The sequence below is a fragment of the Salmonella sp. 2020_1395 genome (assembly GCF_043848115.1).
GTDB classification, from domain to species: Bacteria; Pseudomonadota; Gammaproteobacteria; order Enterobacterales; family Enterobacteriaceae; genus Salmonella; species Salmonella enterica.
This window is the reverse complement of the sequence record NZ_JBCMFH010000012.1, coordinates 56,034-113,407: the sequence shown is the minus strand read 5'-3', so window position 1 is coordinate 113,407 and position 57,374 is coordinate 56,034. Positions and strand designations below refer to the sequence as shown.

57 protein-coding genes (2 of these 57 cut by a window edge) are annotated in these 57,374 nt (G+C 53.3%); 30 read left to right on the top strand and 27 right to left on the bottom strand.

All coding sequences use genetic code 11. The features are described from left to right. From idnO to ACH0WD_RS18315, 3 genes are all read left to right on the top strand, one after another. On the top strand, positions 1-673 hold the 3' portion of the coding sequence (gene idnO / locus ACH0WD_RS18325) for a gluconate 5-dehydrogenase (RefSeq protein WP_000998688.1). 92 nt of this gene lie to the left of the window's left edge; only the last 673 of its 765 coding nucleotides appear in the window; its start codon lies off the left edge, out of view; its stop codon occupies positions 671-673. A gap of 61 nt (positions 674-734) precedes the next feature. Beyond that, the gene (gene idnT, locus ACH0WD_RS18320) at positions 735-2,054 is read left to right on the top strand and encodes a gnt-II system L-idonate transporter (protein ID WP_001128356.1); all 1,320 of its coding nucleotides are present in this window, start codon (positions 735-737) and stop codon (positions 2,052-2,054) included. Between the two features lie 63 nt (positions 2,055-2,117). Next, the gene (locus ACH0WD_RS18315) at positions 2,118-3,116 is read left to right on the top strand and encodes a LacI family DNA-binding transcriptional regulator (RefSeq protein WP_001244060.1); all 999 of its coding nucleotides are present in this window, start codon (positions 2,118-2,120) and stop codon (positions 3,114-3,116) included. A 195-nt stretch (positions 3,117-3,311) separates the two neighbouring features. On the opposite strand, the gene lptG is transcribed toward ACH0WD_RS18315, so the two are convergent. From lptG to ACH0WD_RS18300, 3 genes are all read right to left on the bottom strand, one after another. Continuing rightward, entirely contained in the window at positions 3,312-4,394 is a 1,083-nt protein-coding gene (gene lptG, locus ACH0WD_RS18310; protein WP_001182242.1) for an LPS export ABC transporter permease LptG, read from the bottom strand. Continuing rightward, a complete protein-coding gene (lptF, locus tag ACH0WD_RS18305) occupies positions 4,394-5,494 on the bottom strand; it encodes an LPS export ABC transporter permease LptF (protein ID WP_000584132.1) in 1,101 nt (366 codons plus the stop codon). The genes lptG and lptF overlap by 1 nt, the downstream gene beginning before the upstream one ends. A 62-nt stretch (positions 5,495-5,556) precedes the next feature. Further along, positions 5,557-5,607, bottom strand: coding sequence for a hypothetical protein (locus ACH0WD_RS18300; protein ID WP_212724070.1), 51 nt, complete (start codon positions 5,605-5,607; stop codon positions 5,557-5,559). Positions 5,608-5,887: 280 nt separating this feature from the next. On the opposite strand from ACH0WD_RS18300, the gene pepA reads away from it, so the two are divergent. From pepA to ACH0WD_RS18285, 3 genes are all read left to right on the top strand, one after another. Continuing rightward, on the top strand, positions 5,888-7,399 hold the full coding sequence (gene pepA, locus ACH0WD_RS18295) for a leucyl aminopeptidase (RefSeq protein WP_000397158.1): 1,512 nt from the start codon (positions 5,888-5,890) through the stop codon (positions 7,397-7,399). 136 nt (positions 7,400-7,535) lie between these two features. Next, positions 7,536-7,979, top strand: a complete 444-nt coding sequence (holC, locus tag ACH0WD_RS18290; protein WP_001523689.1) for a DNA polymerase III subunit chi — start codon at positions 7,536-7,538, stop codon at positions 7,977-7,979. Beyond that, positions 7,979-10,834 carry a valine--tRNA ligase gene (locus ACH0WD_RS18285; protein ID WP_000416337.1) on the top strand — a complete coding sequence of 952 codons (2,856 nt, stop codon included), beginning with the start codon at positions 7,979-7,981 and terminating at the stop codon, positions 10,832-10,834. Before holC ends, ACH0WD_RS18285 begins: the two co-directional genes overlap by 1 nt. A gap of 141 nt (positions 10,835-10,975) precedes the next feature. Here ACH0WD_RS18285 and ACH0WD_RS18280 read toward each other — a convergent pair whose 3' ends face one another. Further along, positions 10,976-12,163 (bottom strand): YjgN family protein, encoded by a 1,188-nt coding sequence (locus ACH0WD_RS18280; protein ID WP_001066989.1) that lies wholly within the window; start codon positions 12,161-12,163, stop codon positions 10,976-10,978. A 194-nt stretch (positions 12,164-12,357) separates the two neighbouring features. Between ACH0WD_RS18280 and ACH0WD_RS18275 the strand changes: the two genes are divergently transcribed. Further along, positions 12,358-12,861 carry a GNAT family N-acetyltransferase gene (locus ACH0WD_RS18275; protein ID WP_001747736.1) on the top strand — a complete coding sequence of 168 codons (504 nt, stop codon included), beginning with the start codon at positions 12,358-12,360 and terminating at the stop codon, positions 12,859-12,861. A gap of 107 nt (positions 12,862-12,968) precedes the next feature. After that, the gene (locus ACH0WD_RS18270) at positions 12,969-13,457 is read left to right on the top strand and encodes a DUF3617 domain-containing protein (RefSeq protein ID WP_000826193.1); all 489 of its coding nucleotides are present in this window, start codon (positions 12,969-12,971) and stop codon (positions 13,455-13,457) included. A gap of 244 nt (positions 13,458-13,701) precedes the next feature. On the opposite strand, the gene miaE is transcribed toward ACH0WD_RS18270, so the two are convergent. Beyond that, the gene (gene miaE / locus ACH0WD_RS18265; protein WP_000218447.1) at positions 13,702-14,514 is read right to left on the bottom strand and encodes a tRNA isopentenyl-2-thiomethyl-A-37 hydroxylase MiaE; all 813 of its coding nucleotides are present in this window, start codon (positions 14,512-14,514) and stop codon (positions 13,702-13,704) included. Between the two features lie 11 nt (positions 14,515-14,525). Continuing rightward, positions 14,526-14,942: a ribonuclease E inhibitor RraB gene (gene rraB / locus ACH0WD_RS18260; RefSeq protein WP_000002940.1), complete on the bottom strand. Its 417-nt coding sequence runs from the start codon at positions 14,940-14,942 to the stop codon at positions 14,526-14,528. Positions 14,943-14,958: 16 nt separating this feature from the next. Here rraB and ACH0WD_RS18255 point away from each other — a divergent pair, with 16 nt between their 5' ends. After that, positions 14,959-15,138, top strand: coding sequence for a hypothetical protein (locus ACH0WD_RS18255; RefSeq protein WP_371045364.1), 180 nt, complete (start codon positions 14,959-14,961; stop codon positions 15,136-15,138). Beyond that, positions 15,108-16,112 (top strand): ornithine carbamoyltransferase, encoded by a 1,005-nt coding sequence (argF, locus tag ACH0WD_RS18250; RefSeq protein ID WP_000103041.1) that lies wholly within the window; start codon positions 15,108-15,110, stop codon positions 16,110-16,112. The genes ACH0WD_RS18255 and argF (ACH0WD_RS18250) overlap by 31 nt, the downstream gene beginning before the upstream one ends. A 73-nt stretch (positions 16,113-16,185) precedes the next feature. Here the strand turns inward: argF (ACH0WD_RS18250) and ACH0WD_RS18245 are convergent, their stop codons facing one another. Further along, on the bottom strand, positions 16,186-16,638 hold the full coding sequence (locus tag ACH0WD_RS18245; RefSeq protein WP_000583453.1) for a YhcH/YjgK/YiaL family protein: 453 nt from the start codon (positions 16,636-16,638) through the stop codon (positions 16,186-16,188). Between the two features lie 675 nt (positions 16,639-17,313). On the opposite strand from ACH0WD_RS18245, the gene arcA reads away from it, so the two are divergent. From arcA to ACH0WD_RS18220, 5 genes are all read left to right on the top strand, one after another. Continuing rightward, positions 17,314-18,534 carry an arginine deiminase gene (arcA, locus tag ACH0WD_RS18240; RefSeq protein ID WP_000410847.1) on the top strand — a complete coding sequence of 407 codons (1,221 nt, stop codon included), beginning with the start codon at positions 17,314-17,316 and terminating at the stop codon, positions 18,532-18,534. Positions 18,535-18,544: 10 nt separating this feature from the next. Continuing rightward, positions 18,545-19,477: a carbamate kinase gene (gene arcC, locus ACH0WD_RS18235; protein WP_000428749.1), complete on the top strand. Its 933-nt coding sequence runs from the start codon at positions 18,545-18,547 to the stop codon at positions 19,475-19,477. A gap of 111 nt (positions 19,478-19,588) precedes the next feature. Beyond that, entirely contained in the window at positions 19,589-20,593 is a 1,005-nt protein-coding gene (gene argF / locus ACH0WD_RS18230; RefSeq protein WP_000237031.1) for an ornithine carbamoyltransferase, read from the top strand. Between the two features lie 55 nt (positions 20,594-20,648). After that, entirely contained in the window at positions 20,649-22,052 is a 1,404-nt protein-coding gene (locus ACH0WD_RS18225) for a YfcC family protein (RefSeq protein WP_000514438.1), read from the top strand. 186 nt (positions 22,053-22,238) lie between these two features. Continuing rightward, complete coding sequence (locus ACH0WD_RS18220; RefSeq protein WP_000666051.1) at positions 22,239-22,727, top strand: arginine repressor; 489 nt, start codon at positions 22,239-22,241, stop codon at positions 22,725-22,727. On the opposite strand, the gene ACH0WD_RS18215 is transcribed toward ACH0WD_RS18220, so the two are convergent. Continuing rightward, entirely contained in the window at positions 22,697-22,837 is a 141-nt protein-coding gene (locus tag ACH0WD_RS18215) for a hypothetical protein (protein WP_001518160.1), read from the bottom strand. The two genes, ACH0WD_RS18220 and ACH0WD_RS18215, sit on opposite strands and share 31 nt — an antisense overlap. Between ACH0WD_RS18215 and pyrL the strand changes: the two genes are divergently transcribed. From pyrL to ACH0WD_RS18190, 5 genes are all read left to right on the top strand, one after another. Next, the gene (gene pyrL, locus ACH0WD_RS18210; protein ID WP_000249504.1) at positions 22,817-22,918 is read left to right on the top strand and encodes a pyr operon leader peptide; all 102 of its coding nucleotides are present in this window, start codon (positions 22,817-22,819) and stop codon (positions 22,916-22,918) included. The genes ACH0WD_RS18215 and pyrL overlap by 21 nt on opposite strands. Positions 22,919-22,953: 35 nt before the next feature. Continuing rightward, a complete protein-coding gene (gene pyrB, locus ACH0WD_RS18205) occupies positions 22,954-23,889 on the top strand; it encodes an aspartate carbamoyltransferase (RefSeq protein ID WP_000013055.1) in 936 nt (311 codons plus the stop codon). A gap of 12 nt (positions 23,890-23,901) precedes the next feature. Next, positions 23,902-24,363 carry an aspartate carbamoyltransferase regulatory subunit gene (pyrI, locus tag ACH0WD_RS18200; RefSeq protein ID WP_000148570.1) on the top strand — a complete coding sequence of 154 codons (462 nt, stop codon included), beginning with the start codon at positions 23,902-23,904 and terminating at the stop codon, positions 24,361-24,363. A gap of 76 nt (positions 24,364-24,439) precedes the next feature. Next, positions 24,440-24,826: a 2-iminobutanoate/2-iminopropanoate deaminase gene (ridA, locus tag ACH0WD_RS18195; protein WP_000047544.1), complete on the top strand. Its 387-nt coding sequence runs from the start codon at positions 24,440-24,442 to the stop codon at positions 24,824-24,826. A gap of 74 nt (positions 24,827-24,900) precedes the next feature. Then, positions 24,901-25,347: a transposase gene (locus ACH0WD_RS18190; protein WP_000252549.1), complete on the top strand. Its 447-nt coding sequence runs from the start codon at positions 24,901-24,903 to the stop codon at positions 25,345-25,347. Between the two features lie 115 nt (positions 25,348-25,462). On the opposite strand, the gene mgtA is transcribed toward ACH0WD_RS18190, so the two are convergent. After that, positions 25,463-28,171: a magnesium-translocating P-type ATPase gene (mgtA, locus tag ACH0WD_RS18185; protein WP_000920862.1), complete on the bottom strand. Its 2,709-nt coding sequence runs from the start codon at positions 28,169-28,171 to the stop codon at positions 25,463-25,465. A 140-nt stretch (positions 28,172-28,311) separates the two neighbouring features. Then, positions 28,312-28,365 (bottom strand): mgtA regulatory leader peptide MgtL, encoded by a 54-nt coding sequence (mgtL, locus tag ACH0WD_RS18180; RefSeq protein WP_099374030.1) that lies wholly within the window; start codon positions 28,363-28,365, stop codon positions 28,312-28,314. A gap of 189 nt (positions 28,366-28,554) precedes the next feature. On the opposite strand from mgtL, the gene treR reads away from it, so the two are divergent. The 7 genes from treR to ACH0WD_RS18145 all read left to right on the top strand — a co-directional run bounded on the left by treR (position 28,555) and on the right by ACH0WD_RS18145 (position 36,798). Next, entirely contained in the window at positions 28,555-29,502 is a 948-nt protein-coding gene (gene treR, locus ACH0WD_RS18175) for a trehalose operon repressor TreR (RefSeq protein ID WP_001181304.1), read from the top strand. A 137-nt stretch (positions 29,503-29,639) separates the two neighbouring features. Next, complete coding sequence (gene treB, locus ACH0WD_RS18170; protein ID WP_000048821.1) at positions 29,640-31,058, top strand: PTS trehalose transporter subunit IIBC; 1,419 nt, start codon at positions 29,640-29,642, stop codon at positions 31,056-31,058. A 49-nt stretch (positions 31,059-31,107) separates the two neighbouring features. Then, complete coding sequence (gene treC / locus ACH0WD_RS18165; protein WP_000155054.1) at positions 31,108-32,760, top strand: alpha,alpha-phosphotrehalase; 1,653 nt, start codon at positions 31,108-31,110, stop codon at positions 32,758-32,760. A gap of 408 nt (positions 32,761-33,168) precedes the next feature. Beyond that, positions 33,169-35,307: an anaerobic ribonucleoside-triphosphate reductase gene (gene nrdD / locus ACH0WD_RS18160; protein WP_000187821.1), complete on the top strand. Its 2,139-nt coding sequence runs from the start codon at positions 33,169-33,171 to the stop codon at positions 35,305-35,307. A 216-nt stretch (positions 35,308-35,523) separates the two neighbouring features. Further along, complete coding sequence (gene nrdG / locus ACH0WD_RS18155) at positions 35,524-35,988, top strand: anaerobic ribonucleoside-triphosphate reductase-activating protein (protein WP_001009177.1); 465 nt, start codon at positions 35,524-35,526, stop codon at positions 35,986-35,988. Between the two features lie 166 nt (positions 35,989-36,154). Then, positions 36,155-36,385 carry a type II toxin-antitoxin system VapB family antitoxin gene (gene vapB, locus ACH0WD_RS18150; RefSeq protein ID WP_001261294.1) on the top strand — a complete coding sequence of 77 codons (231 nt, stop codon included), beginning with the start codon at positions 36,155-36,157 and terminating at the stop codon, positions 36,383-36,385. Continuing rightward, positions 36,382-36,798 (top strand): type II toxin-antitoxin system VapC family toxin, encoded by a 417-nt coding sequence (locus tag ACH0WD_RS18145; RefSeq protein WP_000048134.1) that lies wholly within the window; start codon positions 36,382-36,384, stop codon positions 36,796-36,798. The genes vapB and ACH0WD_RS18145 overlap by 4 nt, the downstream gene beginning before the upstream one ends. Positions 36,799-36,858: 60 nt before the next feature. On the opposite strand, the gene ACH0WD_RS18140 is transcribed toward ACH0WD_RS18145, so the two are convergent. The 11 genes from ACH0WD_RS18140 to pmbA form a co-directional block, all read right to left on the bottom strand. Beyond that, the gene (locus ACH0WD_RS18140) at positions 36,859-38,772 is read right to left on the bottom strand and encodes a BglG family transcription antiterminator (protein WP_001212127.1); all 1,914 of its coding nucleotides are present in this window, start codon (positions 38,770-38,772) and stop codon (positions 36,859-36,861) included. Positions 38,773-38,788: 16 nt separating this feature from the next. Next, on the bottom strand, positions 38,789-39,529 hold the full coding sequence (locus ACH0WD_RS18135; RefSeq protein WP_000779249.1) for a KDGP aldolase family protein: 741 nt from the start codon (positions 39,527-39,529) through the stop codon (positions 38,789-38,791). Then, positions 39,526-40,644 carry a DgaE family pyridoxal phosphate-dependent ammonia lyase gene (locus tag ACH0WD_RS18130; protein ID WP_001139179.1) on the bottom strand — a complete coding sequence of 373 codons (1,119 nt, stop codon included), beginning with the start codon at positions 40,642-40,644 and terminating at the stop codon, positions 39,526-39,528. The genes ACH0WD_RS18135 and ACH0WD_RS18130 overlap by 4 nt, the downstream gene beginning before the upstream one ends. After that, a complete protein-coding gene (locus ACH0WD_RS18125; protein ID WP_000459942.1) occupies positions 40,628-41,761 on the bottom strand; it encodes an amidohydrolase/deacetylase family metallohydrolase in 1,134 nt (377 codons plus the stop codon). The genes ACH0WD_RS18130 and ACH0WD_RS18125 overlap by 17 nt, the downstream gene beginning before the upstream one ends. A 58-nt stretch (positions 41,762-41,819) precedes the next feature. Then, the gene (locus ACH0WD_RS18120; protein ID WP_000392127.1) at positions 41,820-42,464 is read right to left on the bottom strand and encodes a DUF4310 family protein; all 645 of its coding nucleotides are present in this window, start codon (positions 42,462-42,464) and stop codon (positions 41,820-41,822) included. Positions 42,465-42,475: 11 nt separating this feature from the next. Next, on the bottom strand, positions 42,476-43,252 hold the full coding sequence (locus tag ACH0WD_RS18115; RefSeq protein ID WP_000478578.1) for a DUF4311 domain-containing protein: 777 nt from the start codon (positions 43,250-43,252) through the stop codon (positions 42,476-42,478). A gap of 22 nt (positions 43,253-43,274) precedes the next feature. Beyond that, positions 43,275-43,577: a DUF4312 family protein gene (locus ACH0WD_RS18110; RefSeq protein ID WP_000975187.1), complete on the bottom strand. Its 303-nt coding sequence runs from the start codon at positions 43,575-43,577 to the stop codon at positions 43,275-43,277. After that, complete coding sequence (locus ACH0WD_RS18105) at positions 43,577-43,939, bottom strand: SFCGS family glycine-rich protein (protein ID WP_000435389.1); 363 nt, start codon at positions 43,937-43,939, stop codon at positions 43,577-43,579. The genes ACH0WD_RS18110 and ACH0WD_RS18105 overlap by 1 nt, the downstream gene beginning before the upstream one ends. A 10-nt stretch (positions 43,940-43,949) precedes the next feature. Then, complete coding sequence (locus ACH0WD_RS18100) at positions 43,950-44,288, bottom strand: glycine dehydrogenase (protein WP_001255103.1); 339 nt, start codon at positions 44,286-44,288, stop codon at positions 43,950-43,952. Between the two features lie 277 nt (positions 44,289-44,565). Then, complete coding sequence (gene cybC, locus ACH0WD_RS18095) at positions 44,566-44,952, bottom strand: cytochrome b562 (RefSeq protein ID WP_001232231.1); 387 nt, start codon at positions 44,950-44,952, stop codon at positions 44,566-44,568. A 98-nt stretch (positions 44,953-45,050) separates the two neighbouring features. Continuing rightward, positions 45,051-46,403 (bottom strand): metalloprotease PmbA, encoded by a 1,353-nt coding sequence (gene pmbA / locus ACH0WD_RS18090; RefSeq protein ID WP_000852991.1) that lies wholly within the window; start codon positions 46,401-46,403, stop codon positions 45,051-45,053. 95 nt (positions 46,404-46,498) lie between these two features. Between pmbA and yjgA the strand changes: the two genes are divergently transcribed. After that, complete coding sequence (yjgA, locus tag ACH0WD_RS18085) at positions 46,499-47,050, top strand: ribosome biogenesis factor YjgA (RefSeq protein ID WP_000166287.1); 552 nt, start codon at positions 46,499-46,501, stop codon at positions 47,048-47,050. A gap of 55 nt (positions 47,051-47,105) precedes the next feature. Here the strand turns inward: yjgA and iolH are convergent, their stop codons facing one another. The 5 genes from iolH to iolD form a co-directional block, all read right to left on the bottom strand. After that, positions 47,106-47,990 carry a sugar phosphate isomerase/epimerase IolH gene (iolH, locus tag ACH0WD_RS18080; RefSeq protein WP_000683955.1) on the bottom strand — a complete coding sequence of 295 codons (885 nt, stop codon included), beginning with the start codon at positions 47,988-47,990 and terminating at the stop codon, positions 47,106-47,108. A gap of 52 nt (positions 47,991-48,042) precedes the next feature. Further along, entirely contained in the window at positions 48,043-48,858 is an 816-nt protein-coding gene (iolI2, locus tag ACH0WD_RS18075) for a 2-keto-myo-inositol isomerase IolI2 (protein WP_001019386.1), read from the bottom strand. Positions 48,859-49,018: 160 nt separating this feature from the next. Next, entirely contained in the window at positions 49,019-50,245 is a 1,227-nt protein-coding gene (locus tag ACH0WD_RS18070) for an MFS transporter (RefSeq protein WP_000661780.1), read from the bottom strand. 72 nt (positions 50,246-50,317) lie between these two features. Beyond that, positions 50,318-51,340 (bottom strand): D-chiro-inositol-2-dehydrogenase IolG2, encoded by a 1,023-nt coding sequence (gene iolG2, locus ACH0WD_RS18065; protein ID WP_000736098.1) that lies wholly within the window; start codon positions 51,338-51,340, stop codon positions 50,318-50,320. Positions 51,341-51,520: 180 nt separating this feature from the next. Beyond that, a complete protein-coding gene (iolD, locus tag ACH0WD_RS18060; protein ID WP_000849475.1) occupies positions 51,521-53,461 on the bottom strand; it encodes a 3D-(3,5/4)-trihydroxycyclohexane-1,2-dione acylhydrolase (decyclizing) in 1,941 nt (646 codons plus the stop codon). Between the two features lie 416 nt (positions 53,462-53,877). Here iolD and iolC point away from each other — a divergent pair, with 416 nt between their 5' ends. Both iolC and ACH0WD_RS18050 read left to right on the top strand, forming a co-directional pair. After that, entirely contained in the window at positions 53,878-55,815 is a 1,938-nt protein-coding gene (gene iolC / locus ACH0WD_RS18055) for a 5-dehydro-2-deoxygluconokinase (protein ID WP_014343940.1), read from the top strand. 60 nt (positions 55,816-55,875) lie between these two features. Continuing rightward, positions 55,876-57,042, top strand: a complete 1,167-nt coding sequence (locus tag ACH0WD_RS18050) for an MFS transporter (protein ID WP_001111174.1) — start codon at positions 55,876-55,878, stop codon at positions 57,040-57,042. Here ACH0WD_RS18050 and iolI1 read toward each other — a convergent pair. Further along, positions 57,039-57,374, bottom strand: partial view of a 2-keto-myo-inositol isomerase IolI1 gene (gene iolI1, locus ACH0WD_RS18045; RefSeq protein WP_000976927.1) — the final stretch only. The gene runs 498 nt beyond the window's last position; only the last 336 of its 834 coding nucleotides appear in the window; the start codon falls outside the window, past its right edge; its stop codon occupies positions 57,039-57,041. The genes ACH0WD_RS18050 and iolI1 overlap by 4 nt on opposite strands.

Below are 57,374 nucleotides of genomic sequence, written 5' to 3'. Positions count from 1 at the left end.
CTATGGCGCGCGCATTATTGTTAACGATATCACCCCGGAGCGCGCCGAAACAGCCGTGACGAAACTTCAGCAGGAAGGGATAAAGGCTATTGCCGCTCCCTTTAATGTCACCCATAAACAGGATATTGAAGCTGCGGTTGAACATATCGAAAAAGATATCGGCGTCATTGACGTCCTGATAAATAACGCCGGTATCCAGCGCCGTCATCCGTTTACTGAGTTTCCCGAGCAGGAGTGGAATGATGTCATCGCCGTAAATCAAACCGCGGTTTTTCTCGTCTCTCAGGCCGTTACGCGCCGTATGGTGGCGCGTCAGGCAGGAAAAGTGATCAACATCTGTTCGATGCAAAGCGAGCTGGGCCGCGACACGATTACGCCATACGCCGCGTCGAAGGGTGCCGTGAAGATGCTGACTCGCGGCATGTGCGTGGAGCTGGCGCGTCATAATATCCAGGTCAACGGTATTGCGCCGGGATACTTCAAAACGGAGATGACCAAAGCGCTGGTTGAAGATGAAGCCTTCACCTCCTGGCTATGCAAACGTACGCCTGCCGCACGCTGGGGCGATCCCCAGGAGCTTATTGGCGCAGCGGTGTTTCTCTCGTCAAAAGCCTCCGACTTTGTTAACGGACATCTGCTGTTTGTCGATGGCGGTATGCTGGTTGCCGTCTGACCAGGGAAATACGACGCAGCGCGTAAGCGCTGCTATTTTGGCACTAATAAGAGAGACGAATATGCCATTAATAATTATTGCGGCAGGCGTTGCGCTGCTGTTGGTTTTAATGATTGGCTTTAAAGTTAACGGCTTTATCGCCCTTGTTCTGGTTGCCGCCGTGGTGGGATTTGCCGAAGGGATGGGCGCGCAAGACGTCCTGCACTCCATACAAAACGGAATTGGCGGTACTCTGGGCGGACTCGCCATGATCCTCGGTTTTGGCGCGATGCTGGGAAGATTAATTTCCGATACCGGCGCCGCGCAGCGCATTGCGACGACGCTCATTAATACGTTCGGCAAAAAACGCGTGCAATGGGCGCTGGTGATCACCGGGCTTATCGTCGGCCTGGCAATGTTTTTTGAAGTCGGATTCGTACTGCTGTTGCCGCTCGTTTTTACGATTGTGGCCTCATCGGGACTGCCCTTGCTGTATGTCGGGGTTCCAATGGTCGCCGCCTTATCCGTTACGCACTGCTTCCTGCCGCCGCATCCCGGCCCTACTGCTATTGCGACAATTTTTGAGGCAAATCTCGGTACGACCCTGCTGTATGGGTTAATCATTACCATACCGACCGTGATTGTTGCCGGCCCTCTGTTTTCAAAATTGCTGGCGCGCTTTGAGAAAGCGCCGCCTGAAGGATTATTTAATCCTCACCTATTCAGTGAAGAGGAGATGCCGTCATTCTGGAACAGTATTTTTGCCGCCGTGATCCCGGTCATTCTGATGGCCATCGCAGCGGTATGTGAAATCACGCTGCCAAAAACGAATGCCGTGCGGGTTTTCTTCGAATTTATTGGTAATCCAGCAGTGGCGTTGTTTATTGCCATTATCATCGCCATTTTTACGCTGGGCCGACGCAATGGACGTACGGTTGAGCAGGTGATGGATATCGTCGGCGAGTCCATTGGCGCTATTGCGATGATTGTTTTTATCATCGCGGGCGGCGGCGCGTTTAAGCAAGTGCTGGTGGATAGCGGCGTGGGCCAATATATCTCGCAATTAATGACCGGCACCTCGCTATCTCCGTTATTAATGTGCTGGACGGTAGCCGCCGTGCTGCGTATTGCGTTAGGTTCCGCGACCGTGGCCGCGATAACCACAGCGGGCGTCGTATTGCCGATTATTAACGTAACCCACGCCGATCCGGCGTTAATGGTACTGGCGACAGGCGCAGGAAGCGTTATTGCATCACATGTTAACGATCCCGGGTTTTGGCTGTTTAAAGGGTATTTTAATCTTAGCGTCGGGGAAACCCTACGCACCTGGACCGTTATGGAAACATTGATTTCTGTCATGGGGTTGCTGGGCGTACTGGCGCTGAATGCGGTTCTGCATTAATTCATCATCCGCAGCCCAATTAACCATGGGGGCGACGTTCCCGCCCCCGGTACTGGAGAAAACATGAGAAATCACAGAATTTCTTTGCAGGATATCGCTACGCTTGCTGGCGTGACAAAAATGACGGTGAGCCGTTACATCCGCTCGCCGAAAAAAGTCGCCAGGGAAACCGGCGAGCGTATTGCGCAGATCATGGAGGAAATTAACTACATACCAAATCGCGCGCCAGCTATGCTGTTAAACGCGCAAAGTTACACTCTGGGCGTGCTGATCCCCTCTTTTCAGAACCAGTTGTTTGCCGACATTCTTGCCGGGATTGAATCCGTAACGTCGGGTCATAACTACCAAACTCTCATTGCGAATTACAATTACAATCGCGATTCGGAAGAAGAGTCCGTTATCAATTTACTGTCCTACAATATCGACGGCATTATTCTTTCAGAAAAATATCATACCCTCAGAACCGTCAAATTCCTGCGCTCAGCTACCCTTCCGATTGTAGAACTCATGGACATCCAAGGCGATCGCTTAGATATGGAGGTGGGGTTTGATAACCGTCAGGCCGCCTTTGATATGGTCAGCACCATGCTGGATAAACGCCAGCGGCGGAAAATTCTCTATCTGGGTTCAAAAGACGATATCCGTGATGAGCAGCGTTATCACGGCTACTGCGATGCGATGACGCGCCGGGGGCTGGCGCCGTTGCGCATCAATCCCCGCGCTATCTCCTCTATCCATCTGGGGATACAGCTAATGCGTGATGCGCTTGCTGCGCACCCGGACGTGGATGGCGTCTTTTGTACTAATGACGATATCGCAATGGGCGCTCTACTGTGGTGCCGCGAGCGTCAACTGGCCGTACCGGAGCAGATCTCCATCGCCGGCTTCCACGGTCTGGAGATGGGCAGGCAAATGATACCGAGCCTCGCCAGCGTAATTACCCCTCGTTTTGAGATCGGGCGCAGAGCCGCGCAGATGTTGCTCAACAAAATTAAAAATAACGATCTCAACCATAATACGATTGATTTGGGTTATCAGATTTATCACGGCAACACATTATAAATTTTTTGAACTACTTTTTCCCGCAGCTTGCCTGAGCTTAACGGGTAGCCAAAAGCGCCACGCGTCAGGTTACGCGCTACATCATTCGAGGAATACCAGGCTGTCTGCCGGATGGCGGCGCTAACGCCTTATCCGGCCTACGGGTCCGGAGTAGGCCTGAAAAGCACAGCGCCATCAGGCCTACGATTACTGTGATTACGACTTACGCAGCATTAGCCAGAGGCTAATCAGGAAGAAAGACGCGCTCGGCAGCAGCGCGCCGACAATCGGCGGAATGCCGTATACCAGCGTCAGCGGGCCAAAAATCTGGTCGAGGACGTAGAAGACGAAGCCGAAGCTAATCCCCGTCACTACGCGCACGCCCATCGGCACACTACGCAGCGGGCCAAAGATAAACGACAGCGCCATCAGCATCATCACCGCCACGGAGAGCGGCTGGAAGATTTTACTCCACATATTGAGCTGATAACGTCCGGCGTCCTGTCCGCTCGACTTCAGATATTTAACGTAGTTATGCAGACCGCTGATGGAAAGCGCATCCGGGTCCAGCGCCACCACGCCTAACTTATCCGGCGTCAGATTCGTTTTCCAGGTGCCGCTCACCGTCTGCGAACCGGTGATCTGTTTCGGGTTTTGCAGATCGGACTCATCCACCTGCGACAAACGCCAGACCTTATGCTCCGGGTCGAATTTTGCCGAAGCGGCGTAACGCACTGACTGCAAACGACGCTGATCGTTGAAAGCGTAAATACTAATGCCGGCCAGCTCCTCGTCGCCCTTCACCCGTTCAATATAGACAAAGTTATTCCCGTCTTTCGCCCACAGACCTTGCTGGGTGGAAAGCAGCGAACCGCCATACATCGCCTGCGCACGATAGTTACGCGCCATCTGCTCGCCCTGCGGGGCGACCCATTCGCCGATCGCCATGGTTAACAGCACCAGGGGGATAGCCGTTTTCATCACCGACAGCGCCACCTGCATACGGGTGAAACCCGATGCCTGCATCACCACCAGTTCGCTACGCTGCGCCAGCATCCCCAGTCCCAGCAGCGCGCCAAGCAGCGCCGCCATAGGAAAGAAGATCTGGATATCCTTAGGTACGCTGAGCAGGGTGTACATACCCGCGCCCAGCGCGTCGTAGTTACCCTGCCCCGCTTTTTTCAGCTGATCGACAAACTTGATGATCCCGGAGAGCGACACCAGCATGAACAACGTCATCATGATGGTGGTAAAAATGGTTTTACCGATATAGCGGTCAAGTACACCAAATGGCTGCATTATACCGCTCCTTTACGCAGAAAACGGGCACGCAGGCGGCGGACCGGCACCGTATCCCACAGGTTTAAACCAATCGCCAACGCCAGATAGATCAGGTTGACCGCCCACATCCAGATAACCGGGTCCAGTTTGCCTTTACCGCCATTCGATTTAATGGAGGTCTGGATCAGGAAGAACAGCAGATAAAGCAGCATGGCGGGCAACATAGACAAGACACGCCCCTGACGTGGATTCACCACGCTGAGCGGCACGACCATCAGCGCCATCATAAATACGGTAAAGACTAACGTGATACGCCAGTGCAGCTCGGCGCGAGCGCGATCGTTGTCGGTATTCCACAGCGTGCGCATGTCCATCTGGTCGGTATCGTTCGGGTCCAGCGCCACGGCCTGATGGCCAATAATCGCCTGATAGTTTTGGAAGTCGGTGATGCGAAAATCGCGTAGCAACGCCGTCCCTTCAAAACGCGTCCCTTTGTTTAAGGTGACAACCTGGGAGCCATCGCGCAACTGAGTAAGGTGTCCGGAATCGGCCACGACCACAGAAGGACGAGCATTGCCCTTAGGGCGAATCTGCGCCAGGAAAACATCGTGGAAGTCGCTGCCGTCAACGCTTTCGATAAACAGCACCGAGCTGCCGTTGGTCGCCTGCTGGAATTGCCCCTGCGCCAGCGCCGCCATACCGGGGTTCGCTTTCGCCTCCGCCAGCACTTCATCCTGGTGTTTTGACGACCAGGGACCGGCCCACATCACGTTAACCGCCGCAAGGATACCGGTAAATAACGCCAGTACCATGGCGGCCTTTACCAGCACGGCTTTGCTCAACCCACAGGCGTGCATGACCGTAATTTCACTTTCGGTATACAGTTTGCCCAGCGTCATCAGCAGCCCCAGGAACAGGCTTAAAGGCAGGATGAGCTGCGCCATTTCCGGTACGCCCAGCCCCAGAAGCGAGAGCACCAGATTTGCGGGAATATCGCCGTCAACCGCCGCGCCGAGAATCCTCACTAACTTTTGACAAAAGAAGATCAAAAGTAAGATGAAGAGTATCGCCAGCTGGCTTTTGAGCGTCTCCCGCACCAGATATCTTATGATTATCACTTTAAATACGCCCGTAAAAACCCATTTTTTGCTGGAATTTAGCTTGTTTCATGGCTTAAACGTCATTTATTCTCTTGAGTCGTCGAAATCATCGCTAAGATCATTATACTCAGCGGATTCACCTCTCAGAACTTGTTCTGACGTGCCAATGCCGTAATAACGTTAAGATTAACACGAAGTCACCGCAACAGCGGATATGAGTTACGAAAGCTTTCAATTTCTATACTCTAATGGATTTCGAGTTGCAGGCAGGCGGCAGGACTGTGGAGCCCCGGAGCTTACATCAGGTAAGTGACAGGGGTGAGCAGGCGCAGCCAACGCATCTGCAACTTGAAAGACGACGAGTATAGCTGTAGCCACCACTGTTGTCTTTAAGATTCAGGAGCATAGTGCATGGAGTTCAGTGTAAAAAGCGGTAGCCCGGAGAAACAGCGGAGTGCCTGCATTGTCGTGGGCGTCTTTGAACCGCGTCGCCTTTCTCCGATTGCAGAACAGCTCGACAAAATTAGCGACGGATACATCAGCGCATTGCTGCGTCGCGGCGAACTGGAAGGAAAACCGGGGCAGACTCTGTTGCTGCACCATGTTCCTAACGTTCTTTCCGAGCGAATCCTCCTCATTGGTTGCGGCAAAGAGCGCGAGCTTGATGAACGTCAGTATAAGCAGGTTATTCAGAAAACGATAAATACTCTGAATGATACCGGTTCGATGGAAGCCGTCTGTTTCCTGACCGAACTGCACGTCAAAGGCCGCAACAACTACTGGAAAGTGCGTCAGGCCGTCGAAACGGCCAAAGAGACGCTTTATAGCTTTGATCAACTCAAGACCAACAAGAGCGAGCCGCGCCGCCCGCTACGTAAGATGGTCTTTAATGTGCCGACCCGCCGTGAGCTCACCAGCGGCGAACGCGCCATTCAGCACGGTCTGGCCATCGCCGCCGGGATTAAGGCAGCGAAAGATCTCGGCAACATGCCGCCCAATATCTGTAACGCCGCCTACCTGGCGTCACAGGCGCGCCAGTTGGCCGACAGCTACAGCAAAAATGTCATCACCCGCGTCATCGGCGAACAGCAAATGCGCGAACTGGGTATGAACGCTTATCTGGCGGTCGGCCACGGTTCGCAGAATGAATCGCTGATGTCGGTGATTGAGTACAAGGGCAATCCGTCCGAAGACGCGCGCCCGATCGTGCTGGTGGGTAAAGGCCTGACCTTCGACTCCGGCGGCATCTCCATCAAGCCATCTGAAGGGATGGACGAGATGAAGTACGACATGTGCGGCGCGGCGGCGGTTTACGGCGTGATGCGTATGGTTGCCGAGCTTCAGCTTCCGATTAACGTTATCGGCGTACTGGCGGGCTGTGAAAACATGCCGGGCGGACGCGCGTATCGTCCGGGCGACGTGCTGACCACCATGTCTGGTCAAACCGTTGAAGTCCTGAACACCGACGCCGAAGGCCGTCTGGTTTTGTGCGACGTGCTGACCTACGTTGAACGCTTCGAACCGGAAGCCGTCATTGACGTCGCGACGCTAACCGGCGCCTGCGTGATTGCGCTGGGCCATCACATTACCGGTCTGATGTCGAACCATAACCCGCTGGCGCATGAACTGATCGGCGCGTCCGAGCAAGCGGGCGACCGCGCGTGGCGTCTGCCGCTGGGCGATGAGTTCCAGGAACAACTGGAGTCCAACTTTGCGGATATGGCGAATATTGGTGGTCGTCCTGGCGGCGCTATCACCGCGGGCTGCTTCCTGTCGCGCTTTACCCGTAAGTATAACTGGGCGCACCTGGATATCGCCGGCACCGCCTGGCGATCCGGCAAAGCGAAAGGCGCGACGGGTCGTCCGGTAGCGCTGCTGTCGCAGTTCCTGCTCAATCGTGCGGGCTTTAACGGCGAAGAGTAAGTTTGAGATTACCCCGTAGGCCTGATAAGGCGCATTAGCGCCGCCATCAGGCGTTTTGCCGGATGGCGCTGCGCTTATCCGGCCTACGGGAGGCATCATGGCAACGCATTTCAATCCACCACAAGAAGCCCCATATATGAAGAATGCGACGTTCTATCTTCTGGACAATGACACCACCGTCAACGGTTTAAGCGCCGTTGAACAACTGGTGTGTGAAATTGCCGCAGAACGTTGGCGCGCCGGCAAGCGCGTGCTGATCGCCTGCGAAGATGAGAAGCAGGCCATTCGGCTGGATGAAGCGCTGTGGGCAAGACCGGCGGAAAGTTTTGTCCCGCACAATCTGGCAGGCGAAGGCCCACGCGGCGGCGCGCCGGTTGAAATCGCCTGGCCGCAAAAACGCAACAGCAGCCCGCGCGATATTTTAATCAGCCTGCGTACAAGCTTTGCAGATTTTGCCACCGCTTTCACAGAAGTGGTAGACTTCGTCCCTTACGAAGAAACTTTGAAACAACTGGCGCGCGAACGCTACAAAGCCTACCGCGTGGCTGGTTTTAACCTGAATACGGCAACCTGGAAATAATGGAAAAGACATATAACCCCCAAGATATCGAACAGCCGCTTTACGAGCACTGGGAAAAGCAGGGCTATTTCAAGCCTAACGGCGACGAAAGCAAAGAGTCCTTCTGCATCATGATCCCGCCGCCGAACGTCACCGGCAGTTTGCATATGGGACATGCTTTCCAGCAAACCATCATGGATACCATGATCCGTTACCAGCGTATGCAGGGTAAAAACACCCTGTGGCAGGTCGGCACCGACCACGCCGGGATCGCAACCCAGATGGTGGTTGAGCGCAAGATTGCCGCTGAAGAAGGTAAAACCCGTCACGACTACGGCCGCGATGCGTTTATCGACAAAATCTGGCAGTGGAAAGCGGAATCCGGCGGCACCATTACCCGTCAGATGCGCCGTCTCGGCAACTCCGTTGACTGGGAGCGCGAGCGCTTCACCATGGACGAAGGTCTTTCCAATGCCGTGAAAGAAGTCTTTGTCCGCCTGTACAAAGAAGACCTGATTTACCGTGGCAAACGCCTGGTGAACTGGGACCCGAAGCTGCGCACCGCCATCTCTGACCTGGAAGTGGAAAACCGCGAGTCCAAAGGCTCCATGTGGCACATCCGCTATCCGCTTGCCGACGGCGCGAAAACCGCAGACGGTAAAGATTACCTGGTCGTCGCCACCACCCGTCCGGAAACCGTACTGGGCGATACTGGCGTGGCCGTGAACCCGGAAGATCCGCGTTATAAAGATCTGATTGGCAAATTCGTTATTCTGCCGCTGGTTAACCGCCGCATTCCAATCGTTGGCGACGAACATGCCGATATGGAAAAAGGCACCGGCTGCGTGAAGATCACCCCGGCGCACGACTTTAACGACTATGAGGTCGGGAAACGTCATGCCCTGCCGATGATCAACATCCTGACCTTTGACGGCGACATCCGCGAAAGCGCGGAAGTGTTCGATACCAAAGGTGAAGAGTCTGACGTTTATTCCAGCGAGATTCCGGCTGAGTTCCAGAAGCTGGAACGCTTTGCTGCCCGTAAAGCAGTCGTTGCTGCCGTTGACGCGCTGGGCCTGCTGGAAGAAATTAAACCGCACGACCTGACCGTCCCTTACGGCGACCGTGGCGGCGTAGTTATCGAACCGATGCTGACCGACCAGTGGTACGTCCGTGCTGACGTGCTGGCGAAACCGGCAGTGGAAGCGGTTGAGAACGGCGACATTCAGTTCGTGCCGAAGCAGTACGAAAACATGTACTTCTCCTGGATGCGTGATATCCAGGACTGGTGTATCTCTCGTCAGCTGTGGTGGGGTCACCGTATCCCGGCATGGTACGACGAAGCGGGCAACGTCTACGTTGGCCGCACCGAAGACGAAGTGCGTCAGGAAAATAACCTCGGCGCCGACGTTCAGCTTCGTCAGGACGAAGACGTTCTCGATACCTGGTTCTCCTCCGCGCTGTGGACTTTCTCCACCCTCGGCTGGCCGGAAAACACCGACGCCCTGCGTCAGTTCCACCCCACCAGCGTGATGGTGTCCGGCTTCGATATCATCTTCTTCTGGATTGCCCGCATGATCATGATGACCATGCACTTCATCAAAGATGAAAACGGCAAGCCGCAGGTGCCGTTCCATACCGTCTACATGACCGGTCTGATTCGCGACGACGAAGGCCAGAAGATGTCCAAATCCAAGGGCAACGTTATCGACCCGCTGGATATGGTGGACGGCATCTCCCTGCCGGAACTGCTGGAAAAACGCACCGGCAACATGATGCAGCCGCAGATGGCGGAGAAAATTCGCAAGCGTACCGAGAAGCAGTTCCCGAACGGCATCGAGCCGCACGGCACCGACGCCCTGCGCTTTACCCTGGCGGCGCTGGCCTCGACCGGCCGCGATATCAACTGGGATATGAAGCGTCTGGAAGGTTACCGTAACTTCTGTAACAAGCTGTGGAACGCCAGCCGCTTTGTGCTGATGAACACCGAAGAGCAGGATTGCGGCTTCAACGGCGGCGAAATGACGCTATCGCTGGCTGACCGCTGGATCCTGGCGGAATTCAACCAGACCGTTAAAGCCTACCGCGACGCGCTGGACAGCTTCCGCTTCGATATCGCCGCGGGCATTCTGTATGAATTCACCTGGAACCAGTTCTGCGACTGGTATCTGGAGCTGACCAAGCCGGTAATGACCGGGGGTTCCGAGTCTGAACTGCGCGGCACCCGCCATACGCTGGTCACCGTACTGGAAGGTCTGCTGCGCCTGGCGCACCCGATCATCCCGTTCATCACCGAAACCATCTGGCAGCGCGTGAAGGTCATTTGCGGTATTACCGCCGACACCATCATGCTGCAGCCGTTCCCGGAATATAACGCCGCACAGGTGGATGAAGCCGCGTTGGCCGATACCGAGTGGCTGAAGCAGGCGATCGTCGCGGTACGTAACATTCGTGCGGAAATGAACATCGCCCCGGGTAAACCGCTGGAACTGCTGCTGCGCGGCTGTAGTGAAGAAGCCGTTCGTCGTGTTAACGACAACCGTAGCTTCCTGCAAACCCTGGCGCGTCTGGAAAGCATCACCGTGCTGCCAGCTGATGACAAAGGCCCGGTTTCCGTGACCAAAATCATCGACGGCGCTGAACTGCTGATCCCGATGGCTGGCCTCATCAACAAAGACGATGAGCTGGCGCGTCTGGCGAAAGAAGTGGCGAAAATCGAAGGCGAGATTGCCCGTATCGAAGGCAAACTCTCCAACGAAGGTTTCGTTGCCCGCGCGCCGGAAGCGGTCATTGCCAAAGAGCGTGAGAAGCTGGACGGTTACGCAGAAGCCAAAGCGAAGCTGATTGAGCAGCAGGCGGTTATCGCCGCGCTGTAATCTGAAAGCCTGATGGCGCTTCGCTTACCAGGCCTACACGTTCGCTTATTGAAATGGCGCGATCGGTAGGCCGGATAAGGCATTCACGCCGCCATCCGACAACATGAATTATGGGCCGACGTAAACGTCGGCCTTTTTACATCAGATAAACGGGAAGTAAGGCATGATGCCACGAGAAATCCACATTAGCGGGCCATTTTCCAGCGGCGTCTCATCATTGGTTAACTCAAGTGAATCCAGATCGCCCTGGACCTGTGTATTCTGCGCCAGCCAGCTCACCAGCCCAATTTTCAACCACGGATAAGCCAGCCCTAAGGTCACGCCGGAAATCACAAACACCACCAGTAACCGCCACAGCATACCGTGTGAAGTGACAGAGGAATGAAAACGAATCGAATCGTTCGCCAGTGACAAATTGTTTAAAAACAGGTTGCGTAACGCCACATATAAGTAACTGGTTACCACAATAATCGCGAGAAAATAGAGGAAATAACATGCCATTATCTGGCTATAATATTGCAGAATAAGCGCCCCTTCTGCCTGCGCATTCCCCATCATACTCAAAAGAATCATGTCGGTGAACACCGGCGCGATTAGATAACCAATCACGACAGCAAAAGGGAAAAGGGTCAACATTGCCAACACGCACCCTCTGATGCACGTTTTAACATTAACCTGAATCGAGAAACGATGAATGCCAAAGTTTGCGCCATTGCCAAACAAGGTCATCCATTTGCTGTAGGTAATACCGTTAATGACCCCTATCCCAATAATAGCCAGCAAACCGAGAAAAACGATATTGAACACTAAACCGCCGACGGCGATGGTTACCAGTGAGATAATATAAAGAACAATATAAAGCGCCACCATCAGGAGTACCGGGAGAGCGAACATGTACCACCAGGCGCGCCGCATGGAACACTGGAATCCAAAATGTACGCCATTAAGCGAAGTCATCATCGCCTGATACTGTAATCCTTTCACCGCCATAAAAGGAATAATCGCAATTAATAAGCCGAATAGCGTAAAACCGAGACCGGGATGACCGTGTTCAATAAGAAAGAGGCTAACAATATAAATAATAAAAACTAATAACATACTAATAAATAATGCGCTGCCCGTGGCTTTGTAAGCAAAAGGCTGATTGTTTAGCGTCATATTAGTATAAATATAACGTCGACACTTCACCATCGCCCACGGCGCATAGATTCCCAACGTGATACACGTCAACAAGAAATTCACAAGGCAAATAACAAAATACTTTCCGCCCTTGCCTGTAAACACCAACGTGTGATTATGGTTATCTTTACTACTGATAACGTTATTCATGAATCATATCCCTGACTTGCAGTCTATTAGAATTAATAATAAAAATCAGTAGATTGTTACTGATTCGACTACAATACTATTTTTGTTTAATTTTTCCGCCTTTTATTTTGTCTGATTCAGGATCTCCTTGCGCGTGACTCAAGACGGTGGTATTAAAGTAATCTATAAATAAATTTTAAAAATTGAGCCATATTATGAATAATGTCGCCTCGCCAACGCTCACGGTGCGCCGAATCACTACCGCCGACAATGCCGCTATTGCCCGTGTCATCCGTCAGGTTTCAGCGGAATACGGACTTACCGCCGATAAAGGTTATACCGTTGCCGACCCCAATCTGGATGAACTGTATCAGGTTTATAGCCAACCGGGCGCAGCCTACTGGGTGGTAGAGCAAAACGGTTATGTGGTGGGCGGTGGCGGCGTGGCGCCGTTATCCTGTAGCGAACCAGACATTTGTGAACTGCAAAAAATGTATTTTTTACCGGTGATTCGTGGTCAGGGGCTGGCGAAAAAGCTGGCGCTGATGGCTCTGGATCATGCCCGTGAACAGGGTTTTAAACGCTGCTATCTGGAAACAACGGCTTTTTTACGCGAGGCGATTGCGCTATACGAACGTTTAGGATTTGAACATATTAGCGAACCGCTCGGCTGCACCGGACATGTCGATTGCGAAGTGAGGATGTTAAAGGATCTCTGAAAACCCAGGCGTTTATTTATCCTCGCCAGGTATTATTTTTGCTGATATAAGTAATCCCGGAAACATCCTGTTATCCGGGAATCACTTATTATTCAAGGAAGTTATAAATGAAACGCCTATTATCAGCAATTGTTTTCCCCGCTATGTTTATTAGTATATCTAATGTATATGCATTAGATATACAGCCCGGCGAATGGAAAATGGAAAATATAGAAATGCGCACCATCAATCCAGATACAAAAGAAGTATTAATGGATGAAAAAAATTCGGGCATAGCGACGCTTATGTGTTATACCCCTAAAATGTCTGAAGATTCTAAAAAAATGGTGAAGGGTTTTTCTACCAGTGCAGGCGGTTGCACGACAACATTTGTAGAAAGTACGGATACCAAACTGATCAATGAGACTGTGTGTAATAATCCTGATGTCAAATCGCACTCTATTGTAGAAACGACGAAAATAAGCGATACAGAATTTGCGATGACCATGAAATCGGATGTCGATGCAGGAGGTAATAAAACAACCTCCATCAACAAAATTAAACAAACTTTTGTTGGCAAGACCTGCTCTGAAGCGTCAAAAGGCGTGAAACAGTAACTATTTCAACACAAAAACCCGTAGTGGTTGATGCAAAAATGGCATTATTCACGGTCAACTTTCGGGAATATAACACTGAGTGAGTTCTTTTTTGCCTGCCGCTGGCAGGCTTTACTCAGAACAGAATATCATGAAAATGACCTTTCCTGCTCGCCAGCAGCTTGATGCCGGGCGGATGACCACCACAAATTTTGCAGACGGCGACAGCGTAAAAGATAAAAACGCTAATCTTTAATTTTACCCTTTATCCGACGGCTGGCACGCCGCTATGAAAACGAAACTCGCGGTCTGGCGACAAGATAAGGTCAGCTTCCACGTCGCCAAAATAGCGCACGCGCGCAGAAATGTCCTCGGTGGAAATCTGCTGCGCCAGCGCCAGGTAATCCTGATAATGCCGCGCTTCGGAGCGCAGAAGCGAGAGATAAAACGTCTGTAAATCCTCATCCAGCCAGGGCGCCAGAGCGGCAAAACGTTCGCAGGAGCGGGCTTCGATATACGCCCCGCAAATCAGCTTATCAATTAAGGTGAGCGGTTCGTGCGTGCGTACCGCTTTCAACATTCCTTTCGCGTAGCGGCTGGCGGTGATTTTCACATAAGGAATGTTTCTGGCCTGCATGACCTCGCGTACCTGCCAAAAATGGTGCAACTCCTCTTTAATCAATAACACCATACGGTCGATAAGCTGACGACCCCAGGGGTCATCAGTTTGCGGCATGGCGCTTTTGCTAATCTGTTTATGCAGGGCAACAAAATCCGGCTCCGGCCCCTGACGAAACGCGAACGCCTCGTAAGGTTGCAGCCAGGCGAGCAGCGCGTCGGCGCCCGATTTATCGGCGACATATTTACGCACCAACAGCAACGCGGTTTGCGCAGCCTTCAGTTCGCAGATCAAGTGATCGGTAAGCAGAAGAGGAAGATTTTGCGGATCGCGGGCCTGGACAATCCACGCCTGCGGCGTCGGGCAATGCAGGAAATTAAGCACCGGAGAGAGTATTTGCGGGTAATTCATACGTAACCTGTTAAAAAAATACGACAGCAGACGCTGCCGTACCGTCATACTATGCAGCTTTAGTGACGCACGCCGTCGTCATCTTCATCGACATAATCGTCGTCATCACCCTCTTCGCCATTAGGGTCTTCAAAATAGGTTCCCCAGCCGTCGTATTCGACATCATATTTTTCCGCCAGGTTCATCAGTTGCTCAACCTGAGCGTCGATGAGTTCGGCGTTCAACGCGCACTCGCTGAGAATGTCGCAACAAATAACCGTATCGCCCTCTTCCACTTCCAGCTCTTCCGGCTCCGTCACTTCATAGCCGAGTTTAAAGGCTTCTACCGCGGCTTTTTCCAACGTTTCGAAATCGTCAGCGGAAAGGTGATGCTCGATAGTGTACAGCGCATCCGGATCGCTGCCGTCCTCAAGTAACTCTTCAATAATTAAGCGCGTTTCTTCACGCTGCTCTTCCAGTAATTCCGGGTTTGCCATAGCTCGTTCCTCATAGATGTCCTGCCGATACTCTTATTGTCACATACCGCCGACGTTGCCTCCACCTTATCGAGAAAAGTTTTATCAAACAGGGTTGCAAATGAATAATCATCCATATAAAGTGAATTTTAATTCAATGAGAGGCCTAAGCCATGTGAGGGAAGTATGTCTACGTTTTACCAAAAACCTTTTTTAAAGTTACTTGATTTCACCGCCAGCGAGCTCACTGCTCTGTTGCAGCTTGCCGCCAAACTGAAAGCCGATAAGAAAAACGGTAAAGAAGAACAAAAGCTGGTGGGTAAGAATATTGCGCTCATCTTCGAAAAAGACTCGACCCGGACACGATGCTCTTTCGAAGTTGCCGCATACGATCAGGGGGCGCGCGTGACGTACCTGGGTTCCAGCGGGAGCCAGATCGGCCATAAAGAGTCCATCAAAGATACTGCCCGCGTCCTGGGCCGGATGTTTGACGGTATTCAGTATCGAGGATATGGCCAGGAGATCGTCGAAACGCTGGCTGAATATTCCGGTGTGCCGGTATGGAACGGTTTAACCGATGAGTATCACCCAACGCAATTACTGGCGGATCTGCTCACCATGCAGGAACATCTGCCGGGTAAAGCCTTTAACGAGATGACGTTGGTCTATGCCGGAGACGCGCGTAATAACATGGGTAACTCCATGCTGGAAGCCGCCGCGTTAACAGGATTGGATCTCCGTCTGGTCGCGCCAAAAGCCTGCTGGCCGCAAGCCGCGTTAGTGGCAGAGTGCAGCGCCATGGCGAAAAAGAACGGCGGCGCCATCACCCTGACCGAAGATATCGCCTCAGGCGTAAAAGGCGCGGATTTTATCTATACCGATGTTTGGGTCTCTATGGGCGAACCCAAAGAGAAATGGGCGGAGCGTATTGCCCTGCTGCGTGATTATCAGGTCAACAGCCAGATGATGGCGTTAACCGGCAATCCGCAGGTTAAGTTCCTGCATTGTCTGCCTGCGTTCCATGATGACGAAACCACGCTCGGCAAAAAAATGGCCGAAGAGTACGGTTTACATGGCGGGATGGAAGTGACCGACGAGGTTTTTGAGTCTGCGGCCAGCATTGTCTTTGATGAAGCGGAAAACCGAATGCATACCATCAAAGCAGTAATGGTAGCGACGCTGTCTAAATAATGTCGTTATGATGCCGGATGGCGGTTGGCCTACAAAATCGCAACGTGCAGGCGCCGCCATCCGGCACAAAATATTACGCCATCAGCATTTTCACAACCGCTTTACGTACCCGCGCCGGTTCTCCCACCGCGCACAGGGGCTTATGCACTTCGCCGGGATAAAACACCACAAAGTCACCTTCGTTCAGGACGACGGTTTTCTCGCCGATGCTCGTCGGTAAAAATGCAATGTCTTTATCCGCCAGCCAGTCCGTGTGCGGCGTTCCCGCAGGCCGGGTACTGAATGCCATCCCTTCCTGACCTTGTAGCACAATCTGAATATCAAGATAACGGGCGTGATACTCTGCGCTGCGCGATTCGCCCGGCTCCGTCATATTTTCAGAAATCATATAAAACAGCCTGTCGCCGTCAATGTCATACTTACCTGGCGCGGTCGTTGCCGTGACATGCGCATTGACGTGCTCAATCGCCTGCCGTAACGCCGTCGGCAGCCAGGCCTCCAGATGTTCAATATTGCCAATAATCATCGCATCCCCTTAGTTAAAACAGCGTTTTATTTTTCTCTTTATACGAGAAAAATGGCTGCCATACTACCCTTACTCTCATCGATTTTGCGCCAGCGCATGTTTATCGCCAGCGGTGTTTATATATTGTTAATAGTTCGCCCAACTTTATGCAGTGCCTATGCATAAACCCCAGCGGCGCCAAATCGCCATCACTAACAACCCTTTGATATTAAAGGCGTTAACATAAAAACGTTTTAGCGATCACAATTCGCTCTCCCCGCATAAATGACTTCTCTATCCATAGTTATTTTTAAATTATTTAAATATCTCCGATAATAAAATCCCCTTCACGCATAGTTATGCAACACTTAAAAATAATCACTTTATTTTCAATTAGTTAAGATTTAAATATAATTCAACACAACAAACAAATAATTAACAATAAAAAAATAACAAACCATATAGCTGCGTAGCAATTCATTTAATGCCTTATTGTTTTTTGAATTTCTCTGACCCGGCTCATATATTAAGTAAGAAAAATAGCACTCCTTGATTGATGTGAATCTCATCACATTAACAACCCAAATAAAATTCAATCATTGCTCCCGAATTTAACTGAAACGCCGCGACTGCAAGCACGCTAAATATTTGCAGCCACTCCTTCTTTATTCTTAAAATTATGTAAAAGGTATAATGATGGAAAAGCATTTTGTCGGTTCTGAAATCGGTCAATTACGCAGTGTAATGTTGCATCGGCCCAATCTCAGCCTAAAAAGACTTACCCCTTCAAATTGTCAGGAATTACTTTTTGACGATGTATTATCCGTAGAGCGCGCTGGCGAAGAGCATGACATTTTTGCCAACACGCTGCGCCAGCAAGGGATAGAAGTGTTGCTGTTAACCGACCTGCTCACCCAAACGCTGGATGTGGCTGACGCTAAAGCCTGGCTACTGGATACGCAAATTTCCGATTATCGCCTTGGGCCCACCTTTGCCGCAGATATTCGCGCCTGGCTGGCGGATATGCCGCACCGTGAACTGGCTCGCCATTTAAGCGGCGGTTTAACTTACGGCGAAATTCCCGCCTCCATAAAAAATATGGTGGTCGATACTCACGATATTAATGACTTTATTATGAAGCCATTACCGAATCACCTATTTACCCGTGACACGTCCTGCTGGATATATAACGGCGTCTCAATTAACCCCATGGCGAAACCTGCACGCCAACGTGAAACGAATAATTTACGTGCTATTTATCGCTGGCATCCTCAATTCGCAGGCGGTGATTTCATTAAATATTTCGGCGACGAGGACATTAATTACGACCACGCCACTTTAGAGGGCGGCGATGTGCTGGTGATTGGCCGCGGCGCGGTGTTGATCGGTATGTCTGAACGTACTACGCCGCAGGGCGTCGAGTTCCTGGCGCAGGCATTGTTTAAACATCGTCAGGCGGAACGCGTCATTGCCGTTGAACTGCCAAAACATCGCTCCTGCATGCACCTTGACACCGTCATGACCCACATTGATATCGACACCTTCTCCGTCTATCCGGAAGTCGTTCGCCAGGACGTTCAGTGCTGGACGCTGACGCCAGACGGACGCGGCGGTCTGAAACGAACCCAGGAGAGCACGCTGGTTCATGCTCTTGAAAAAGCGCTTGGCATCGATCAGGTGCGCTTAATCACCACTGGCGGCGACGCATTTGAAGCTGAGCGCGAACAGTGGAATGACGCCAATAACGTGCTCACCCTGCGTCCCGGCGTGGTGGTGGGCTATGAGCGCAACATCTGGACCAACGAAAAATACGACAAAGCCGGCATTACCGTCCTTCCCATTCCCGGCGATGAACTGGGTCGCGGGCGCGGGGGCGCACGCTGCATGAGCTGTCCACTGGAACGCGATGGTATTTAAAGGAGACGTTATGGAAAACAAACGCACACTGGTCGTCGCGCTGGGCGGCAATGCGCTGCTCAAACGCGGCGAACCGCTGGAGGCTGATATTCAGCGTAAAAATATCGAACTGGCGGCCAGAACCATCGCCCAGCTTACGCGGCAATGGCGCGTGGTGTTAGTGCACGGCAACGGCCCACAGGTAGGACTGCTGGCGCTACAAAATAGCGCCTACGCTAACGTTACGCCCTACCCGCTCGATATTCTCGGTGCGGAAAGCCAGGGCATGATTGGCTACATGCTGCAACAGGCGCTGAAGAATCATCTGCCGGAGCGTGAAATCAGCGTCCTGCTCACCCAGGTCGAAGTCGATGCCAACGACCCGGCATTCCTCAATCCAACCAAATATATCGGCCCCATTTACGACGAAGCGCAGGCCCGTGCGTTACAGGCAGAAAAGGGCTGGGTATTCAAAGCCGACGGTAACGCCTTCCGCCGCGTTGTGCCCTCCCCGCAGCCGAAACGCATTGTGGAAAACGATGCCATCCGCGCGCTGATTAGCCGCGATCACCTGGTTATCTGTAACGGCGGCGGCGGCGTGCCGGTCGTGGAAAAAGCCGATGGCTACCATGGTATCGAGGCGGTGATCGACAAAGATCTGTCCGCCGCCCTGCTTGCCAGCCAAATTCACGCCGACGCGCTGCTCATTCTGACCGATGCCGACGCGGTGTATCTCGACTGGGGCAAGCCCACCCAACGCCCGCTGGCGCAGGTTACGCCGGAGCTGCTTCGTGAAATGCAGTTCGACGCCGGTTCGATGGGCCCGAAAGTGACCGCCTGCGCTGAGTTTATCAGCCATTGCCGCGGCATTGCCGGAATCGGCTCGCTGGCGGATGGGCAAGCCATTCTCGCGGGCGAGAAAGGTACTTTGATTCGGTGTGAAACCGCCGACGTTGACGCATAAGGCTTTTTACCGGATGGCGGCTTCCGCCTTATTCGGCCTACAGAGCGCGCATAACCGTGGGCCGGATAAGCGCAGCGCCATCAGGCAATTCATTTTAACAAGGATATTGTAATGGTTATTTCACTGAAAAATCGTAACTTTTTGAAGCTGCTTGACTACACCCCGGCGGAAATCCAACACCTCATCGATCTGGCTATTGAGCTGAAAGCCGCAAAAAAAGCCGGATGCGAAAAGCAAACACTGATCGGCAAAAACATCGCGCTGATTTTTGAAAAAACCTCTACCCGCACCCGATGCGCGTTTGAAGTCGCCGCTTTCGACCAGGGCGCGCAGGTGACTTATCTCGGCCCAAGCGGCTCGCAGATCGGCCATAAAGAGTCCATGAAAGATACTGCTCGCGTCCTGGGGCGGATGTATGACGGCATCGAATATCGCGGTTTTGGTCAACACATTGTGGAAGAACTAGGGGAATACGCGGGCGTTCCCGTCTGGAACGGCCTGACCGATGAATTTCACCCCACACAGATCCTGGCCGATCTAATGACCATGCTGGAACACGCGCCGGGTAAAACGCTGCCGGAACTGAGCTTCGCCTACCTGGGCGACGCGCGCAACAACATGGGCAACTCGCTGATGGTGGGCGCGGCGAAGATGGGCATGGATATCCGCCTGATAGCGCCAAAGTCCTTCTGGCCTGATGCCGCGCTGGTCGCGCAGTGCCGGGAAATCGCCAGCGTTACCGGCGCTCGTATCACCTTAACGGAGAGCGTTGAAGACGGCGTTCACGGTGTGGATTTCCTCTATACCGACGTCTGGGTCTCGATGGGAGAACCCAAAGAAGCCTGGGCGGAGCGCGTCAGTCTGATGACGCCATATCAGGTCAACCAGCAGGTGGTAAACGCTACCGGTAATCCTGATGTGAAGTTTATGCACTGCCTGCCCGCCTTCCATAACGAGCACACCAAAGTGGGACGCGAAATCGAAATGGCTTACGGCCTGAAAGGACTGGAGGTCACGGAAGAGGTGTTCGAGTCCGCAGGCTCGATAGTCTTCGATGAAGCGGAAAACCGGATGCACACCATCAAAGCGGTCATGGTGGCGACGCTCGGCGACTAATCCCACAGGATATGCGCCCTCGCGGCGCATATCCGTGATATCAGGAGAGAACATCATGGGTAAATTTAAATTTCCCACCGCTTATACCATCCTGTTTATTCTTATTGCCCTGGTCGCGGTGATGACCTGGATTGTGCCGGCGGGAAAATACCAAATGGCGATGAACGCCACGCTGGGAAAAGAGGTGCCGGTGGCGGGAACGTATGCCCCCGTGGACGCGCATCCGCAAGGGATTACCGCTGTTTTACTGGCGCCGATTGACGGCCTCTATAACCACGAAACCTACACCGCCGGCGCCATTGACGTCGCGCTGTTTGTCTTGATTATCGGCGGCTTTCTGGGGGTGGTGAATAAAACGGGGGCGATTGATGCCGGTATTGAACGGGTAACAGTCAAACTCAACGGCAAAGATGAGTGGATGATCCCCATTCTGATGGCGCTGTTCGCCGCAGGCGGCACTATCTATGGCATGGCGGAGGAGTCGTTGCCCTTCTACACGCTGCTGGTGCCGGTTATGATGGCGGCCCGCTTCGATCCGTTAGTGGCGGCGGCAACCGTACTACTCGGCGCGGGGATAGGCACGCTCGGTTCGACCATTAACCCTTTCGCCACGGTCATTGCCGCCAACGCCGCCGGCATCCCTTTTACTCAGGGAATGCTGATGCGCGTACTGCTGTTAATTGTCGGCTACGTACTGTGCGTGTTTTGGGTAATGCGCTATGCGCGCAAAGTCCGCGCCCATCCTGAGCTTTCTGTCGTGGCGGATAAAATGGAGGAAAATCGCGCCCATTTCCTCGGCAATCGCGCCAATACACTGCTGGAGTTTACGGCTACCCGGAAATGGGTGCTGCTGATCTTCGCCGCCTCTTTCGCGGTGATGATTTACGGCGTGGCGGTTCTCGGCTGGTGGATGGCGGAAATCTCCGGCGTTTTTCTGGCGGCGGCGATTATCGTTGGCGTGATAACGCGGATGGGTGAGGAAGCGTTCACCAGTACCTTTATCGACGGCGCGCGGGATTTGCTCGGCGTGGCGCTAATTATTGGTATCGCGCGCGGCATTGTGGTGGTCATGGATAACGGTATGATTACCCACACCATTTTGCACAGCGCGGAAAGTCTGGTTTCCGGCCTCTCTACCACCATTTTCATAAACGTAACCTACTGGCTGGAAGTATTGCTTTCCTTCCTGGTGCCCTCCTCTTCCGGTCTTGCCGTATTGACGATGCCCATTATGGCGCCGTTAGCGGATTTTGCCCACGTACAGAGGGATTTGGTCGTAACCGCCTACCAGTCGGCCTCCGGGATTGTGAACCTGGTTACTCCCACCTCCGCCGTGGTCATGGGCGGTCTGGCAATCGCGCGGGTTCCCTATGTCCGCTATCTGAAATGGGTCGCGCCGCTGTTGCTGATCCTGACATTGCTGAATATGGCGGTACTGAGCATCGGAGCGATGATGTAACGAGCCAGATGGCGACGCGTCTTATCCGACAGGACTGATAAGCACAGCGCCATCAGGCACGCCGTCACCTTTTTTGATCGGCTTCTCATTTTCCTGCAAAACCGCCCGATTGATCCGCAATCAATGTGACAAATGTGATGAATTTCGCCAGTCCGTTGATATCAATAATAAAGATAAGGTGCATTTATGAAGGAATACGATGATTACTCCGCCAAAGAACAACAGCAACTGGCGGTTTGTCAGCGCCTGATTAGTGAAAAAAGTTACCTGTCCCAGGAGGAGATTCGCCGCGATTTACAAAATGAGGGATTTGAAGGTATCAGCCAGTCTACGGTTTCGCGCCTGCTCAAGCTGCTGGGCGCAATAAAAATCAGAAATACGAAGGGACAAAAGATTTATTCCGTAAATCCCCAGCGGCGTCCTTCGCCGGATGCCGGACGTTCAATAGCTGAAATGGTCGTCAGCGTTGAACATAATAGCGAATTTATCCTTATCCATACGGCGGCAGGTTATGGTCGCGCCGTCGCAAGAATTCTGGATTACCACGCATTGCCGGAAATTCTCGGCGTCGTTGCCGGTAGCAGTATTGTCTGGGTCGCACCACGGGTCGTTCAGCGCACGGCGCTGGTACACAAACAAATTAATTATTTGCTTAAAATGAATTTAAATTCATAAGAACCGTTTGCGATGAGTAAATCATGCATTAATCGCTTGATCCCCAAACAGAGCTGAGTATAATCGCGGACAATTTGCCGGGAGGAAGCATGGTTCAGTGTGTACGACATTCTGTCTTACCGCGTCTGAAAAAGGACGCAGGCCTGCCGTTTTTCTTTCCGTTGAAAACCAATACCAAGCCCCTCAATTGAGGGGCTTTTTTTTGCCCAGGCGTCAGGAGATAAACATGGCTAACCCGCTATATCAAAAACATATCATTTCCATAAACGACCTCAGCCGCGACGATCTTAATCTGGTACTGGCGACGGCGGCGAAATTAAAAGCCAACCCGCAGCCGGAGCTATTGAAACATAAAGTGATCGCCAGCTGCTTTTTCGAAGCCTCCACGCGTACCCGCCTGTCGTTTGAAACTTCAATGCATCGCCTGGGCGCCAGCGTAGTGGGCTTCTCCGACAGCGCCAACACGTCGCTGGGGAAAAAAGGAGAAACGTTAGCCGACACGATCTCAGTGATTAGCACTTACGTGGACGCGATTGTGATGCGCCATCCGCAAGAAGGCGCGGCACGTCTGGCGACGGAGTTTTCCGGTCAGGTGCCGGTGCTCAATGCGGGCGACGGTTCGAACCAGCATCCGACGCAGACCCTGTTGGATCTGTTCACCATCCAGGAAACGCAGGGCCGTCTGGATAACCTGCATATCGCGATGGTCGGCGATCTGAAATATGGCCGCACCGTGCATTCGCTAACCCAGGCGCTGGCGAAATTTAGCGGCAACCGTTTTTATTTTATCGCGCCGGACGCGCTGGCGATGCCGCAGTACATTCTGGATATGCTGGATGAAAAAGGAATGGCCTGGAGCCTGCATGGTTCTATTGAAGAGGTCATGGCCGACGTCGACATCCTCTATATGACTCGCGTACAGAAAGAGCGTCTCGACCCGTCGGAGTACGCCAATGTGAAGGCGCAGTTTGTTCTGCGCGCCAGCGACCTGAACGGCGCGCGTGAAAATATGAAAGTGCTGCACCCGCTGCCGCGGATTGATGAAATCACCACGGATGTGGATAAAACGCCACACGCCTGGTACTTCCAACAGGCGGGCAACGGTATTTTCGCTCGCCAGGCGTTACTGGCGTTGGTACTGAATAGCGAACTGAGTCTGTAAGGGAGAAAAGCGATGACACACGATAACAAACTGCAGGTTGAAGCCATTAAATGCGGCACCGTGATTGACCATATCCCTGCGCAGGTAGGCTTTAAACTGCTGAGTCTGTTTAAATTGACCGAGACCGATCAGCGAATCACTATCGGTCTGAATCTCCCGTCTGGCGAGATGGGGCGTAAAGACTTAATCAAAATAGAAAACACCTTTCTCACCGAAGAGCAGGTTAACCAACTTGCTCTGTACGCGCCGCAGGCCACCGTTAACCGCATCGACAACTACGACGTAGTCGGGAAATCACGCCCCAGCCTGCCAGAGCGTATTAATAATGTGCTGGTTTGCCCGAACAGCAACTGCATCAGCCACGCGGAACCAGTATCCTCCAGCTTTGCAGTGAAAAAACGCGCCAATGATATCGCCCTCAAATGCAAATACTGTGAAAAAGAGTTTTCGCATTATGTGGTGCTGGCCAACTAATTTGGGTTGGTTATGAGATCCCGGCTCCCTATAATGAGCGGGGACATTCTATTACCGCTGTAATTCAGGAGAAATCATGAGCAAAACTATTGCGACGGAAAATGCACCAGCAGCAATCGGCCCATACGTACAGGGCGTTGACCTGGGTAGCATGGTAATCACTTCCGGTCAGATCCCGGTCGATCCGAAAACCGGTGCCGTAGCGGAAGACGTATCCGCTCAGGCACGTCAGTCGCTGGAAAACGTTAAAGCTATCGTGGAAGCCGCTGGCCTGAAAGTAGGCGACATTGTGAAAACGACCGTATTCGTGAAAGACCTGAACGATTTCGCGACCGTCAACGCCACTTACGAAGCCTTCTTCACCGAGCACAACGCCACCTTCCCGGCGCGTTCCTGCGTGGAAGTTGCCCGTCTGCCGAAAGACGTGAAAATTGAGATTGAAGCGATCGCTGTTCGTCGCTAAGCGCCGGACGTCATCCCCGCCGGGCGGCGCAAGTTTGCCCGGTTCGGGGCACCAACAGCCATGGAGAGGCGGCAATGGTAAGATCGCGTTTTACCGAAGAACAAATCGCCGATTTTCTACAACAGTCTAAAAATGATGTGCCGAATAAGGCATTGTGCGAAAAATATGGATTTAGCAACAGCACGCTCCGTCGCTGGCAGGAGAAACATGCTGAAAGCATACGCCAGGAATTAAAACAGATAGAATCTACCGCGAAGATAGTCTTTTTATGCTTCATTGTCGCAGCCATATTGCTTACCCTTATGTTTCCTAAACCCACTGCCGCCTTAGCGATTCCTCCTTACTTAGTTTATTGCATTAGCTATATTCGCCGCTTTCGTCGCATATCCGCAAAACATATCCGGCGGTGGGACATCTCCTCCTCTCGTTCTGGCTCGGGGGCAGAGAATGTATTTTACAAACTTAGCTGGACATTCCTCTTTTTTATGCCTGCATATAGCATTCTACAGTTGCTTGAATAAGCCCAGAAATTTAAAGATAAAGCCGATCGCGTAAAACTTGTCGAGCTTTACGGGCATCTGACCTGGTTAGCGATATCGGGGATTAAGCACGCTGGCGAATCCCCGACGAAAGTGTTTACTGCCAGCCATAACGTCGGCTGTAAAACCCTTTCACCAACTGGGTTAACGTCATATAGCCCGCCAGAATGGCAATCAGCCACGGGAAATAGCTTAACGGCAGCGCCTGCAACTGCAGGTAAGACGCCAGCGGCGAAAACGGCAACGAAACTCCCACCACCATCACCAACAATGTCATCGCCATCAGCGGCCAGGCGGCGCGACTTTGAATAAACGGCAGACGACGGGTACGGATCATATGCACAATCAGCGTTTGCGACAGTAATCCCACCACAAACCAGCCGGACTGGAACAAAGTTTGCGTTTCTGGCGTATTCGCATGAAATACCCACCACATCAGACAAAAGGTCAAAATGTCGAAAATCGAGCTGATCGGACCGAAAAAGACCATAAAGCGCCCCAAATCCGCCGGATTCCAGCGCTGCGGCTTTTGAATTTGTTCTTCATCGACATTATCAAACGGAATCGCCACCTGGGATACATCGTACAGCAGGTTTTGAATCAGCAAGTGCAGCGGCAGCATTGGCAAGAACGGCAAAAAGGCGCTCGCCACCAGTACGCTAAACACGTTACCGAAATTTGAGCTGGCCGTCATCTTGATATATTTCAACATATTAGAAAAAGTACGACGACCTTCAATGACGCCTTCTTCCAGCACCATCAGGCTCTTTTCCAGCAGGATAATATCGGCCGCTTCACGGGCGATGTCCACCGCGCCATCTACCGAGATACCAATATCCGCCGCCCGCAACGCCGGAGCATCGTTAATCCCGTCGCCCATAAAACCGACCACATGCCCCTCGCGTTTGAGCAAAGTGACGATGCGCTCTTTATGCATCGGCGTCAGACGCGCAAACAACGTCGTACGGGCGGCCAGCGCCGCCAGCGCGTCGTCGCTTAACCCTTCAATATCACTGCCAATAACGACATCGCCCGCATCCAGCCCAACTTCATGGCAAACTTTTGCCGCTACCAGCTCGCTGTCGCCGGTGAGAATTTTCACCGTAATTCCGCTCGCCTTCAGCGCTTTCAGCGCCGGCGCGGTGGTCTCTTTCGGCGGATCGAGAAAAGCGATATACCCTTCCAGAATGAGGTCAGACTCATCGATACGCTGGTAATCGCCCTCACGCGCAGGCAGGTATTTGGTCGCGACGGCGACCACGCGTAGCCCCTGACGGTTCAGCGTGTCGGTAACGCGTTTCACCCGGCGCAGCATATTGTCGTCCAGCGGCACAATATCGCCGTTGTGGCGCACCTGAGTACACACGTTCAGGATCTCCTGTAACGCGCCTTTGCAGACCAGTTGATGCACGCTCGAATCTTCGGCGACCACCACCGACATCCGGCGACGCTCAAAATCAAACGGAATCTCATCGATTTTCTGCCAGCGTCCGGAGAGCTGACGCGCGGCGGTTTCGTCTACTCCCTCCAGGACTGCCGTATCCAGTAAATTTTTTAGACCGGTCTGATAATGGCTGTTCAGCCAGGCGCAATGCAGTACATGCTCGCTGGGCTTACCAGAAATATCTGTATGATTCTCCAGCACAATTTTGTCCTGCGTCAGTGTGCCGGTTTTATCGGTGCACAGAATATCCATCGCGCCGAAGTTCTGAATCGCATCAAGGTGCTTCACGATAACTTTCTGTTTCGAGAGTTTCACCGCCCCGCGCGCGAGGGTGGAGGTGACGATCATCGGCAACATTTCCGGGGTGAGCCCTACCGCTACCGAAAGCGCAAATAGCGCCGCTTCCCACCAGTCACCTTTCGTGTAACCATTAATAATCAGTACTACCGGCGCCATGACCAGCATAAAGCGGATCAGCAACATACTGACGCGGCTAATTCCTTTCTGGAAAGCGTTCTGCTCGTTATCTTGTTCCGAAACGCGCCCCGCCAATTGACCAAACCAGGTGTCGGCGCCGGTCGCCATCACCACGGCCTGCGCCGTTCCGCTCACGACGTTGGTCCCCATAAAGCACAGCGTGTCGCACTCAAGCGGGTTATTTTGCCGGGGCTCACGCGTCGCGGCGACTTTCTCGACCGGCAGAGATTCGCCGGTCAGCGACGCCTGGGCGACAAACAGATCGCGCGCCTGGATAATGCGTAAATCCGCCGGGATCATATCCCCCGCCGCCAGCTTAATAATATCGCCGGGCACCAGTTGATCGATGGGTAATTCCAGCCAGGCGTTTTCGCCATTTTCATTAATAACCCGCAGTACGGTAGCGGTATTACTCACCATCGCTTTTAGCGCGTCCGCCGCTTTCGTCGAGCGCGCTTCCTGCACAAAATTCAGCAGCGTTGAGATACCGACCATCAGGGCGATAACGCCTGCGGCAAACAGATCCTCCGTGGCATAAGAGATGCCGCCAAGAATCGTAAGTAAGATGTTGAAAGGATTGCGATAACATACCCACAGATGCACCCACCACGGCGAGGGTTTCTGTGCCGGAAGACGGTTTTCGCCATGCTTTTCACGCGCGCGCGTCACTTCGGCGGCGTTTAATCCCTCCGGGTGCGTATCAAAAACGCGCCAGAGAGTCTCCTGCTCCATTGCCGCGACTTTCAGACAGCGCTCGCTCAGCGAAGGCGGGATAGTCGCATTTACCGCGGTCTGCGCGCCGGGCAGCGGATCGCGGTGAACCAGACGATAAGGCAAATGACGATTAAGCCGGGCAAAAAGCTGGCGGGTAATGGTTTTTAGCATAGGTAATCCCTCCGCGCCGAAGTCAGGCGCAGAAAATTCTTCAGGCGCAGCAAAGCCTTGCCCGATGAGCAATGTTTAAATAAAAACAGGGACGTTATTGTGTCACTGTCTTACACACCGGTAAGACAGCAGAGGCAGGCTTACCGGAAAAGGAAAATTCTCCATCGCGGGAGAGGGGTGGGTTCAGGGTCCATGTCGCCTCCGGTAAGTAAATAATTTGCGCCGCGGATTATACGCATAAATCCATAAGTTTTGTGGCAATTATGGCGGTATCATACCGTTACGTAATTAAACCAACGATAAACCAGACTTTGCCCATTGCCCTTCGCTTGAGTAAAGTTACTCTTTTTATCACCATCAGCGTCACGCCACGGGAAAACAGGATGCAAAACCGGCTCACTATCAAAGACATCGCCCGCCTGAGCGGCGTAGGGAAATCAACCGTTTCCCGCGTGCTTAACAATGAAAGCGGCGTAAGCGAACGTACCCGCGAGCGTGTCGAAGCGGTGATGAATCAACACGGTTTCTCCCCGTCCCGCTCCGCCCGCGCGATGCGGAGACAAAGCGATAAAGTGGTCGCTATTATCGTCACTCGCCTTGATTCGTTGTCTGAAAACCTCGCGGTTCAGACCATGCTGCCTGCGTTTTATGAGCAGGGCTACGACCCTATTATGATGGAAAGTCAGTTCTCGCCGACGCTGGTAATGGAACATCTGGGCATGCTCAGACGACGTAACATTGATGGCGTGGTGCTGTTTGGCTTTACCGGCATCACAGAAGAGCTGATCGCCCCCTGGAAAGCCTCGCTGGTGCTGCTGGCAAGAGATGCGCAAGGTTTTGCCTCCGTCTGTTACGACGACGAGGGCGCGATTCATATCCTTATGCAGCGGCTGTATGAGCAGGGACACCGCAACATTAGCTTTCTGGGCGTTCCCCATAGCGATATTACCACCGGCAAACGTCGGCATGACGCATACCTGGCGTTTTGCAAAAAACATAAACTTCACCCCGTCGCCGCCCTGCCCGGTCTTGCCATGAAGCAGGGTTATGAGCATACGGCAAGTGTCATCATGCCGGATACCACCGCGTTAGTCTGCGCCACCGATACGCTGGCGTTGGGCGCCAGTAAGTATTTACAGGAGCAACGTATTGAGACGCTGCAACTGGCAAGCGTCGGGAACACGCCGCTGATAAAATTCCTGCACCCGGAGATCGTCACTGTCGATCCTGGCTATGCTGAAGCCGGACGGCAGGCGGCTTCGCAGCTGATCGAACAGATCAATGGCCGCTGCGATCCGCGCCGGATCGTCATTCCTTCTACCCTCGCCTGAGTGACTAATTAAACGGAATACCACGAGTAATTTGTGATCGTCGCTGCGTTTCGGGAACGTTCCCATTTTTAAACCAACGTTGAAGAGCTACTCTTGCGCCAACCCATAACTTACCTCCTCTGCCATGAGGCTTTACGATGAGCAAAGTAAAACAAGCCGATATCGACCGGCTGATTGACCTGGTTGGCGGGCGCGACAACATCGCCACGGTGAGCCACTGCATTACTCGCCTGCGCTTTGTGCTCCACCAGCCCGCGAACGCCAGGCCAAAAGAGATCGAACAATTGCCAATGGTTAAAGGCTGTTTCACCAACGCCGGGCAATTTCAGGTGGTGATCGGCACCGAAGTCGGCGATTACTATAACGCGCTGCTGGAGGCCACCGGCAAAGCGTATGCCGATAAAGAGCAGGCCAAAAAAGCCGCTCGCCAGAACATGAAGTGGCATGAGCAGTTAATTTCCCACTTCGCGGAGATCTTCTTTCCGCTACTACCGGCGTTGATCAGCGGCGGTTTGATCTTAGGCTTTCGTAACGTGATCGGCGATGTGCCGATGAGCAACGGCCAAACGCTGGCGCAGATGCATCCGGCGCTAAAAACGCTTTATGATTTTTTATGGTTGATCGGCGAAGCGATCTTTTTCTATTTGCCGGTGGGGATCTGCTGGTCGGCGGTGAAAAAAATGGGCGGCACGCCGATTCTTGGTATCGTGCTCGGCGTGACGCTGGTGTCGCCGCAGTTGATGAATGCGTATCTGCTGGGCCAGCAAACGCCGGACGTCTGGAACTTCGGCTTATTTAGCATTGAGAAAGTGGGTTACCAGGCGCAGGTTATCCCGGCGCTACTGGCAGGGCTGGCGCTTGGGTTTATTGAAACGCGGTTGAAACGCATCGTGCCGGATTATCTCTACCTGGTCGTCGTCCCGGTTTGTTCGTTGATACTGGCCGTCTTTCTCGCCCACACCTTTATCGGCCCCTTTGGTCGTATGATCGGCGACGGCGTGGCCTTTGCGGTACGTTATCTGATGACCGGCAGTTTCGCCCCGATAGGCGCGGCGCTGTTCGGCTTCCTGTATGCCCCGCTGGTCATTACCGGTGTCCACCAGACAACGCTCGCTATCGATATGCAGATGATCCAGAGCATGGGCGGTACGCCAGTCTGGCCGCTGATTGCGCTGTCGAATATCGCGCAGGCCTCCGCCGTGGTGGGCATCATCATCTCCAGCCGTAAACACAATGAACGCGAGATCTCCGTTCCTGCCGCCATTTCCGCTTACCTTGGGGTAACCGAACCGGCGATGTACGGTATCAACCTGAAGTATCGTTTTCCGATGCTGTGCGCGATGATCGGATCTGGTCTGGCGGGACTGCTCTGCGGTCTGAACGGCGTCATCGCCAACGGTATCGGCGTGGGCGGCCTGCCGGGCATCCTGTCTATACCGCCGCGCTACTGGCAGGTGTACGGCATGGCGATGGTTATCGCGATCGTTATCCCGGTGATTCTGACCACCTTTATCTATCAGCGTAAGCATCGTCAGGGCACATTACAAATTGTCTAATATTTCTTCGGGGCGCAGTTGCGTCCCAACGCACTTGCAGGAAACAACAATGACTATTCCCCTCTGGTGGCAAAACGGCGTTATCTATCAGATCTACCCGAAAAGTTTTCAGGACACGACCGGCAGCGGCACCGGCGATTTACGCGGCGTCACGCAGCGCCTTGACTATCTACAGCGACTCGGCGTAGATGCCATCTGGCTCACGCCGTTTTATATCTCGCCGCAGGTGGATAACGGTTATGACGTCGCAAATTATACGGCTATCGACCCGACCTACGGCACGCTGGATGATTTTGACGAGCTGGTCGCGCAGGCGAAAGCACGCGGTATTCGTATCATCCTGGATATGGTGTTTAACCATACTTCTACCCAGCACGCCTGGTTTCGCGAAGCGCTGAACAAAGAGAGTCCATACCGTCAGTTTTATATCTGGCGCGATGGCACGCCGGATGTCTGCCCGAATAACTGGCAATCCAAATTTGGCGGCAGCGCCTGGCGCTGGCATAGCCAGAGCGAACAATATTATTTACACCTTTTCGCGCCTGAACAGGCCGACCTGAACTGGGAAAACCCCGCCGTGCGCGCCGAGCTGAAAAAGGTCTGCGAATTCTGGGCCGATCGCGGCGTGGATGGCCTGCGTCTGGACGTGGTGAACCTGATCGCCAAAGATCAGAATTTTCCTGACGATCCGACGGGCGACGGACGCCGCTTTTATACCGACGGGCCGCGCGCGCATACGTTTTTACGCGAAATGAACCGTGACGTTTTTACACCGCGTAATCTGATGACGGTAGGCGAAATGTCCTCTACCACGCTGGAAAACTGCCAGCAATATGCCGCGCTTAGCGGCGACGAACTCTCGATGACCTTCAATTTTCATCATCTGAAGGTGGATTACCCCAATGGCGAAAAGTGGACGCTGGCAAAACCTGATTATGTGGCGCTGAAAGCGTTGTTCCGCCACTGGCAACAGGGGATGCATAATGTCGCCTGGAACGCGTTATTCTGGTGTAATCACGATCAGCCGCGCATCGTTTCCCGCTTTGGCGACGAGGGTGAATACCGGGTTCCAGCCGCGAAAATGCTGGCGATGGCGCTGCACGGTATGCAAGGGACGCCTTATATCTATCAGGGCGAAGAAATCGGCATGACCAACCCACACTTTACCCGCATCACCGATTATCGCGACGTGGAAAGCCATAACATGTTTGCCGCGCTACGCGCCGCCGGACGCGACCCCGACGAACTACTGGCTATCCTGGCCAGTAAATCCCGCGACAACAGCCGCACGCCGATGCAGTGGGACCACGGTAAAAACGCCGGTTTCACCCAGGGCGAGCCGTGGATAAGCCTGTGCGATAACTATACGGAGGTTAATGTCGCGGCGGCATTACGCGATGAAAACTCGGTGTTTTACACCTATCAAAAGCTGATTGCGCTACGTAAAACCCAGCCTGTACTGATCTGGGGCGATTATCAGGATCTCCTCCCGGATAGCCCATCAGTATGGTGTTATCGCCGCCAGTGGCAGGGGCAAGCCCTGCTGGTTGTCGCCAATCTGAACGACCAGTGCCAGGAGTGGCATCCGTCGCATATCAAAGGACAGTGGCAGGCGCTACTGCACAATTATAGCGAGGTCGCCAGCCAGCCAGCCGCGATGACGCTCCGCCCATTTGAAGCCATCTGGTGGTTACAACGCTAACGCGACGTCCTTATACGGATAAACGCCACAAACCTATTGACACGGGCTGTGGCGTTGCTCCAGGTTACTGTCTGTTTTTGTTGAATAATTAATCAGATTTTTCTTGCTATCTTTTACAAACGCTACAGCGCCCGCCATCTGTACGCTCTGATTTTTACCTTGTTCTACATCAATAAAATTGCAAACATCCTTGATGCAAATCACTACATATAGACTTTAAAATGCACGCCGACCCAATATGTTGTATTAATTGACTACAATTGCTACAACACCTGTTCACTCGACACAAGGTGAATTGTGGATAACCTGGGTCAGGATTGCGGGAAGTCGTTGGAAAAGAGATGAATAAACCTGTTATGGCTTCCCCGGCCTCTGTGGATAACCTGTTCTTACAAATATGGAGTGATCATGACACCGCATGTGATGAAACGAGATGGCTGTAAAGTGCCATTCAAATCAGAGCGCATTAAGGAAGCCATTCTACGTGCAGCTAAAGCAGCGGGAGTCGATGACGCAGATTACTGTGCCACCGTCGCAGAAGTCGTTAGCAGCCAAATGAACGCACGCAGTCAGGTGGATATTAACGAGATCCAAACTGCGGTTGAAAACCAACTGATGTCCGGCCCGTACAAACAGCTTGCCCGCGCCTACATCGAATACCGTCACGATCGCGACATTCAGCGTGAAAAGCGTGGTCGTCTGAACCAGGAAATTCGCGGCCTGGTAGAGCAAACTAACTCCGCGTTGCTCAATGAAAACGCCAACAAAGACAGTAAAGTCATTCCCACCCAGCGCGATTTGCTGGCCGGGATTGTCGCCAAACACTATGCCCGCCAGCACCTGTTGCCGCGTGACGTAGTACAAGCGCATGAGCGCGGCGATATCCACTATCACGATCTCGACTATTCGCCGTTCTTCCCGATGTTCAACTGTATGTTGATCGACCTGAAAGGCATGTTGACCCAGGGCTTTAAGATGGGTAACGCCGAGATCGAACCGCCGAAATCAATCTCTACCGCCACTGCCGTTACCGCGCAGATTATCGCGCAGGTCGCCAGCCATATTTATGGCGGCACCACCATTAACCGTATCGACGAAGTGCTGGCGCCGTTTGTCACCGAAAGCTATAACAAGCACCGCAAAACCGCCGATGAGTGGCAGATTCCTGATGCCGAAGGGTATGCGCGTTCTCGCACCGAAAAAGAGTGCTACGACGCCTTCCAGTCGCTGGAATACGAAGTTAACACGCTGCACACCGCTAACGGCCAGACGCCTTTCGTGACCTTTGGTTTTGGCCTCGGCACCAGTTGGGAGTCGCGTCTGATCCAGGCGTCTATTTTGCGTAACCGTATCGCCGGTCTGGGTAAAAATCGCAAAACCGCCGTGTTCCCGAAACTGGTCTTCGCTATCCGCGATGGTTTGAACCACAAGTTTGGCGATCCGAACTACGACATTAAACAACTGGCGCTGGAGTGCGCGAGCAAGCGCATGTATCCGGACATCCTCAACTACGATCAGGTGGTCAAAGTCACCGGTTCGTTCAAAACGCCAATGGGCTGCCGCAGCTTCCTCGGCGTGTGGGAGAACGAAAACGGCGAGCAGATCCACGACGGGCGTAACAACCTGGGCGTGATTAGCCTTAACCTGCCGCGCATCGCGCTGGAAGCAAAAGGTGACGAAACCGCATTCTGGAAACTGCTGGATGAACGTCTGGCGCTGGCGCGGAAGGCGCTGATGACCCGTATCGCCCGCCTTGAAGGCGTGAAAGCCCGCGTCGCGCCTATCCTGTATATGGAAGGCGCCTGCGGCGTGCGGCTGAAAGCGGACGACGACGTGTCTGAAATCTTTAAAAATGGTCGTGCGTCCATCTCTCTGGGCTACATTGGTATCCATGAAACCATTAACGCGCTGTTCGGCGGTGAACACCTGTACGACAGCGAGCAACTTCGCGCTAAAGGCATCGCGATTGTGGAGCGTCTGCGCCAGGCCGTGGATCAGTGGAAAGAAGAGACCGGCTACGGCTTTAGTCTGTACAGCACGCCAAGTGAAAACCTCTGTGACCGCTTCTGCCGTCTGGATACCGCCGAGTTCGGCGTGGTGCCGGGCGTAACCGATAAAGGTTACTACACCAACAGCTTCCACCTCGACGTGGAGAAGAAGGTCAACCCGTACGACAAAATCGATTTCGAAGCGCCGTATCCGCCGCTGGCGAACGGGGGTTTCATTTGTTACGGCGAATACCCGAACATTCAGCACAACCTGAAAGCGCTGGAAGATGTCTGGGATTACAGCTATCAGCATGTACCGTATTACGGCACCAACACGCCAATCGATGAATGCTACGAGTGCGGCTTTACCGGCGAGTTCGAATGTACCAGTAAAGGTTTCACCTGCCCGAAATGCGGCAACCACGATGCCGCGCGCGTCTCGGTCACCCGCCGCGTGTGCGGTTATTTAGGCAGCCCGGACGCACGCCCGTTTAACGCCGGTAAGCAGGAAGAAGTGAAGCGCCGCGTGAAGCATTTAGGCAACGGGCAGATAGGTTAATCCTCCGTTTGCAATGCGTAAATGCCGGATGGCGGTGTAAACACCTTATCCGGCCTACAACCGCTGGCTATAGTTCCAATTTCATGAGTTTCCTCTAAGCAGTTGGTGTTGTAGCAAGGCGGCAAACGAACGAATCCCAGGGAGCTTACATAAGTAAGTGACCTGGGTAAGTGAGAGCGGCCAACGCCGCTACAGCGCCAAATGCAACGAGGAAACATGAACTTTCATCAATACTATCCCGTCGACATCGTTAACGGCCCCGGCACCCGCTGCACCCTGTTTGTGTCAGGGTGCGTGCATGAATGCCCTGGCTGCTACAACAAAAGCACCTGGCGGCTCAATTCCGGCCAGCCGTTTACCAAAGAGATGGAAGATAAGATCATTGCCGATCTGAACGACACGCGCATTCACCGTCAGGGGATCTCGCTGTCGGGCGGCGATCCGCTGCATCCGCAAAACGTACCGGATATCCTGGCACTGGTACAACGCATCCGCGCAGAGTGCCCGGGGAAAGATATCTGGGTGTGGACCGGCTACAAGCTCGATGAACTCAACGCCGCGCAAATGCAGGTAGTCGATCTCATCAACGTGCTGGTCGATGGCAAATTTGTGCAGGATCTGAAAGACCCGGCGCTTATCTGGCGCGGTAGCAGCAACCAGGTAGTGCATCATTTGCGTTGATGCGGGGATATTGGGTCAAAACCGTTACTCGTCCGCTACTTTTACGCCCTTCTTTCGCCTCCTGCTTACAGGTATATGCATATGCCTATACATATGTCACGCACAGGCATATAATTAACTCGGACACTGGCCTATAACATCACGCCCACAAGGGCAGGAGACGACCATGCGAACCGTATCTGTATTTAAAAATGGCAATAACCGCGCGATCCGCCTTCCACGCGATCTGGATTTTGACGGCGTCAACGAACTTGAAATCTTCCGCGAAGGCGACACGATTATACTGCGCCCCGCCCGCCCTTCCTGGGGATCATTCCGTCATGAGGAAAAAGCCAGCCCAGACTTTCTGACGGAACGCGAAGACATCATCAGCGATGAGGGACGCTTTGAACTATGAGTAAAACCTACATGCTGGATACCTGCATCTGTTCTTTCATTATGCGCGAACAGCCGGAAGCTGTGCTGAAACGCCTTGAGCAGGCAGTGCTGCGCCGCCATCGTATTGTGGTGTCGGCGATTACCTACGCCGAAATGCGTTTTGGCTGTACGGGCAAAAAGGCCTCGCCGCGCCATGCCCAACTGGTCGATGCATTCTGTAGTCGCCTGGATGCCGTGCTGGCCTGGGACCGGGCGGCAGTGGATGCCACCACAGAGATCCGTGCCGTACTGGCCGCCGCCGGTACGCCGATTGGATCAAACGATGCGGCTATCGCCGGCCATGCCATTGCGTCCGGGGCGATACTGGTCACTAATAACGTGAGGGAGTTTGAGCGGGTACCGGGTTTGCAGTACGAAGATTGGGTAAAATAACCCGTGCTGGCATACCGACAAGTACATAAATCTTCTTAACAATGACGTGACGGGAAAGTGTCAAAAACGACTCACGCACTCCATCGCGACCGTTTTAAATTGCGTAAAATTCTGACATGCGCAGAGGCGCGTCATGGCGCGTTCGCGCAGGAAAGTGACGAAAATATCGTAGATGGCCATCGCCTCTTCATATTCACTTTTGCTGATGGCGAGTAAAAAAATAACGTGCGCCGTTTCATCACCCCAGGCAATCCCCTGTGGCGCGAGCACCGTATAAACCACCGTTTTCTTCGCCAGCAGCCCCAGCGCGTGCGGCAAGGCAATCCCGTCGCCTAATAACGTACTGACGATAGCTTCACGTTCAATAACCGAATCAAGAAACGCCGCATCAACAAAGCCTTCCTCGTGCAACTGATCGCACAGCGTTTTAAACAGCGTCTGTTGATCTATTTCCCCCTCCACGATGCGAAAATGCGAGGCATCGAAATATTTATCCAGCATCCACGGACGGGTTCTGTCCACCAGCACCAGCTTACCGATCTGCTCCAATTGATAGTCGGTAGGAAAGGGGGCGATCATGATAACCGGTTTATCTTTTTCGCCGATCCGCGCCGTGGAAATCACAAAATCCTCCACAATACTGTCCCGCGCCTCATAGTCGCGTAGTGTTAGAGTGCGGGCAATCTCAATCTGCGGGTATTTCCGCGCCAGTACCGCTTCAATCATCCGCACCATCGCATTACCAGCATCGCACACCAGCAGTACCTGCGGCTGCCGCTGGTAGCCAATGTTGTAACTACGTTCCAGCCCAACGCCAATATGCAGCACCAGAAAACCGATTTCGTTTTCGCTAATGGTATACGGCGTGTATTTTCCCCAACTCGATATCGCCGCCAACGTCATATCCCACGCCATCGGATAGTGCTGCTTAATATTTTCCAGTAGTGGGTTGGGGATCATGATCTGGTAGCGCACGCGGGTGATCATCGTTTTGATGTGGGTCAGCAAGTCCGCGTGGAGCTGTTTATCATTCAACAGGTTATAGTTGTACTGGGTATTAATAAAATTGAGGATATAGCGCACCAGCGCCTCTTCATCATCGGCATTAATGGCGCTGGGGGCAATTTCCTGTACCTGGCGGGCGGCAATATGCACCTTCAGCCAGCTTACTTCCGGCTCCGACAGCGGCTTGTCGGCCAGCTGTTGTAGTAGCTCCGTAATCTCATGCGCCGCATGGCGCACCTTTTCATCGACCTCCTCCGCCACGCATTCCGATAACGGATACCCCTCGCGAATACGCCGTACCGCCACCGCGCAGTACAAACGCAGAAACAGCTCGCCCTCATCGGTCAGGCGGATTTGACAATGAGAGAAAATATCCGGCAAAAGAGACTGCAGCCGTTGAGACACCTCGGTGTTCAGCGTGGTACTAACGATTAACGGATGGGAGGGCTCCTGCTGCGCCAGCGTCCATAAAAGGTCGGTCAGACAGGCGCGAATCGCCATCTCTCCGCCAAACAATTTCATGCCATGACGCGGACGCGTTTCCAGCGTCAGATGATAACGCAGCAAATGCTCGCGTACGTCCGCCATGTCGTTCTGCAGCGTCGCACGGCTGACAAACCATTCATCTGCCAAATCCTCCAGCTTCAGCGAGAAGGCGGAGGTTAAAAAACGCGCCAGCAAGTAGTGTATCCGCTCCTGGCTGGTGCGCGGACCGCGCGCCAGCGTGGGAGATTGCTGCGTTTGCAGGGATTGATAACGTGCCGGATCATCAATTTTGAGCTGATACCCGTTGCCGCGGCTGAGAGTAAATTGCGCACCATGCGCCGTCAGCAACATGTTCAGCGCGGCGATATCCGCCCGAACGGTACGCGTGGAGACCGACAACCGCTGCGCCAGCTCGTCCTGCGGCAGCGTCTCGTTTTGCAGCATCGCAAATAGCTGCGCTAAACGTTGGTTGGGGAATCGCACGTCTCTCTCCTCATGATTAGCCGACACGCGACCGGACGATAGCGAGTAACTGACGCACATCGTCCGCACGGGTGTTGCCGCTCACCTTATCAATAATCGAACTATAAATGTGAGGAATGATTTTGCTTACACCTGCATCAAGGGCGATGTGCAGAATCTCGGCGAAGTTTTCCAGATCGATACCACCCGTCGGTTCCAGCCAGAAATCATGGCGGGCGCAGGCCTCAGCCACCGCTTTATACTCGTCGCGACAGGTGAGCCCTCCCATCGGAAAGTATTTAACAGAGCTGCCGCCCATGTCTTTGAGTAGCGCAATCGCCGTTTCTATGGGTACGATGCCGTCCGGCGCGCGGCTGCTTAGCGGGCCGGTGGAAATTTTCACCAGTCCCGGCGTGCCGGTCGGCGAGACAAGACCGTTCACCACCGTCTCATTTTGCCCCAGCAGCGCCCGACTGGTCCCTACGCCGGTAAACACCTGGTTGACATGCTGCGGCTGTACCTGACGCGAGATTTCGCTCACCATCGCCGACTGGTTAGGATCGCCCGCCCCCAGCCCCACGGAGAGCGCATTGTCGATAAGCGCCGCATATTCACGCATATCCGCGACTGCGCTTGCCACATCCGGATAGTCTTTGGAGAGCACGCCAACCAGCACATGACCTTCCGCCGCCGCGTAGATTTCCCGGGCGTTATCTTTCGAACCGGCCAGTACGTTCAGGCAAACGCGATCGCGGTAAAAGTTAGGGGTCAGTTTCATGCTTTTTTCTCCTGATTAATCACCTCGCCAATACGACGCGCCACAATCGCTAACTGCGCGCGATCGACGCTGCGGACATCCGCTTCAATAATCCCTTCGTTGGCTTTGTATCCGCGAAAGTAAATCGCATAGTCGCCCTGTTTGAGCGCCTCCACCAGATCGCCTGTGGCGATGCCGGTAACGGCTTCATCAAACTTAATTTCCGTGCGCGCGATATCGCGTCCGGCGCTGTCCCACACCACACGGGCGCTGACGCCGTTAAACGTGTTCAACGTGTCGATAAAGGGCGCCATTTTTTCTACCATCTCCGCGCCGCTCTCTTTTTGCGCCCGCAGGTACAATTCAATGGCACAGGTCAGGCCAACAATTCCCTCTTTGCCGACCTTCATCGCCCGGCCTATGCCCGCTGACTGACGTTTTACCCACTCAACATACTGCGTTTTACCAATCACCAGCCCGCTGGTCGGCCCTTCAATCGCTTTCGCGCCGCTATAGATAACGAGATCTGCGCCCACGCGGTAGTAGCACTGCAAATCTTCTTCCGCCGCCGCGTCCACAATCAGCGGGAGATTATGCGTGCGCGCCACCACCGCAGCCTGCTCCACGCTGAGCATACTTTTCTGCACGCAGTGGTGAGATTTGATATAGAGAATAGCCGCCGTGCGCGGCGTAATGGCCGCCGCCAACTGCGCGGCGGAACATTCGTTGGCGTAACCGGCTTCCACCAGTTTGCCGCCGCCCAGCGCCACCATCGTTCCCACCGGCGCGCCAAAGTTGACGTTGTGGCCCTTTGGCAGGACGATTTCGTTATTTTCAATCGGTGTAACGTGCAGGTTTTCCAGCAGCCAGTCGCTGTCCTGAACCAGTACCGCGGCAACCGACTGGGCAAGGCCCGCACTGGCGCAGGAGACTACCGTCGCCCCTTCCACTTCCAACAATTTCGCAATGTACTCACCGGTTTTATTCACCAGATCTTTCATCTCGAAATACTGATTCATTCCGGCCATCGCCGCGTCTATCACTTCCGGGCGCGGCGTAGAGACACCGAGCGCCGTCATACGTCCGGAGGCGTTAATCACCTGTTTTAATTGATACTTCTCAAAAATCGAAGGCATGTTCCGCGCTCCCTTTTTCGGTCATATAGCCCTTGCCTGCGCGTATCGCGGCAAGCGGCGTCAGCAATTCTTCAGCCTGTAAGCTGTCGTGTTCCGCGTCTACCAACACGGTGGGCTGGCGTTTAAGCGTAAAGAGGGTCAGGTCGGCATCCAGACCAGGCTGAAGACGACCTTTGGTTTTCAGATTCAGGCTATCGGCGGCATTGGCCGTCACGCACGCAATGACCTGCGGCAGCGACATGCCGATGGCGAGGAATTTCGACATCACATTAGCCAGCGAATGCACCGGGCCATTGATGCGGTTACGGCAGTAGATATCGGAACTGATGGTATGCGGTAAAATCCCCAGGCTAATAGCGCGTTTCGCCACTGCAAAGCTCAGGCTGGCGGTACCATGTCCAACGTCCAGACGCACGCCGCGCGCCAGCGCTCGTGTCACCGAGGCGCGCAGCTCGCCTTCCGGCGTCAGAATACGGTTCGGCTTACCGTTGTAACAGTGGGTAATGATATCGCCCGCCGTCAGACGCTCCGCGATTTCGTCCAGATCCGGCGGGTTATTGCCAATATGCACCATCAGCGGTAGGTTGCCGTTTTCTTGCTGCATGGCTTTAGCGTGTTCCAGCGGCGTGATGCCGTTAACGCCTACCACGCTGCTGCTCATCCGCGCCTTGAGGCCGACGATAAAATCCGGATGGCGTTTTACCGCCTGCCGGACCGCATCGGCGTCAATATTGGCCATGTTAGCCAGCTCGTTTTGGGCAATAAGCCCAACGCGTGAAACATTCAGCAGCGCATAAACGTCGGTGGTCGCCTGACGCGTCAGAGCATAGAAATCATCAATGTCGTCTGCGCCAGTGCTACCGGCATCCACCACTGTGGTAACGCCAGTGGCAATACCCACGCTGTCCGGTTCGTCGTGATAAATCGGTGATGTCGGGTAGCAGTGAACATGAGAATCAATCCAACCCGCACTAACGTAACACTCGCCGCGCAGGTCAATGGTTTTCAGCGCCGGACCATCAACGTCACCCAACGCCGCGATTTTGCCATCTTGCAGGGCAATATTAGTCAGCGTGTCATCGACCAGACGCGCATGGCGCAGGAGTAAATCAAACATCGTTCTCTCCTTTGCCGGATGGCGGCGCAACCGCCTTATCCGGCCTACAAATCAACAGTTAGCTAATCGCAATCGGGAAGATGGAACCGAGGATCATCGCGCCTAAAATCGCGCCGCCGGTAATCGGCTTCTGCCAGATATAAAACAGCAGCGCGCCCACCAGAGAGCCCAGACCAATGGGAATCGATGCCGTCATGGCGCTGAGGATAATCAACGGCCCCAGAAAACGACCTGAAGTGTTACCGGCCCCCATCATGACGTCCGCTCCGTACGTGGAGTCGCTCTGATTGATGGTGAACTTACGCGCCAGAATAATGATGTAGCCAATCGCCAGGCCAATCACCAGACCGGTTATCAGCGAAGCGATAAAGTTCGCCACCGGGAAGACAAAGCCAGCCCCCAGCAGTAACGCCGGAACCCCTAAGCCCACGCCAGTCTGAATTGCCCCGCCGATATCCAGAATCCCGACCAGCGAACCTTCGATAATGCGGGCAAATAAAAAGCTGGCGCCGAAAGCGGCGACCGCGCCGTAGACGCCGGTATCCATCCCCGCTTTCAACATCGCCACAAAAGCGACTTCGTTAAATGCGCCGATACCGTACAGATAGTACATATGCGTCCCGGCGAAAACGCCGGAGGAGAGCAGGCCAACAAAGATCGGGAACGACCAGTCGGCATACCAAAAACCTTTATTCTCTTCCATTGTGGCCTCCGTTATTTGCCGCTGAGCGAGTTGTGGATCAGTTCAAGCCAGTTCGGTACCGTCATGTTGAAAGACTCGATCATTTTCATGTCGAAGCCGCGGAAGAAGCCGCTCAACACAAACAGCAAAACGATGGCGACCATCATCACTTTGGTGACATGGTTCCAGCCGCTCTCTTCTACGCCTTTACCGATCAAAATACCCAGCACCAGCCCCGGTACGGCGTTCCCCATGATGAGCTGCGCCGCGCCGCCGAAAACGGTGGCCCAGAAGCCCGATTTTTTACCAGCGTCGATCGCCGCTAACCAGAAGATCACAGGCATGACGATGTTGACCAGCAGGTTTGCCGCCGGTACCAGCACCTTAACCGCCGTCACCTGTAGCGCTTCTGGCACGGATGAGGCGGTCAGGTTAAGGAACGTCACGACGATCATGCCGATGACGGCGCAGGCGATCGCCATTTTTTTCGGGTCGTGCAGCGTCTCGCCGACGTTACGGTTTTTGATCATTAGCGCCGCCGCGCCCCAGTTAGGGATGATGCGGTGATCGACATCCTGGGTGAACGATCCGGCCGCCACAGACGAGGCCCAGGCGTTAAAGAAGAAACCCAGCCCAAAGGAGAAGTGAGATGCCGGATCGCCTTCACAAGAGTTGAGTTCGCCCAACGTACGGAACGCGCCCATCCCCTGCGTGGTTGGCGCGTGAAACATGCGTGCAGCCCCAGCGCCCACCCCTACGCCGACCAGCGCACCGATAATGAGCGATTTAATTAGTATTATCAGGAACATAACTATGCCTTTTTAATAAAAATCAGCGTTTCGCGACGAAATCCACCCTGTCGAGATTGATGGCGGTCACGTTGACGGTCACATCCAGCTCCACGCTGTAAGTGCGTCGTTCCCGGCGCAAAAAGAAAAACAGAAAGGCCTCTTTACGCACCGACTCATGCGCCTGAACAATCCGCACATCCTGTGGCTCAATACGCAGTAAGATATACGGCGACTCTCTCATCACCGCCGACTGAACATGGTTCAGCGCATCGGCAAAGGCGCGTGCTTTGGCGTCGCCCTTGCCTTTTACTCTCACCGTGGTGGTGAATTGCTCTTTCATCATCAGGCGCCGTATTTCTTTTGCCACGCCTGCACCAGGCGCTCGCCGAGCTCTTCTTTATCCATAAAGCCGAAACCCAACACGTTGCAGCCTTCATTGATAGCGGTGACGCCTTCATCCACTGACCGCATTCCATATTTGGCTTTGTAGCCATGCTTGTTTTGCGCGGTGATAGCGCCCGCGCCGCCGCTGCCGCAAAATGAAATGCCGAAGGTGGCGTTTTCCGCTTTCATCACATCGCCCAGCTTCATGTCTGCCGCGACGCCCGGTACGACGACCGCGCGACCGCCCGCTTTTTCCACGCCTGCCGCCACTTTCTGGCCTTTACCCAGGCGATCGCCAATCACGACGGTAATCTGTTCCATTTTTTGCTCCTTAGAGGTTGTCTTTCGCGACTTCAAAATGTACCGATAATAGCCAGGCTTCTTCGTCAGGAAGGTTGCCAAACGCCGCCACGATCTCGCGGGCGAGCGCCATTGATTCGGCTGAGATTTCATCAAACAAGCTGGCATCGACTTCCGGTAAAGGCTCGCCGGTAATTGACCGGTGCGCCATCGCGCGAACGTGCGAGGTCAGCATTTGCGTCTGTACCGCATTGGGGACAATGTGATGCCGCCCCAGCAGGCCATCCACCTGCGTTAACACCTGTTCAGCCAGTTCGTTAATTCGCTCACCGGCATCGTGTTTTACTGCTCCGTTATCCACGCGTCTCACCCCGTTAATGGCAATGAGATAAAACTAGCGGCAAGGGTTAAAAGTTTGTAGCGAGTTATTTTCCACCTCGAAGTGGAAACGCGAGTGGGATAGGTGATCTGCGCCACAGAAAAGGCGGCATTAATGAATTATCGCCGGGAAAGTGTGAGATCTATCGCGGCATAAAGAGGAAATGGCGAAACAATGACGTTGTCGTATAAAGTGAGAAAGTGTGATGGGTATTACAGTTTGCCGGATGGCGACCTGCGGATAAAGCGAAGCCGCCATCCCACAAAGATTAACGATACTTTTTATGATACGTATTGCGGGTGGTTTTTAGCGCTTCCGCCGCCGCTTTCGCTTCTTTAACGTTACCTTCGTTCGCCAGCTTCAGCGCGCCATCAATTTGGCCGACCAGAATGTCAAAACCGTGACGAAAATCCTTCATTTCCGGGCTATCCGGCGCTTTATCTTCCAGCTTTGGCGGCGTGGCTTTTTGAGCATCCAGCGCGGCCGCGCGCATTTTGGTTAATGCCGCTTTCAGCTCAGGGGCACTATCCGTTTTCTCAACAACTTTCAGGTTATCATTGAGAATATCCATATTATCTTCAAGATCGGCAGCAAAAACAGCCGAACCGAATACCAGCGATGACACAGCAAGAATAGCTAACAGGCTTTTACGCATTGCTCACTTCCTTTTTTATTATTAACGATAAGTGTAATACCCTGAATAATTCGAGTTGCAGGCAGCCAATGCGCCTGCAGCCTGAAGTATGACGGGTATTATTGTCCGGCGATTTTCATCTCCGGTAACAATACCGAACCGCACTGTATATTACTGCGCGTTTCAATATCATCACCCACGGTGACAATATTACGCCACATCTCTTTTAAATTACCGGCAATGGTAATTTCACTTACCGGGTACTGGATTTCACCATTTTCAACCCAGAATCCCGCAGCGCCGCGGGAGTAGTCGCCGGTAATACCGCTGACGCCCTGGCCCATCAGTTCCGTCACCACCAGGCCGGTGCCCATCTCTTTTAGCAACTGCTCAAAGTTCAGCCCCTGCCCGGCGATACGCCAGTTATGAATGCCGCCGGCATGACCGGTACTTTTCAGCCCCAGTTTGCGGGCGGAATAGTTGGTCAGCAACCATTGCGTCAGTACGCCATCCTTCACAATGTCCCGGCGCTCCATACGCACGCCTTCGCTGTCGAACGGTGAAGACGCCAGCCCTTTTAGCAGATGCGGGTGTTCTTCGATGGTTAACCATTCCGGCAGAATTTGCTTGCCCAGCGAGTCGAGCAGAAAAGTGGATTTACGGTATACCGCGCCGCCGGCAATCGCCCCGACCAGATGACCAAATAGCCCTGTCGCCACTTCATTGGCGAAAATGACCGGCGCTTTCATGGTGGAGAGCTTGCGCGGCGACAGGCGGGATAAGGTACGGCGCGCGCACTCGGCCCCGACCCATTCCGGCGCTTGCAGATCCGCCATTGCCCGACCGATGGTGTAAGCGTAATCACGCTCCATATCGCCGTTCTCTTCGGCGATGACGCAGCTTGAGAGCGAATGGCGCGTGGAGCAATATCCCTGCAACATGCCGTGGCTGTTGCCGAACACTTTAATGCCGTAATGGCTGTTAAAGCTCCCGCCTTCGGTATTGGTGATGCGTTTATCCGCCTTTAGAGAAGCCTGTTCCGCACGCGCGGCCAGTTCAATGGCTTCGTCTGGCGTAACCTCTGCCGGGTGGAACAAGTCCAGATCCGGCGCGTCAAACGCCAGCAGTTCTTTGTCCGCCACGCCTGCGCACGGGTCCGGCGACGTGTAACGCGCGATATCCAGCGCGGCCTGCACGGTACGGGCAATCGCCTGCGGGCTTAAATCCGTCGAAGAGGCGCTGCCTTTGCGGTTCTGGTGATACACCGTAATGCCCAGCGCGCCGTCGCTATTAAATTCGACATTCTCTACTTCACCATAACGGGTGCTGACGCTAATGCCGGTGGTCTTGCTGACGGCGACTTCCGCCCCATCCGATTTGCCTGAGGCTAACTCCAGCGCTGTCGAAACTGCTTCTTCCAGAATCTTACGCTGCGCTTCAACTTGTGAGATTACTTTCATTGCAAATGCCATAATGTAGAGAGAGTTTCTCTGAAGTCTAACAGAGAACCGTTTTTCAGTGCGCATCTTAACTGGTAACATTAGCCTCTTTTTTTAAGGAGCCTGACATGACAAAGCAGCCCGAAGACTGGCTCGACGACGTTCCCGGTGATGACATCGAAGACGAAGACGATGAAATTATCTGGGTCAGTAAAAGTGAAATTAAACGCGATGCCGAGGAATTAAAACGCCTGGGCGCGGAACTGGTGGATCTGGGGAAAAACGCGCTGGATAAGATCCCGCTGGACGCCGATCTGCGCGACGCCATTGAACTGGCCCAGCGAATCAAAATGGAAGGACGCCGCCGCCAGTTGCAGCTTATCGGAAAAATGCTGCGCCAACGCGACGTTGAACCTATTCGCCAGGCGCTGGACAAGCTGAAGAACCGCCATAATCAGCAGGTGGTGCTGTTTCACAAGCTTGAGCATCTGCGCGATCGTCTGATCGTCGAAGGCGATGACGCGGTAGCCGAAGTACTGACCCTGTGGCCGCACGCCGATCGTCAACAGCTTCGTTCATTGATCCGCAATGCGAAGAAAGAGAAAGAAGGCAACAAACCGCCGAAATCAGCGCGTCAGATTTTCCAGTATCTGCGCGAGCTGGCGGAAAACGAAGGGTAATTGCCGCAAATAACCGCGCCAGCCTGTGGCGCGGTACAGGCAAATCCACCCGTTTTTAACGTCCGAGTAGCTCCCGCTCGATCCGCTCGCGCGTTTCCACCGCCTGAACACTCATTTTTTCAGGATAACCAAACAGCGACGTGGTGATAATTGCCTCACCGCCCACCTTAAACGTGCGGTTTGCAAAATCCATTTCACGCAGCGCCTGGAATAGCGCGTCAAAATCGACCTCACCTTCTCCCAGCCCGATGTGCTGATGAATCGTCGCATTCACGCCAGGCGGGTTCATGATGTAGCGGCAGGGGAGCGTGTGGTTGTGCGTATCGGCCAGCAGAACATGCGAAAGATCAGCCCCGGCATAGTTCAGCATCCTTGCGACGTCGCCCTGCCCTTTATCGTAAAAGAAGCCATGCGGTGCGCTGTACAGATAGGTCACGTTATCACTACGCAAAGACTGCACCATGTCGACCGTCTCATCGTTCAGTTCGCAGAAATCCCAAGGGTGAGACTGAATTTCGATTCGAATTCCCTCTCGTTCCACGATCGGCAGCAGTTCCTCCATGGAGCGATACCACATCTCTTCACAAATCTCCGGCTCATCCGGCGTCCCGGAAAGCTCGGTATTAATCACCTGTACGCCCATATCAACGGCAATCTCAATCATCCGCTTCCAGTTGGTTACCGCGGCGCGCCGACGCTCTTCATCGGGGCCGGACCAACGATAAACCACAATAAATGACGAGATTTCCACACCGTAGTTCTGCAAGGCGCGTTTATACTCCTGCATGGTATCGCGACCAGCTTTAGGGTGTTTATAAAACGGATTAATACGCGGGTGCGGCGACTGCTCAATATATTTATACCCCCACTCGGAAACCTGCCGTACCATTTGGGTAATGGGTAAATGTTTAATAACATCGACATCAAAAGCAATTTTCATTGTAAATACCACGCTGCGGAAACTGAAAACGGTCACCTGGAAATTAGCTGTATCATTGCAACAGCAATGACACGCTGCGATTAATTTGTTCCTCTATTTCCGCCTCACTCCAGGAAGCCAACTGGGAAGAAAAAGGTTCAAAAGCGTAAATACCGCGATATCCCATATTTTCCAGACGCTGCACCTGCTGGTAATTCTGCATTACATCCTTTTCACTCAGCATAATACGCTGCTCATCAGCCAATGCTTCCGTTGGTCGGGTGTCTTCCACACCGGACAAATGCACCAACCCGATAGCAGAAATATCAATGCGCGACGCAAACTCCTTTTCGGCCTCTTCGTACAGATGATGATGGAAGGTATCCAGCAAAACCTTAAAGGGGGAACCTGCTTCCCGGATCAGTTGCTGAGCCCAGACGGCAGAACGCAGCGAACTTACGCGGAATCCCAAAGGTTCAACCAGCCCCTGAATATCATACCGGGCAAAGAGATCGCTCAGTCGTTTTATTGCCTCAACCGTAACCTCCGGCGGCACAATCGTTCCGTCATTCAGCGGACAAAGAACTAATGCCCGCGCGCCGACTCCCTGCGCGTCTCGTAATAATCCTTCCGTTTTTTTTACGACCTCCTCGGTCAGTTGGTTGAAGGGATAGACCGCATTAATTGTGACAATTTCAAGTCCATACTTTTCTGCCAGGTTACGCACCTGATTATAATTCAAGTCATCAGTAACGCTGCCGCTTGGCATATCATTACGCAATTCCACTTTATTAAACTCAAGACGTTTAACCAGTCGAAAGAATGCTTCTATGCTTAGACCCGGTGCAATTTTCCGGTTAATACAAAACCGTGTTTTTTCGATATTCATTATTTTCTCCCTGAACGTATATGAGTGGGTAAATAACCGTAATCCGTTAGTACAATTTAACGTAGGGTGAAAAAACCGGCTTTATCAATCTTGATAAAAACCGGTTTAATTTAGTGATGAACATCACAGGCTATAAGGGATTTTTGAAGAATATTTGAAGCTATTTTTCGCCAGGCACTTTAAGAAACTGCACCAGGATGCCGCTGAATAAATAGAGCCCCGCCATAGTATACATCACCACGCCGGTGCCGAACCCTGCCAGAACAGAGACCAGCGCTGGCCCAACAAAATTTCCCAGGCCGGAGCCAAAGTTCACGGCCGAGTTCGCCGCCCCCTTCTTATCCGGCGCCATCATCGGCACCAGCGGCGTCATTGGCACAAAGCCAGCCAGCCCGGCTCCCCACAAACACATCGCCAGCATAAAGGCGACATAGTTATGCCCCCATATCATCGGCACCCAGTAAACAATCAGCGTAGCGACACCGGTCAGGATGCTGCCAAAAATCTGGATGGTTCGGCGAAAACCAATTTTATCGCCCATCCAGCCAAAGATAATGTTGAAGACCTGGTTAGAGATAAAGGTAATCCCCCAAATACTCGCCCATTCCTCAAGCGTAAAGTGCTTATCCAGCAGAAACAGAGGTAATACGACAACAAAACCATAGGTGCCAAGACCGTTAATAGTTTTGACAATCACCGCCAGACCGATCCGTGGCCGTTCATACATAATGGAGATACCCGCAGATAACTCTTTGAAGACCGGCGTCGTTCGCGGTTTCAGAATGAATTCATTGCGTTCCAGCACCAGCATGAAGAGAACCCCCAGCAGCGCAACGCCCATCCCGGCCCACATCACGTTGATATGCCCCAACGCAGGAATTAACGACGCCGCCACCACCGGCCCAATGATGGTAAAACCAAGGTTATAGACCACCCAAAATAGCGAGGTGCCGATCCCTTGCTGGTGATTATCCAACTGGATGGTCAGGCGTACCAGGAAGGAGTAACAGACCAGCGGATACCCCACGCCACGCAGCATATAGGTCACGAGAATGGCACCAAAATCATGGCTGGGTAGCGCAAAGTTCAGAAACGCGACGGAAGCCAGAAGATAGACGATAAAACCGGTAACCATCACCTTTTTAGGACCAAAAACGTCCACACAGACGCCGGATAGCCAGGAGGTAATCGCGACCACAATCCCATATCCGGCAAAAATCTGCCCGATATGCGCTTGATCAAATCCCTGCGTATTTAACCAGGCAGATAACCAGCTGTTCTCAATACAGCCGCCCAACATAAATAAAAATGTTCCCAGGTAGCTCCAGATAAACTTACCTGGTTTTATATAAAATGTCTGGGGCAGCGTTGCCTGCATTTCTTTCATTTTATTACCCTCGGTATAGAAAAGCTCTCACACTTTTCAGTGCGAGAGTTTATTCATTATTAACAGATGCAGTTAAAGATAAATATCGCTTGTTATTTTCACCGGCAGCCCGCTTTTTAATGATTGCTGCGCGGCAATAGCGATACGCTGGGCCAATAATGCGTCTTCGCCGGTACAGACAACCGGCGTATGATGCAGGACTGAATCAATAAAGTGTAATATTTCCGTTCGGTAAGCTTCGCGATAACGGACCGTGAAATCAGGAAGGGGATTTTTCATTATGCAGTGCTGGCTGTTGAAAACTTTCACCGTCGATTCACTAACGTTATCCGCATACGCCATCCCTTCTGAGCCAAAAACCTCCACCCGTTGGTCATAGCCATATACCGCCCGACGGCTGTTATCAATGAGCGCGTAGCCGCCGTTTCTGAAAGTCAGCATCACCGCAAGCGTATCAACATCATCAATATTTTTCAGGCTGGGATCAATCAGCGTATTGCCCTTAACATAGACTTCGCTGACTTCATCCTGCATCATAAAACGAGCCATATCAAAGTCATGCATGGTGAAGTCAAAAATCAGACCGCCAATACGTTTGATCAGATCATGGGGTAGCAGGTCCGGATCGCGGGAGGTGATTTTTATCATCTGGGGCCGACCAATCTTGCCGCTGCGCACCAGCTCAAAGACCTCGTGAAACTGAGGATCAAAACGGCGGTTAAAGGCAACCTGCAGCGTCACCCCCTTCTCTTTCACTTTTCTCAGCACCGCCATTGAGGCCTGCTCATCTTCATTCATGCTGAGCGGTTTTTCACAAAAAATGTGCTTCCCCGCCTGCGCTGCCGCCGTGACGATCTCTTCGTGCATATCCGTTGAGGTGAAAATAAAAACTGCCTCTATATCATCACGCTGTAAAAGTTCCTGATAATTTTTATACCCTGAAGTTATATTTACCGAATAAAGCCAATCGCTCATCTCCTCAATAAAATAATCGGCGGCGCAGATAATATCTAATTGAGGCAGTAAATACATATTCTCAACATGCATTTTACCTACCCGACCGAGGCCAATAACACCACATCGAAGCTTTTTCATTCGTACCTCTTAATCTCATGAATAGTAAATTTAAAACCGCAAAAGAAAAGCATCCGTAGTTCTGCGAAAAACGGATCGTTTTATTTTGCCGTTCTGAAAAGCAAACAATGCGTTGAGGCTGTATCGTTCAGGTTGCAGAACAATAACCACACATCTGCAACCTGAACGACGGCAAATTAATCAGTACTGCCGGGCCTGTCCGATATGTTCCTCAAGCATACGCGCTATCGCCTGGATACGTTCGCTACGGGATACCTGCGCCCCACCAACGCGCCACCAGCTCAGGTACTTATGCACCATCGTTTTGGGAAGCACTTTTATGTCTATCAGCGTACTCACGGTCTGTTTACGAGCATCTTCCAACGCTTCATGCAGTTGTTCAATGGTGGTGACGCGATAGCTTTTACAGCCATATCCTTCAGCGATGCGAGCGAAATCGACCGGGATAAACCCGCCTTCCTGACGACCGCTCTCCTGCTGATGGAAACGAAACTCGGTGAAGTAACTGTCCATACCGTGTTCCATTTGCAGATTATTGATACAGCCGTTGGTCATGTTATCGAGCAAAATGACGGTAATCTTTTTCCCCATCTGGACGGAAGTGACCAACTCAGAGTGCAGCATCATGAACGAACCGTCGCCCACGAAGCTGTACACCTCGCGTTCCGGCTGCGCCAGCTTGGCCCCCAATGCGGCATTGACTTCGTAGCCCATACAGGAGTAGCCGTACTCGACGTGGTAATCATTCTCGCCGCGGCTTTGCCAGACACGCTGGAGGTCGCCCGGCAGGCTGCCCGCCGCCGCCACCACCAGCGCGTTTTCCGGCAACATCCGGTTAAGCACGCCCAACACGCGCGTCTGGGTCAGCCACGATCGCGTAATCTCATTAAACTCTTCAAACACCTTTTGAGTATCCATATGATCCTCAATTTCAGGTTTGAAGCCCTCTCCGCTATATTCCACAGCATAGACGCGCTCAACTTCCGCCATATATTGCGAGCGGACGCGGTGAATAGTCTCACCCCATTGCGAAGCATAATGCTCCTGGGCCAGCCGTTCGCTAAGCTGCGTCAGGGCGACGCGAGCGTCACCCTGCATCTGTACGCCATCCAGCTTGAAGACATCAAAGCGGCTAACGTTGATATTTAAGTAGCGCACGTCGGGATTCTGGAAGATCCACTTTGAGGAGGTGGTGAAATCGGTATAGCGCGTCCCCACACCGATAATCAGATCGGCTTCCTGCGCCAGCAGATTCGCCGCCAGTGAACCGGTTTCGCCAATCCCGCCGACGTTCAACGGGTGTGCAGAACTGAGCGCTCCCTTGCCAGCCTGGGTTTCAGCAATCGGCAGATGACAGCGTTCGGCAAATCTCAGCAGCGCCTCTTCAGCCTGCGAATACTTCACTCCCCCACCGCAAACGATCAGCGGCCGCTGGTGGCGGCGAATCAGCGCAACCGCCTCGTTCAGCATCGGCTCCGTCGGCGCGTGACGCTCAAGACGATAGACCCGGCGAGCGAAAAAATAATCCGGATAATCCCAGGCTTCACCCTGCACATCCTGTGGCAGGCAAAGCGTCACGGCCCCCGTATCCGCCGGATCGGTTAACACCCGCATCGCGCTGATACAGGCGCTCATTAGCTGTTCCGGACGCGTAATGCGATCCCAGTAGCGGCTAACTGCACGGAAAGCGTCATTGGTGCTCAGCGTCAGATCGTGTTCTTGTTCAACCTGTTGCAAAACCGGGTCGGGTTGACGAGATGCGTACACATCGCCCGGCAGCAAAAGCAGTGGAATACGGTTAGCCGTCGCGGTCGCCGCTGCGGTGATCATATTGGCGGCCCCTGGCCCCACTGAGGAGGTGCAGGCATAAATCTGATGGCGACGCATCTGGCGGGCAAATCCCGTCGCGATATGCGCCATTCCCTGTTCGTTACGCCCTTGATGAACGCTAAGTTGGCCACAGTCCTCTTCCAGCGCTTGCCCCAATCCGACGACGTTCCCGTGGCCAAAAATGGCGAAAATCCCTTTTACAAATTTGATTTCGCTGCCGTCTACGTCGATGTACTGATTATCAAGAAAGCGCACCAAAGCCTGCGCCATGGTCAACCTGATTGTTTTCATGTACCCCACCTGCTTTTATCAACCGTTCGGCTGTCGTTGCCTGCTTATGCATCGCTTCAGCCCCAAAAACACAGAGACTTATCATAGGATCAAAATTTCCGTTCTCACAATTATATGGAATTTATATTTCATTTATGGGAAGGAGATCAAAAAACGGTTAAAAAATTTCGCCATTCAGGCGTGTTTTTCATGAAAATGAAATTTATCTTCCATGCGCTCTTAAAATAAATAACACATTTATAATCAATCAATTAAAACAAAAAACACAACAAAAAACGATCATGCCCGTTGCCCGGAAATGCCATTTCTGTGATCTTGTTCAAACAATAAATGAAAACATTATTTCCATTTTTATTGAAAATGAAATCACCAAACCTTAGTATGGGCAAAAATAACACCGTCTTCTGTTAGGGGATATGTCAATGAATAAAGCAGTCAGTAGTGAGCAAAAGCCGCTGGACGTTATCTGTCTGGGACGAGTCGCCGTTGATTTGTATGGTCAACAAATCGGGTCGCGGCTGGAGGATATGACGACTTTCGCTAAATATTTAGGGGGATCGTCAGGCAATGTTGCCTACGGCACGGCCATTCAGGGATTACGTTCCGCTATGCTGGCCCGCGTCGGCGATGAGCATATGGGACGTTTCGTTCGTGAAGAATTAAACCGCGTTGGTGTGGATACGCAGTGCCTGCTGTCGGATCGCGATCGTCTGACCGCGCTGGTGATCCTCGGCATTAAAGATCAGGACACCTTTCCTCTGATCTTCTACCGCGATAACTGCGCGGACATGGCGCTAACACCCGAGGATATCCGCGAAGATTACATCGCTTCTTCACGCGCATTAGCCGTCACCGGTACCCATCTTTCTCACCCCAATACGCGCGCCGCCGTTCTTAAAGCGCTGGAGTATGCGCAAAAACACGGGCTGCGGCGGGCACTGGATATCGACTACCGCCCCGTACTGTGGGGCCTGACGTCGCTAGGAGACGGTGAAACACGTTTCATCGCCTCATCACAGGTTACCGAACAGCTCCAGCAGGTATTGCGCCATTTCGATCTGATCGTTGGGACCGAAGAAGAATTCCATATCGCTGGCGGCAGTACCGACACGCTGACCGCCCTGCGGCGCGTCCGTCAGTTGACCCAGGCCGTACTGGTGTGCAAACGCGGCGCGCTGGGCTGCTCAGTCTTTGAAGGCAACATCGCCGATGACTGGTCGCAGGTGAAGATACATAGCGGCGTTCGCGTAGACGTTCTGAACGTTCTGGGCGCGGGCGATGCCTTTATGTCAGGACTGCTGCGGGGATACCTGAACGATGAAAGCTGGGAGCAAGCCTGCCGTTATGCAAACGCCTGCGGCGCGTTAGTAGTATCGCGCCACGGTTGTGCCCCCGCCATGCCAACCAAAAAAGAGCTGGACGACTACCTCGCGCGTGAACAATCCATCACCCGGCCAGACAAAGACCCGCGGCTGAATCACCTTCATCGGGTCACAACCCGTAAACAGCACTGGCCGGAGCTGTGCGTATTCGCCTTCGACCATCGCAAGCAACTGGTGGATATCGCAAATGAAGTCGGCGCCAGTGAATCCGCGATCCCCCCTCTGAAGATGCTACTGCTGGAAGGGGCGCGTCAGGCGGCGCTTGAGGCCGGTTTACAGAATAATAGCGGCATCCTTGCCGATACCACCTTTGGTCAGCAGGCGCTTAACGACGTGACCGGCCAGGGATGGTGGATTGGCCGACCGGTTGAGATGCCCGGTTCGTATCCGCTGAAGCTGGAACATGGCGATATTGGCTCTCAGCTTGTCAGCTGGCCACAAGAGCACGTCGTGAAATGTCTGGTCTTCTATCATCCACTTGATGCAGAGTCGGTACGTCTTGAACAAGAGGCGCTCATTGACGAGGTTTACCGCGCCTGCTGCCAGTCTGGTCACGATCTGCTGCTGGAAGTCATCTTGCCGCGCGATGCGGCAGACCAAAATGAGCAATACTATCCCCAGATTGTGGAACGTTTTTATCAACTGGGGATCCTGCCGGACTGGTGGAAACTGCCGCCGTTGAGCCCAGATCGTTGGCGAGAAATCAGCCAGCATATTGAGCATTATGACCCTGAATGTCGCGGTATATTGATACTTGGCCTGGACGCACCGGAAAGCGAGTTGAAGTCAGGATTCGCCGCAGCAGCGGATATGCCCTGGGTGAAAGGTTTCGCCGTCGGCCGGACCATCTTTGGCGAACCGTCACGCCAGTGGTTAGGCGGCCAGCTTAACGATGAACAGCTCATCGCAACGGTGAAACAAAAATACCGCATGCTTATCGACTACTGGCGCGAATACCGCCCGGCACGTTAATGCCTGCCTCATCACGCCCCGTGTCTGCATCGGACAAGGGGCGTGTTCAAGGACGATTCCATGCCAGCTCTCACACAACATTCCACATCGATCACGCTGTTTCGCATCAGCGCCGCGATGTTTCTCAACTATCTGACTATTGGCATCCCGTTAGTCATGCTGCCGCTGTACGTTCAGCAGCAGTTGCATCTGAGCGATCTGTTGATCGGTATCGCGGTAGGCAGCCAGTTTATCGCCACCTTGCTTACCCGGGGCGCCGCGGGTCGAAAAGCCGACACGTCAGGCGGACGTCGGACGGTTATCACCGGTCAGTTCTACTGCGCCGCATCAGGTCTGCTGATGCTGGTCAGTCTAATCGCTCACCCGGTTCCGCTGCTCGCATGGGCCATACTGATTGTTGGTCGTGTGCTGCTGGGCATCGGTGAAAGTTTCATTTTGACCGGTAATTTAACCTGGGGGATGTGGCTGGCGGGCTCGACCCACGCGGGTCAGGTTATTTCCTGGAACGGCATGGCGACCTACGGTGCGCTGGCTATCGGCGCGCCGCTGGGGCTGTCGCTTTACGCCAGGGCCGGCCTGGCGCTTCCGGCGCTCCTCGTCGTGCTGTTGCCGATCATCGCCAGCGGAGTCATCTATGGCATTCCGGGGAATATCCCAACAGCCCGTCCCCGCGTGCCAGTGCTACGGGTCGTCGGCCTGGTGTGGCGGCCCGGAACAGGGCTTGTGCTCCAGGGCATTGGTTTTGCCACCCTAAGCGCGTTTACCGCCCTCTGGTTCAACGAGCGTCACTGGGATAACACCGGTTTTGCGATGACGCTGTTTGGCATTGCGTTTATCGCTGTCCGCTTTTTCTGCGCCAAATTTCCCGACCGTTACGGCGGCGCCACGGTCGCAACCTTTTCACTACTGGTAGAGGGGACCGGACTGGCGGTAATGTGGGCCGCTCCGTCAGCAGGCGCTGCGCTGATTGGCGCGGCGATTACCGGCTGCGGCTGTTCGCTGATGTTCCCATCGCTGGGCGTAGAGGTTGTGCGCAGAGTGCCACCGGAGATTCGTGGTACGGCCCTCGGCGTCTGGTCAGCGTTTCAGGATCTGGCCTACGGATTTACCGGACCAATAGCGGGCCTGCTGACGCCGTTTATCGGCTATCAGCAGGTCTTTCTTCTGGCCGCGGCCTGCGCGCTGCTGGGCGCGGCGGTTGTCCATCTCCTGCTGCGGCAACATTAAGCTGTTAAGAAGGGGCGAGTCTTTTCCGCCCCTATCGCAAAGACTTCGCTGGCCGCCATCTGCCAGTAGCCAGGGTTAAACAGTTCCAGCGAACAGATCCCCTCATAGCCCTTCTGCACTAGCTCATGCGTGATCTCATGCAGTGGGATCACGCCGTTGCCAGGAAACAGACGATGGCAATGCTCCAGCGTTGCCAGCGGCAGATTATCGGCGTCATCAATATGGTAAACGAAGATCTTTTCCACAGGGATCTGGCGAAGCGTGGTCAGATCCCGCCATTGATCGTGCAGGTAAAGATTAAAGGCATCGACGACCAGCCCGACGTTACTGCG

Coding starts and splice junctions, on each gene's coding strand:
- idnT (WP_001128356.1), top strand. CDS start 735: ATGCCATTAATAATTATTGCGGCAGGCGTTGCGCTGCTGTTGGTTTTA.
- ACH0WD_RS18315 (WP_001244060.1), top strand. CDS start 2,118: ATGAGAAATCACAGAATTTCTTTGCAGGATATCGCTACGCTTGCTGGC.
- lptG (WP_001182242.1), bottom strand. CDS start 4,394: ATGCAGCCATTTGGTGTACTTGACCGCTATATCGGTAAAACCATTTTT.
- pepA (WP_000397158.1), top strand. CDS start 5,888: ATGGAGTTCAGTGTAAAAAGCGGTAGCCCGGAGAAACAGCGGAGTGCC.
- holC (WP_001523689.1), top strand. CDS start 7,536: ATGAAGAATGCGACGTTCTATCTTCTGGACAATGACACCACCGTCAAC.
- ACH0WD_RS18285 (WP_000416337.1), top strand. CDS start 7,979: ATGGAAAAGACATATAACCCCCAAGATATCGAACAGCCGCTTTACGAG.
- ACH0WD_RS18280 (WP_001066989.1), bottom strand. CDS start 12,163: ATGAATAACGTTATCAGTAGTAAAGATAACCATAATCACACGTTGGTG.
- ACH0WD_RS18275 (WP_001747736.1), top strand. CDS start 12,358: ATGAATAATGTCGCCTCGCCAACGCTCACGGTGCGCCGAATCACTACC.
- ACH0WD_RS18270 (WP_000826193.1), top strand. CDS start 12,969: ATGAAACGCCTATTATCAGCAATTGTTTTCCCCGCTATGTTTATTAGT.
- miaE (WP_000218447.1), bottom strand. CDS start 14,514: ATGACGGTACGGCAGCGTCTGCTGTCGTATTTTTTTAACAGGTTACGT.
- rraB (WP_000002940.1), bottom strand. CDS start 14,942: ATGGCAAACCCGGAATTACTGGAAGAGCAGCGTGAAGAAACGCGCTTA.
- ACH0WD_RS18255 (WP_371045364.1), top strand. CDS start 14,959: ATGTCCTGCCGATACTCTTATTGTCACATACCGCCGACGTTGCCTCCA.
- argF (WP_000103041.1), top strand. CDS start 15,108: ATGTCTACGTTTTACCAAAAACCTTTTTTAAAGTTACTTGATTTCACC.
- ACH0WD_RS18245 (WP_000583453.1), bottom strand. CDS start 16,638: ATGATTATTGGCAATATTGAACATCTGGAGGCCTGGCTGCCGACGGCG.
- arcA (WP_000410847.1), top strand. CDS start 17,314: ATGGAAAAGCATTTTGTCGGTTCTGAAATCGGTCAATTACGCAGTGTA.
- arcC (WP_000428749.1), top strand. CDS start 18,545: ATGGAAAACAAACGCACACTGGTCGTCGCGCTGGGCGGCAATGCGCTG.
- argF (WP_000237031.1), top strand. CDS start 19,589: ATGGTTATTTCACTGAAAAATCGTAACTTTTTGAAGCTGCTTGACTAC.
- ACH0WD_RS18225 (WP_000514438.1), top strand. CDS start 20,649: ATGGGTAAATTTAAATTTCCCACCGCTTATACCATCCTGTTTATTCTT.
- ACH0WD_RS18220 (WP_000666051.1), top strand. CDS start 22,239: ATGAAGGAATACGATGATTACTCCGCCAAAGAACAACAGCAACTGGCG.
- pyrL (WP_000249504.1), top strand. CDS start 22,817: ATGGTTCAGTGTGTACGACATTCTGTCTTACCGCGTCTGAAAAAGGAC.
- ACH0WD_RS18215 (WP_001518160.1), bottom strand. CDS start 22,837: ATGTCGTACACACTGAACCATGCTTCCTCCCGGCAAATTGTCCGCGAT.
- pyrB (WP_000013055.1), top strand. CDS start 22,954: ATGGCTAACCCGCTATATCAAAAACATATCATTTCCATAAACGACCTC.
- pyrI (WP_000148570.1), top strand. CDS start 23,902: ATGACACACGATAACAAACTGCAGGTTGAAGCCATTAAATGCGGCACC.
- ridA (WP_000047544.1), top strand. CDS start 24,440: ATGAGCAAAACTATTGCGACGGAAAATGCACCAGCAGCAATCGGCCCA.
- ACH0WD_RS18190 (WP_000252549.1), top strand. CDS start 24,901: ATGGTAAGATCGCGTTTTACCGAAGAACAAATCGCCGATTTTCTACAA.
- mgtA (WP_000920862.1), bottom strand. CDS start 28,171: ATGCTAAAAACCATTACCCGCCAGCTTTTTGCCCGGCTTAATCGTCAT.
- treR (WP_001181304.1), top strand. CDS start 28,555: ATGCAAAACCGGCTCACTATCAAAGACATCGCCCGCCTGAGCGGCGTA.
- treB (WP_000048821.1), top strand. CDS start 29,640: ATGAGCAAAGTAAAACAAGCCGATATCGACCGGCTGATTGACCTGGTT.
- treC (WP_000155054.1), top strand. CDS start 31,108: ATGACTATTCCCCTCTGGTGGCAAAACGGCGTTATCTATCAGATCTAC.
- nrdD (WP_000187821.1), top strand. CDS start 33,169: ATGACACCGCATGTGATGAAACGAGATGGCTGTAAAGTGCCATTCAAA.
- nrdG (WP_001009177.1), top strand. CDS start 35,524: ATGAACTTTCATCAATACTATCCCGTCGACATCGTTAACGGCCCCGGC.
- vapB (WP_001261294.1), top strand. CDS start 36,155: ATGCGAACCGTATCTGTATTTAAAAATGGCAATAACCGCGCGATCCGC.
- ACH0WD_RS18145 (WP_000048134.1), top strand. CDS start 36,382: ATGAGTAAAACCTACATGCTGGATACCTGCATCTGTTCTTTCATTATG.
- ACH0WD_RS18135 (WP_000779249.1), bottom strand. CDS start 39,529: ATGAAACTGACCCCTAACTTTTACCGCGATCGCGTTTGCCTGAACGTA.
- ACH0WD_RS18130 (WP_001139179.1), bottom strand. CDS start 40,644: ATGCCTTCGATTTTTGAGAAGTATCAATTAAAACAGGTGATTAACGCC.
- ACH0WD_RS18125 (WP_000459942.1), bottom strand. CDS start 41,761: ATGTTTGATTTACTCCTGCGCCATGCGCGTCTGGTCGATGACACGCTG.
- ACH0WD_RS18120 (WP_000392127.1), bottom strand. CDS start 42,464: ATGGAAGAGAATAAAGGTTTTTGGTATGCCGACTGGTCGTTCCCGATC.
- ACH0WD_RS18115 (WP_000478578.1), bottom strand. CDS start 43,252: ATGTTCCTGATAATACTAATTAAATCGCTCATTATCGGTGCGCTGGTC.
- ACH0WD_RS18110 (WP_000975187.1), bottom strand. CDS start 43,577: ATGATGAAAGAGCAATTCACCACCACGGTGAGAGTAAAAGGCAAGGGC.
- ACH0WD_RS18105 (WP_000435389.1), bottom strand. CDS start 43,939: ATGGAACAGATTACCGTCGTGATTGGCGATCGCCTGGGTAAAGGCCAG.
- cybC (WP_001232231.1), bottom strand. CDS start 44,952: ATGCGTAAAAGCCTGTTAGCTATTCTTGCTGTGTCATCGCTGGTATTC.
- pmbA (WP_000852991.1), bottom strand. CDS start 46,403: ATGGCATTTGCAATGAAAGTAATCTCACAAGTTGAAGCGCAGCGTAAG.
- yjgA (WP_000166287.1), top strand. CDS start 46,499: ATGACAAAGCAGCCCGAAGACTGGCTCGACGACGTTCCCGGTGATGAC.
- iolH (WP_000683955.1), bottom strand. CDS start 47,990: ATGAAAATTGCTTTTGATGTCGATGTTATTAAACATTTACCCATTACC.
- iolI2 (WP_001019386.1), bottom strand. CDS start 48,858: ATGAATATCGAAAAAACACGGTTTTGTATTAACCGGAAAATTGCACCG.
- ACH0WD_RS18070 (WP_000661780.1), bottom strand. CDS start 50,245: ATGAAAGAAATGCAGGCAACGCTGCCCCAGACATTTTATATAAAACCA.
- iolG2 (WP_000736098.1), bottom strand. CDS start 51,340: ATGAAAAAGCTTCGATGTGGTGTTATTGGCCTCGGTCGGGTAGGTAAA.
- iolD (WP_000849475.1), bottom strand. CDS start 53,461: ATGAAAACAATCAGGTTGACCATGGCGCAGGCTTTGGTGCGCTTTCTT.
- iolC (WP_014343940.1), top strand. CDS start 53,878: ATGTCAATGAATAAAGCAGTCAGTAGTGAGCAAAAGCCGCTGGACGTT.
- ACH0WD_RS18050 (WP_001111174.1), top strand. CDS start 55,876: ATGCCAGCTCTCACACAACATTCCACATCGATCACGCTGTTTCGCATC.